Below are 55,433 nucleotides of genomic sequence, written 5' to 3' on the forward strand. Positions count from 1 at the left end.
GCTGGACGGCACCGTCGGCCTGCTGATCGGCGCGGTGTTCGTCGCCGCCGGCTGGCTCACCACCCTCAGGGGCCTGCTCGCCTCGGCCCGGCACGGCGGCCGGCCGCACTCCCGGGTCGCCTGAGCTGCCGGGGGACGGCGAACCGGCGGCGGCGCTCCGGTCAGGGGCACGGCTGGCGTAACGAACCGGGCACGCCGCACCCCACGTGGGCGGACGGATCGGGGCGCCCGATAGCCTTCGGCCATGACCATGCTGCCCCGCGGCGAAGCCGCTGATGTACACCGGGCTGTGCGCCGCCGCCGCGTCGTCGTCGCCGCCGGCCTCGTCTCCGCCGGACTGCTCGCTCTGTCGGCCTGCGAGAAGCCGACGCCCGTCGCGACGGTGACCGTCGGCGACAGCTCGGTCAGCTCCGAGGCCATCTGCTACAACGACGGCAACGCGCTGGACGCCAAGACGCTGGCGAAGTGCGTCAAGAACGTCGGGAACGCCAAGTCGATCAAGGTCGACCAGGACGAGACGGTCCGCATCGGCGTCGACCCGAAGATCGCGGACTCCGGCTGGGTCCTCCTGGTCAACGGCCAGCAGTTCACCGACGTCAGCAACAAGACGTACCGCACCATCCCGGGCAGCGCGTTCTTCAACCAGCAGTACGGCACCCAGGGCGACACCAACACCGTCACGGTCCGGATGGGCTCGAAGTCCAACCAGGGCATGTGGTCGTTCAAGCTGAAGAAGGCCTGATCACGGCCTCGGCACGCATCCTCGTGGCCACCGCGGTCCCCGCCGAGCGGGACGCGGTGGCACGGGCGCTGCCCGGGGAGGCGGCCGAGGTACGGCTTCCCGGCGCGCTGCTGTGCCGCGCCGCGGGCGGCTGGGACCTGCTGGCCGCCGGCGTCGGCCCGGCCCTCGCCGCCGCGTCCACCGCCGGCGCCCTGACCGCCGCCGTCCTCGACGGCGCCCCGTACGACCTGGTCGTCTGCGCCGGGATCGGCGGCGGCTTCCCGCCCGAGGCGTCCGTCGGCTCGCTCGTCGTCGCCGACGCGATCACCGTGGCCGACCTGGGCGCAGAAACCACCGAAGGCTTCCTCCCGGTCACCGAGCTGGGCTTCGGCACCGTCACCCACCGGCCGCCGCGGGCCGCCGTGCGCCTGGTGTCCGAGGCCACCGGCGCCCGCACCGGCACCGTCCTCACCGTCTCCACCGTCACCGGGACCGCCGCCCGCGCCGCCGCCCTGCGCGCGCGGCACCCGGGCGCGCTCGCCGAGGGCATGGAGGGCTTCGGGGTCGCCGAGGCCGCCGCCGCGCACGGGCTGCCGGTGCTGGAGATCCGCGCGGTGTCCAACCCGGTCGGCCCGCGCGACCGCGCCGCCTGGCGCATCGGCGACGCGCTCACCGCCCTCACCGAGGCATTCGGGAAGCTCGCCCCCGCACTGGAGAGTTGGAAAACCGTATGACCGCTGAGCCCTTGCAGATCGCGTACTCCCCCTGCCCGAACGACACCTTCGTCTTCGACGCCCTCGCCCACGGCCGGGTCCCCGGCGGCCCCGCGCTGGACGTGACGTTCGCCGACATCGACATCACCAACGGCATGGCCGAGCGCGGCGAGTTCGACGTGCTGAAGGTGTCGTACGCCGTCCTGCCGTACGTCCTCGGCGACTACGCGCTGCTGCCGTGCGGCGGGGCGCTGGGCCGGGGCTGCGGGCCGCTGGTGCTCACCCGGGAGGCGGACGTCGACCTCACGGGCCGTACGGTCGCGGTGCCCAGCGAGAAGTCGACGGCGTACCTGCTCTTCCGCCTGTGGGCGGCGGACACCCTGCCCGGAGGGGTCGGCGAGATCGTCGTCATGCCCTTCCACGAGATCATGCCGGCCGTGCGGGACGGCAAGGTGGACGCCGGGCTCGTCATTCACGAGGCGCGGTTCACCTACCAGAACTACGGTCTGCACAAGCTCGCCGACATGGGCGAGCACTGGGAGCGGACCACCGGGCTGCCGATCCCGCTCGGCGCGATCATCGCCAGGCGCTCGCTGGGCGCGGAGCGGCTGAACCGGCTCGCCGACGCCGTCCGCGCCTCCGTGCGGGCCGCCTGGGACGACCCCGAGGCGTCCCGCCCGTACGTCATGGCGCACGCCCAGGAGATGGACCCGGCCGTGGCCGACCAGCACATCGGGCTGTACGTGAACGAGTTCACCGCCGACCTCGGCGAGGACGGCTACGCGGCGGTGCGCGGGCTGCTCACACGTGCGGCGGCCGAGGGGCTGGTGCCGCCCCTCGGCCCGGATGCGCTCGCTTTTCCGTAGTACGGCCTGGTGGTGCGGCCGGCTGACTCCCGTACGGCGGCTAGACGTCCAGCTGGTCGGCGACCGCGCGGAGCAGGCCGGCGATCTTCTTGCCGGAGGCCTTGTCCGGGTAGCGGCCCTTCTCGAGCATCGGGGTGATGTTCTCGAGGAGGGTCGTCAGGTCCTGCACGATCGAGGCCAGCTCGTCCGGCTTCTTGCGGGTGGCGGCGGCCACCGACGGGGTCGGCTCCAGGACGGTCACCGACAGGGCCTGGTCACCGCGCTGACCGGCGACGACGCCGAACTCGACGCGCTGTCCCGGCTTGAGTGCGTCGACTCCGGCGGGGAGAACAGAGGAATGGACGAAGACGTCACCGCCGTCGTCGCGGGAGAGAAAGCCGAAGCCCTTCTCACTGTTGAACCATTTGACACGCCCGGTCGGCACCGTCTGTCCTCGTCCTCGTACTAGTTGGGGAGACTGCTTCGAAAGTGCTCTTGATAGCACTAGAGCGGGTCGTCCATGACCCGCCGCTACCAAGGCTAATGGTCTCGGGGCGGGTGACAAGACGTCCCCCGGTTGTTCCCTCGCGCTGGGAACTACCCTGGTCCGGTGCGTGACAAAACCCAAACGAATTCCGCCGCACCCGGTGACGGGCTGATCCGCGCCGGTGCGATCGTCTTCTTCGCCGGGGCGCTGGCCACCGTGGTCACGGTGGTTCCGCTGTTCCTCGGCACGAAGCCGTTTCCCACCTACATGTACGGCCTGAGCATGCTCATGGCCGTCGGTTTCCTCCTCGCCGGCGCGGGCGTCCTGCGGACGGTCGCCGCGGGCCGCCGTCAGGCGCGCGAGGCCTCGGCCTCCCGGTAACCGGCCAGCCACGCCGGGAAGGCGGACAGATCGTCGAGGACGACGTCCGCCCCGGCGGCGCGCAGTTCCTCGGCCGGGCAGGGTCCGGTCGCCACGCCGACCGACAGGGCTCCCGCCGTGCGGGCGCCGCGCACGTCCCCGACGTGATCGCCGACGTACACGCCGGCGGCGTACTCGCGCAGCGCCTCCGCCTTGCGCTCGGCCCACAGGTCGCCCACGACGACGTCCGGGTCGATGCCCAGGTGGCTCAGGTGCAGCTTGGCGTTGGGCTCGTACTTCGCCGTGACCACCATCGTGCGTCCGCCTGCCGCCCGCACCGCGGCCATCGCCTCGCGGGCGCCGGCCATCGCGGGCGTCGCGGCGATGGCGTACACCGGGTACATCTCCCGGTACAGGTCGGCCATCTCCGGCACCCGCTCCGCGGGGAACCAGTTGATCAGCTCCTCGGCGAGCGGCGGCCCCAGCCGTGTCACCGCCAGATCGGCATCGATGAACGTCCCGGTCCGCTCGGCCAGCGCCGTGTAGCAGGCGTGAATGCCGGGCCGGGAGTCGATCAGGGTCATGTCGAGGTCGAAGCCGACGGTGAATGTCATATGGGTCATTGTGTCAGTGGGGTGCCCAGGCGGACGCCGCCGGTCGGCGGGCCTCTTCGGGCGGTGGGTCAGCGGGTCTCCGGGCGCCCGCCACCTCCGGCTCCCCGGCGACCGGGCGCCTCAGCAGGCCCCCGGGCGCACGTGGCCCGGACAGCGACCCGCCGCTCGGGCTGCCCCCATGGCTGTTCAAGCGGAGCCGCGGATCACCAGCGCGCTCCGGTCGGCGCCCACAGGGAAGTCCGGGCGCCTGCCACCCGGATGGCGACCCGCTCCCTCCGGCTCCCCCAGCGGGTGTCCAAGCGGTGCCGCCGGTCGGCGGCCCGTTTCCATCGGTGGGTCAGCGGGTGCGTTGGGAGCGCCAGAGGAGGAACAGTGCCGAGGCGATCGCCGCTCCCCGTACCACCCACGGCCATGTCCCGGCGACCGCCTCGTTCATGTGGCCCTGCGCGATCGGGGCGCCCCAGCGGCCGTTGACCCGTCCCCACAGCCAGACCAGCCCGGCGGCGACGGCCGTGCCGGGCAGGACCATCACGGCCACCTTGGTCTCCGCGGCGGTCAGCCGCCGGGAGCCGTAGGCGATCACCCAGCCGAGCAGCAGGGCGAACCAGTTGCCGAGCACCGCGCCGGCGATCAGCGCGGCGGCGGCCAGCAGCAGAAGGGGGTTGGTCCAGCCGGCGGCCGGCCGGGGCACCAGGCGCCGGCGCGCGGTGGGCCCGGCCTCCGCTTCGGGCTCGGGCGCGGCGGCCTCTTCCGGCTCGGCGCGCTCCACCGGCGCCTTCTCCTTCGGCGGGCGCCTGAGCAGCTCCGGGATCTCCACCCCGCCCACGAACCCCGGCACCGAGTCCGTCTCCGCCGAGACCCCGAACGGATTCCCGCCCAGACGCCACCAGTCGGGCTGTGCGGCGCTGTCCCCCAGTTCGTGCGCGGGGGCCAGGTGCGGCGGGGACGCGGCGTCGCGCGGGGCGGAGGGCGCGGACTGGCGCGGTACGGCCCGGCGCAGCCCCTTGCGGCGCTCCCCGGCCCCGCCCTTGTCACCGTCACCGGCCGCCGACTCCCACGCCTGCTTCCGCCGGCGCTTCGGCTCGGCCGGCACGGGCTGTACGGGCACGGCGGCGGACGCCGGCTGCGGAACCCGGCCGGCGCCGGACCCGCCGCCCGCGGCGGCCACCACCTCGTCGGGGCTGCCCAGCCGGTCCAGGATGCGGCGGACCGCCGCGGGGCTGTCGACCGTCGCCCCGGCCCGGTGCCGCTCGATCTCGCCGCGCAGCTCGGAGACGAGCCGCATCCGCGTGGCCGACGGCAGCTGGCGCTGCTGAGCGATGTCTCCGACACGGCTCAGGTACTCGTAGACGACCTGGTCGCTCTCGATCCCCAACGCAAGCCCCTCCGGGGTGGCGGCGATGAAACCCCGTGAGGACGGTAGCGCAGAGAGGTGTCCGACGGCCCGTACCGGGTCCCGGGGCGCCCCCCTCGGGGGTGGCAGCCGCTACCGTGGGTCAGATGAGCCAAGCGGCCCACCCAGCACCCCGTTCCCTCGCGGAAGCGCTCCGCGCGCGGGACGACGCCTCCCTGGCCGCGCTGCTGCGCAGCCGCCCCGACCTCATCACGCCCGTCCCCACCGACCTCACCCAGCTGGCCACCCGGGCCGGCACCCGGGCCTCGGTGCTGCGGGCGCTGGAGCGGCTCGACCGGTTCGCGCTGCAGACGGCGGAGGCGCTGGCCGTGGCCCCGGACCCGGCGTCGTACGACACGCTGCTGGGCCTGATGGCCGGGGACGCCGGGGACGAGACGGTCGCCGCCGCGCTGCCGCACGCCCTCGGCACCCTGCGCGAACAGGCGCTGGTGTGGGGCGACGACGACCGGCTGCGGCTGGTCCGCACCGCCCGCGAACTGCTCGCGCCGTCCCCGCAGCACCCCTCCCCGACCGGGCTCGGGCCCACCGTGCAGGAGGCCACCTCCGGCATGTCGCCGGGCCGGATCCAGGAGATCGTCACGGCGGCCGGGCTGCCCTCGACCCATGACTCGGTGTCCGCCGTGGCCGCGCTCACCGCGCTGTTCTCGGACCGGAAGAAGATGGCGAAGCTGCTCGCCGACGCCCCCGAGCCCGCCGTGGAGGTGCTGTCGCGGCTGGTGTGGGGGCCGCCGTACGGGCAGGTCACCCCGGAGCCGGCCGCGCATCTGCGCTGGCTGCTGGACCGTGGTCTGCTGCTGCCGACCGCGCCCGGCACGGTCGTGCTGCCCCGCGAGGTGGCCCTGCACCTGCGTCAGGGGCGGGCCCACCGCGCCCCCGAGCCGCTGCCGCCCGCCGTCGAACCGGCCGCCACCCACAGCCCGCAGGTGGTGGACGCGACGGCGGCCGGACAGGCGTACACCGCGCTCGCCACGGTCGAGGAGCTGCTGAAGGACTGGGACGAGGGCGGTCCGGCCGTCCTGCGGGCCGGCGGTCTCAGCGTCCGCGACCTGAAACGGACCGCCGTGGCCCTGGACGTGTCCGAGCCGGTCGCCGCGTTCTGGGTGGAACTCGCCTACGCCGCCGGTCTGATCGCCTCCGACGGCGAGGCCGACGAGCGGTACGCGGCCACCCCCGCCTACGACGAGTGGCTGGAGCGGCCCGCCGCCGAACGCTGGGCCCGTCTCGCCGAGGCCTGGCTCGCGGCCACCCGCACGCCAGGGCTGGTCGGCGGCCGGGACGCCAAGGACCGTACCCTCTCCGCGCTCGGCCCGGGCCTGGACCGCTCGGCCGCGCCCGAGGTACGGCACCGGGTGCTGACCCTGCTGGCCGGTCTGCCGGCCGGCGCGGCGCCCGGCGCCGACGCGGTGCTGGCCCGCCTGCGCTGGGAACGCCCGCTGCGCGGCCCCCAGCAGCGGGGCGCCGATGAGGACCTGCGCTCCCGGCTCGCCCGCTGGACCCTGTCCGAGGCGGAACTGCTGGGCATCACCGGCCGCGGCGCTCTGTCGGCACACGGCCGCGCCCTGCTCGGCGCCCCGGCCCCGGGTGCGGGCTCCCGCACCGGCTCCGACGCCCCGGACACGTCCCGCGCGACCGCCGGCACCGCGCCCGCTCAGGCCGCCGCCCACGGTTCCTCGGCCGGCACCGGCACCCCCCGGCCCGCCGAGCCCTCTTCTCCCGAGTCCTCCGGCCCGGGGGACAAGCTGCCCGTGCACCATCACCACCGGCCCGCGCACGTCCTCGCTCCGCTCTCTCCCGCCGAGCAGGCCGTGGCGACGGCCGCCGCCGCGCGGTTGCTCGCGCCGCTGCTCCCCGAGCCGCTGGACCACGTCCTGCTCCAGGCCGACCTGACGGCGGTTGCGCCGGGGCCGCTGCAGCGTCCGCTGGCCGATGTGCTGGACGTGCTCGCGGACGTCGAGTCCAAGGGCGGCGCGACCGTGTACCGCTTCACCCCGGCCTCGGTGCGACGCGCGCTGGACGCCGGCCACACCGCCGCCGACCTGCACGCCTTCCTCGCCCAGCACTCCCGCACCCCGGTGCCGCAGCCGCTCGCCTATCTGATCGACGACGTGGCCCGCAAACACGGCCACCTCCGGGTCGGCGCGGCCTCGGCGTACGTGCGCTGCGACGACGACAGCCTGCTGAACGAGATCCTGGCCGACAAGCGCGCCGCCGCCCTGCGTCTGCGCCGCCTCGCCCCGACCGTGCTGGCCACCCAGTCCGACCCGGCCGCGCTGCTGGAGGGCCTGCGCGCGATGGGCTACGCACCGGCCGCCGAGTCCGCCGAGGGCGACGTGCTGATCGCCCGGGCCCACGCCCACCGCACCCCGCCGCGCACCGCGCCCGAGCCGGTCCCGGACGGCCCGCCGCCGCCCGACGCCACGCTGCTCTCGGCGGCGATCCGCGCGATCCGGGCCGGCGACCTGGCCGCCACCGCCCCGCGCAAGCCCGCCGGCGAGGCCCCCTCCGGCGGTGAACCGCCCCGTACCTCCTCCGCCGAGACCCTGGCCACCGTGCAGGCCGCCGTGCTGACCGGGGCGAGCCTGTGGATCGGCTACGTCAACGCCGACGGCGCCGCCAGCCAGCGCGTCATCGCCCCGGTCAAGGTGGAGGGCGGCTTCGTCACGGCGTACGACCACACCGCGGACGAGGTCCGCACCTACCCCCTGCACCGGATCACCGGAGTGGCGGAGCTGGCGGAGGACTGAGGGTGATCGCCGCCGGGTGCGGCACACTGGATGTTTGGCCCCGTCCAGCCGTTCGGAAAGGCAGCCCGCGTGAACGGTCCCCTCATCGTCCAGTCCGACAAGACCCTGCTCCTGGAAGTCGACCACGAGCGGGCCGACGACTGCCGTCGGGCCATCGCGCCGTTCGCCGAGCTGGAGCGGGCCCCCGAGCACATCCACACCTACCGGGTCACTCCGCTGGGGCTGTGGAACGCGCGTGCCGCCGGGCACGACGCCGAGCAGGTCGTGGACGCGCTGGTGCAGTACAGCCGGTACCCGGTGCCGCACGCGCTGCTCGTGGACATCGCCGAGACGATGGACCGCTACGGGCGGCTCACGCTCTCCAAGCACCCCGCGCACGGACTCGTGCTGACCACCACCGACCGGCCGGTGCTGGAGGAGGTGCTGAAGTCCAAGCGGATCACCCCGCTGGTCGGAGCGCGGATCGACCCGGACACGGTCGTCGTGCACCCCTCCGAGCGCGGGCAGATCAAGCAGACACTGCTGAAGCTGGGCTGGCCGGCCGAGGACCTCGCCGGGTACGTCGACGGCGAGGCGCACCCGATCGAGCTGCTGGAGGACGGCTGGGCGCTCAGGCCGTACCAGAAGCAGGCCGTGGAGAACTTCTGGCACGGCGGCAGCGGTGTCGTCGTGCTGCCCTGCGGCGCCGGCAAGACGCTGGTGGGGGCCGGGTCGATGGCACAGGCCAAGTCCACCACCCTGATCCTGGTCACCAACACCGTCTCCGCCCGGCAGTGGAAGCACGAGCTGGTGAAGCGGACCTCGCTGACCGAGGACGAGATCGGCGAGTACAGCGGCACGAAGAAGGAGATCCGCCCGGTCACCATCGCCACCTACCAGGTGCTGACCACCAGGCGGAAGGGCGTCTACCCCCACCTGGAACTCTTCGACTCCCGGGACTGGGGTCTGATCGTCTACGACGAGGTGCATCTGCTGCCCGCTCCTGTCTTCAAGTTCACCGCGGATCTGCAGGCCCGCCGCCGGCTGGGCCTCACCGCGACGCTGGTGCGGGAGGACGGCCGGGAGTCGGACGTGTTCTCGCTCATCGGGCCGAAGCGGTTCGACGCGCCCTGGAAGGAGATCGAGGCGCAGGGCTACATCGCGCCCGCCGACTGTGTCGAGGTCCGGGTGAACCTCACGGACTCCGAACGGCTGGCGTACGCCACGGCCGAGACCGAGGAGAAGTACCGCTTCTGTGCGACGACGGACACCAAGCGGAAGGTGACCGAGGCCATCGTGCGCCGGTTCGCCGGGCAGCAGATCCTCGTCATCGGCCAGTACATCGACCAACTCGACGAGTTGGGCGAGCACTTGAACGCCCCGGTGATCAAGGGCGAGACGTCCAACGCCCAGCGCGAGAAGCTCTTCGACGCCTTCCGTGAGGGCGAGATCAGCGTGCTGGTGGTGTCGAAGGTCGCCAACTTCTCCATCGACCTGCCCGAGGCGACGGTCGCCATCCAGGTGTCCGGCACCTTCGGCTCCCGCCAGGAGGAGGCCCAGCGCCTCGGCCGGGTCCTGCGCCCCAAGGCCGACGGCCACCAGGCGCACTTCTACTCGGTCGTCGCCCGCGACACCATCGACCAGGACTTCGCCGCCCACCGGCAGCGCTTCCTGGCCGAACAGGGCTACGCCTACCGGATCATGGACGCCGACGAGATCCTGGCGGAGGACAGCACGGGCTGAGCCGGCGGAGGACGGCACGCGCTGAGGGGTGTGCTGCCGGGGCCGGCACGGGGGTGCTGCCGGGGGCCGGTGCCGCCGTCACCGGCGGCGTATGCCCGCTTCCTCGCCGTACTCGCCGAGGATGATCACGCCGAAGGCGGCCTCCGCGAACACCTTGACGGCACGCAGGGCGTTGCCGAGCCAGTGGTGGTGGGGGCCGTCCACGGCCGTGGCCCCGGACGGCGGCCGGGCGGGGCCTGGGGAGATGGTTGCTGCGCTCATGTCTCCATGGTGGATCGCCGGACATGCCGGAGGCATCGGTCTCCGGGTCCAGTTCCGGACAGCCCCGCGTAGATCTTCGGGTGGAGCCGGGCCCCTACTTCCCGGGCGCGCGTCCCCTAGGGGGCGGCCGGGCGGCCGGAACCGACGCGCGCACCGGGCGCCCCGGGCGGAAATCCATTGGCCCCGCCCCCGCCCGCTCCCCTAAAATCTCCGCTCTTGCCCGCCTCCCCTCCGCGGAGTGCCGTCGCCCGGTCGGAAACCGGGCGGCATCGTCGTAGCCACCCAGCAGGTCCACCGGAGGCATCCCCGTGCTCACGTCCCCGCCCGACGACGATCCCCTCACCCGAGAGTGCTCCCACCTCGCCGCCTCCCGCGCCGCGCTGCGCGCCATGCGCGAGGACGTGGAGGCGCTGGACATCCGGGACGTCACCGCGAACTGGGTCAACGCCGAAGTGCTGTCCCGCCAGATCGACGAGCGGATCAAGGCGCTGGCCGACCTCAGCGACACCCCGCTGTTCTTCGGCCGGCTGGACTATCTGCACGCGCCGGGCGCCGACCAGGCGGAGGGGGCGTACGGGGAGAGGTTCTACATCGGGCGGCGGCACGTCCACGACGCCGACGGCGACCCCATGGTCATCGACTGGCGTGCCCCGGTCTCGCAGCCGTTCTACCGGGCGTCCAAGAAGGACCCGATGGACATCGCGCTGCGCCGCCGCTTCGGCTACACGGGCGGCGAGCTGACCGCGTACGAGGACGAGCACCTGTCCGACCCGGCCGAGGCGGCCACCGCGAGCAAGCTGCTCCAGCAGGAGATCGAGCGGCCGCGCGTCGGCCCCATGCGGGACATCGTCGCCACCATCCAGCCCGAGCAGGACGAGATCGTCCGCGCCGGCCTGTCCGGCACGGTCTGCGTCCAGGGTGGCCCCGGCACCGGAAAGACCGCCGTCGGCCTGCACAGGGTCGCGTATCTGCTCTACGCCCACCGGGAGCGGCTGGCCCGCACCGGCACCCTCGTCATCGGGCCGAACAAGTCCTTCCTGCACTACATCGAGCAGGTCCTGCCCGCCCTGGGCGAGCTGACGGTGCAGCAGGCCACCGTGGACGACCTGGTCGCCCACGTCGAGGTGCGCGGCACGGACGACGCGGCGGCGGCCGTGATCAAGGGCGACGCGCGGATGGCCGAGGTGCTGCGCCGGGCCCTGTACTCCCACGTGACGATGCCGGCGGAACCGGTCGTGGTGGTGCGCGGCTCACGCCGCTGGCGGGTCCCGGCGTACGAACTGGAGGAGATCGTCCGGGAGTTGCTGCAGCGGGACATCCGCTACGGCGCCGCCCGCGAGGCCCTGCCGCAGCGGATCGCGCACGCGGTGCTGGTGCAGATGGAGCGGTCCGGGGAGGCGCCCGACGACCGGGTGCAGGACGCGGTGGCCCGCAACAGCGCGGTGAAGGCGGTGGTGAAGACGGTCTGGCCGCAGGTGGACCCCGCCAAACTCGTCCTGCGGCTGCTGACGGACGCGGACTTCCTCGCCGAGCACGCGGCCGGGATCCTGGACGAGGACGAGCAGAAGACGATCCTGTGGGCCAAGCCGGTGCGCAGCGTGAAGTCGGCCAGGTGGTCACCGGCGGACGCGGTGCTGGTCGACGAGGCCGCCGACCTGATCCAGCGCACCCACTCGCTGGGCCATGTCGTCCTGGACGAGGCGCAGGACCTGTCCCCCATGCAGTACCGGGCGGTCGGGCGCCGCTGCACCACGGGCAGCGCGACCGTCCTCGGCGACCTCGCGCAGGGCACGACCCCGTGGGCGACCCGCAGCTGGGAGGAGGCGCTGGCCCACCTCGGCAAGCGCGAGGGGGTCATCGAGGAACTGACGGCCGGTTTCCGCGTCCCGACCGACGTCATCGCCTACGCCTCACGCCTGCTGCCGCACATCGCCCCGGGCCTCACCCCGGTCGCCTCCGTCCGTGAGAACCCCGGCTTCTTCGAGATCCGTGACGCCGGCGGGGCGTCCGACGTCGTCGCCGCCTGCGAGGAGTTGCTGCGCAACGAGGGCTCGACCGGCCTGATCGCCGCCGACGCCCGCGTCCCGGCGCTGGCCGAGGCGCTGACGGACGCGGGGATCAGCTACCTCGCCCCCGGCGAGGAGACCACCCGTCAGACCCGGCTCACCCTGGTCCCGGCCTCCCTGGCCAAGGGCCTGGAGTACGACTACGTGGTCCTGGACGAGCCCCAGGCGGTGGTGGACGGCGAACCGGACGAGCGGACGGGGCTGCGGCGGCTGTACGTGGCGCTCACCCGAGCGGTGTCGGGTCTGATCGTGACCCATTCCGCGCCGCTGCCGGAGCAGTTGGCCTGACGGCGCACGGCTAGGGTGTCGTGCCGTTCCGGCATGTCCCCACGGAAAGGTCTCCGTTGACCACTCCACCGCCCCCGCACCCGGCGTACCAGCAGCCTCCGGGGCCGTACCGGCCCGGTCCTGGGCCGTACGAGCAGTCCCCCGGGCCGTACCCGCCCGGTCCTGGGCCGTACCAGGCGGGTCCCGGGCCGTACCAGGCCGCTCCTGGACCGCACCAACCGGCTCCGGGGCCGTACGCCCAGGGGCCTGGTGCGTACCCACCCGCCCTTGCCACGGTGCCGCAGTACGGTGGCGCGCCACTGCCGCCGGGTGCTCCGGCCGCCGTGTGCGAGGTCTGCGGGGCGGCGCCCGCCGCGCCGGTGACGGTACGTGGCCACCAGGGCATGCTGGTCGTGATGCGGTTCCTGCGGCGGCGGGGCGTCCTGTGCCACACCTGCGGCCTGGCCGTCTTCCGGCAGATGCAGGCCGACACCCTGTTGCAGGGCTGGTGGGGTCCGATGTCGGTGCTCATCACGCCCGTCACCCTGCTGATCAATCTCGGCGCCCGGTCCGCGATACGGCGCATCCCCGCCACGGTCACGACCGGATGGCGGCCGCCGCTGGATCCGGGCAAGCCGGTGTTCAAGCGGCCGGCCGGGGTGCTGGCCCTGATCCCGCTGTGCCTGCTCGGCCTGGTGGTGCTGGCCGTTTCTGCCCTCATGGTCATCGGACTGGTGGTCGGCCCCAGCGGCAGTGAGCACCCGGCCCTGACGGTCGGCTCCTGCGCCCGGAACGACGGCGACTGGTCTCACCAGGATCTGCGGCCCGTCGACTGCGGCTCGTCGGAGGCCGAGTTCCGGGTCCTCTCCCCGGACAGCGGCTCCTGTCCGTCCGGGGACTATCTCGCCGATCCGGAATACAGCAAGGACGGCGACCTGTCGCTGTGCCTGCGGCCGCTGAACGGCTAGCCGGACACCCGAGGAACCAGAGCCCGCCCGCCGGCACCCGCCCGAGGCGCTAGGGGACCACCTGCCGGGCGACTCCCCCGTCCAGCACCCTGCGCCACTCGGCCACGGCCTGCTCGGAGACCGCCCCGTCCCACCCCGCGGAGCGCGCCGCGCCGCCGATGTGGAAGGCGTCGATCCCGGCGGCCCGCAGCCGGGGCACGTGCTCCAGGCGCAGGCCGCCGCCGACCAGGAGTTCCTGGCCGTACCCCGGCTCGCCGCGCCGCCCCGCCTCCGCGACCAGCGTCGGCAGCCCCTCGTCCACCCCGGCGGGGGAACCGGCGGTGAGGTAGGTGTCGAGGCCGGGCAGGCCGTCGAGCTGCTTGCGCAGGGCGTCGCGGTCGGCGGCGCGGTCGATCGCCCGGTGGAAGGTCCACGCACAGCCGTCCAGCACGTCGGCCAGGCGTTCCACCGCGGCGAGGTCCACCCCGCCGTCCCCGTCGAGGAACCCGAGCACGAACTGGTCGGCGCCGGCCTCTCGCAGCTCCCCGGCCACGCCCACCAGCCGTGCGACGTCACCGGCCGCGAACCCGTCCGTGAGGCGGAGCATCACGCGCAGGTCGATGTCGACGGCGGCCCGGATCCCGGCGAAGACGGACGCCGGCGGGGTGAGCCCGTCGGCCGCCATGTCGGTGACGAGTTCCAGGCGGTCCGCGCCTCCGGCCTGGGCGGCGACCGCGTCCTCGACGTCGAGGGCGATCACCTCCAGGACTGCACGCTTGCTCATGGCACCCCATTCGTCTTCATCGGCGTTCGTCGGCTCCGCGGCGGGTACGGCCGACGCGACCGACGGCTCTACAGGTCTAGTCCAATTCCAAGACTACGCCTGTGCCGGGCGGGGTTCCCTCGCCACCCGAGGGAACCCCCGTCAGCCGAAGATGTTGAGGTCCCCCTCCCGGGCGCCGGCCAGCTCGTACCCGTCCCCGTTCACCCGCCGCCCGGCGTACAGCCGTACCAGCGTGGCCGCGTCGCCGATGTACCGGGCGGGCGGCGCCGCCGCCACCGGCGCGCCGAACCGCAGCGGCTCGTCGACGTCGTCCAGGTCGGCGTGCAGCGGCAGGTGATCCCTCTCCCGGGTGATCCGGGCGAGCAGCGTCAGGGCGTCGGGCAGCCCGGCCCCCGCGTACGCCCCCGGCGCGCCGAGCACGTCGCGCACGTCACCGGCGTGCACCCACTCCCCCAGCGCGATCATGTCGAGCGCCCCGCCCGCCTCGGCGATCACCGGTCCGGCCTCGGTCATCCCGCGCTCCAGCTCGTCCACGACCTGCGCGTTCGACCACTCGGCACGCTCGGCGATGTCCCGGTCGTTGGACTCGGGCGAGAACACGCCCCGCTCGAACCGGCCCTCCACCACCCTGATCAACGCGGCCGAACAGTGCGCCAGCACATCCCGCACCGACCACCCCGGACACGCGGTGGTCGGCAGCGCGAAGTCCGCGTCCGGACGCGAGCGCAGCAGCGGTATCAGGGCGTCCCGCTCGAGGCCGAGCAGCCGTCCGGGCAGTTCGGGGTCCCTTGCTTCCAGTACGTCAGTCATGGGGGCCACGCTAGGGGCGCCGACGGCGTGCGTCACGGAACAATGGGCACATGGCCGACCTCGACGCCCTGCGCCTCCGCTTCACCCGCGCGCTGGAAGCAGCCCGCGCCCCCGGTGGCGGCCCCGACCCGACGCCGTACGCCGACAACCTGCTCGCCCGCTGGCAGGAGCCGCAGCGCCGGTACCACACCGTCACGCATCTCACGGCGGTCCTCGACCACATCGACGTCCTGGAGAAGTACGCCGCCGACCCGGACGTCGTACGCCTGGCCGCCTGGTTCCACGACGCCGTCTACCTTCCCGAGCGCTCCGAGAACGAGGAACGCTCGGCCCGGCTGGCCGAGCGCGCCCTGCCGGAAGCGGGCGTCCCGGAGGCGAAGACGGCGGAGGTGGCCCGCCTGGTCCGCCTCACCCTGACCCACGACCCGTCCGCCGACGACCCCGACGGCCAGGTCCTCTGCGACGCCGACCTCGCCATCCTGGCCGCACCCCCGTCCGCGTACGCCGCCTACACCGCCGAGGTCCGCGAGGAGTACCACTTCGTCCCGAACGACGCCTTCCGCGAGGGCCGCGCGGCAGTCCTCCGCCAACTCCTCGCCCTCCCCCGCCTGTTCCACACGCCGTACGGCCGTGAGCACTGGGAGGCGACGGCGCGCTACAACCTCACGTCGGAGCTGGAGATGCTGTCGGCCTGACACGGTCGGGCGGTTCCGAGCGGGACGGTCACCGCTCCCTCTCCCCCGCCCGTCATCCGAGCGCAATGCTCCACACTTCACCATGTCCAGGCCATTCACTGGGCTCGGTACCGTCGCAACACATCCCGCTTCGGCAACGCGCCACCGCCGCTCGAAGCTCCGTGGCGGTCAGGTCCCCGGGCTCCGCCAATTCCCCCCGCAGCCCGGCAGTCGGCCGTGATACGGCGGCCCAAGGCGGTGCCCATTTGTGTCCCCACAGCTATGGGAGTTGTTTCCTTGCCTCGCAGCCACGGAGAAGCGAAGGTCATGCCAAGGCCCAACGGAGCGGCGACGGCCGCTCCTCTGTGCCCAGAATCGGTCCCAAATGAATACTTGGAGCCCTCCGAACGACACCTTCCGCGAGGACCACACGGCGATCCTGCGTCAACTCTTCGCCTGAGGAGCGACGGGAGGCGGACGCCGTGGTGCCACGGAACCGTTGTTACTCAGGGCTTCGGCATGTGACGCTCCTGCGCGTTTACGCACTCTCGCCACTCATCGGGCGGTTCCGGGGGCAGGCCGGCCCGTTTCAGCAGAGCGAGGCTGATCACCAGTACGCCCTCGGTCAGACGACGCAGTGTGGGATTGCTGGTGCGTTCGTACTCGGTGAGCAGTGTCGTGACGAACGACGTGAACGCCCTGCCGTCGATGCCACACTGGTCCTCGATGACATCGCCGACACCGCTGTCCAGGCGGAAGGCGTCAGCAGTGGCCCTGGCCTGGCCGATGAAGAGTTTCGCGACCTGGTTCGCCGGATTCCAGACATCATTTCCGTCTATGTCGACAAAACAGCTCAATCGGCCCACCTGATTCGCACGTCGACCCCTGGATGAGTCGCCCGCCAGTTATCAATCGCGGACTCTACCGCAGAACGGAACGCAGGTGTCGCTCCCGGCTCAGTAAAGCTCATTCCGATGGGAGCATCGGTGTAACCGGGCATGTATTGACGGGCCCGAAGGTAAGCGTCGAGCTTACCGTGGACATTCTTCGCAATCCATTTCTCGTAGTTCATGTTGGGATGTGCACCGGTGGCTGTCTTCTCTTCCCACAGCACGCCATCCTCAATCCGGTCGATATCGGTTATGGTGTCCGACAGGTCGTTCGGGTTGTCGACCTGGTAGTTCGTGTCCCCTTCGACAGGAGGCCGTTCCCGGTTCGAGGCGCCGTCACGTGGGCATGGAGTCAAACCAAGCGGATCGATCCACCCGTGCGGGTTGCTGACGTACGCGACTGGGTTGGGAGCCGGGCCAAGCCCCAGGGGGTCCGGGGTGGCATAACGGCCGGCAACAGGTTCGTAGTAGCGGCGCACATTATAGTGAAGTCCGCTCTCGGGGTCGTAGTACTGGCCGGGAAAACGCAACGGCGTGTAGGCGGTGGCGTCCGCATTCCAGGTCGTCGAACCCCATAGCGTCGCACGTGTGCGCCAGGTGACGGTGCCGCCGTCGTCGACCAGTTCCCTCGGAGTACCGATCAGATCGGTGACAATGGCGAAGAAACGGGAGTCGATATTTTCCCGCGCCACATTGTCGACAGCTCTTCGCTCCGTCTGGAGGAGCGGCCGCACGCCTCTATGGTTCCAGGTGAGCGTGACCGGATTGGGGTTGGTGTCGGAACTGGTGGCCTGCTCGCAGAGGGTGGCACCGTCCCAGGTGAAGTCCACCTGCTCCACGACCGTTCGCCCATCCTCGGCGAGACGCTGCTTGTCGATGCGGCGAGCCAACGGGTCGTAGTGGTACCGCCACAGGGTGCCGTCCGGGGTGATGACGGAAATGAGGCGGTCCTCCGCGTCCCAGGTGTAGCGCCAGGTGTCTGGTTTGCGGGAGAGGCGGATCTTCTGACGGAGCGTGATGCGGCCGGCGGCGTCGTATTCGTAGCGGATTGCGCCGGCCCGTGTGATCCGGGTGCCCTCGTACCTACGCAATCCCCTTGCTTCAGCTCCCGGGTGAGCGTCCGGCCAGTGGGCCTGAGTCTGATTGCCTGCCGCGTCGTAGGCGTAGGACTCCGACCAGCTGGCGGCGCGGACGGTGGCGACCCGGCCGACAGCGTCGAGGCCGTAGCGGCGGGTCCCACCGAGGTGGTCGTCGATGCGGGTGACGTAGCCGTCGGGGCGGTAGGTGTAGGCGCGGTGCTGGACCAGTCTGTCGGCGGGGCCAGTTACAGTCTGGGCGCTGAGGCGGCCTGCGGTGTCGTAAGTGTTGGTGAGGTTCACCTGGCCCAGTCGGCGGGACGTTTCCCGGCCGGCTGCATCGTGAGTGAACGTGAGGGTGTGGCCGTGGGTGGTGAGGGCCGTGGGATTGCCGATCGCGTCGTACGCCCACGTACTTTCCGTTCCGGTGGGAGTCGTCCGGCCTGTGCGTCGGCCAAGCTCGTCGTACCTGTGCGTCATCGTGCGGCCGTTGACCGTCTCCGAGACGAGCTGGCCGTACCGGTCGCGCAGCAGCGTCAGCGTCGAGTCGTCGTTGGTGGCTTGTGCCAACTGGTCGGTGAAGTCGTAGGCGTACGTCGTCACCTTGCCGGCGGCGTCCTTGCGGACGACCTGGCCGAGTTCGTTGCGTTCGAAGGTGATGGTCTGACCGAGGGGGTTGCTCCGGGAGAGCAGACGGCCTGCCGCGTCGTACTCGTACGTCAGTACGCGGTCGTCGAAGTCGGTCTCGCGGGTCAGGCGGCCTGCCGCGTCGTACTCGTACGTCCACGTCAGGCCCTGGGGGTTGGTGACGCGGGTCAGGCGCAGGGTGGCGTCGTGCTCGAACTCGTAGCGGACGCCGTCGGGGCCCGTGCGGGCGGTCAGCAGGTCGAAGTGGGTGTGTTCGAAGCGGGTGACGCCGCCGATCTGGTCGGTGTGGGTGGTGCAGTTGCCCTCGCCGTCGTAGGTCCAGCGTTCTTCGGTGCCGTCGGGGTCGATGCGCCGGGTGAGTTTGCCCTCGACCGACCATTCCAGGCGGGTGACCGCACCCAGCGGGTCGGTGATGGCGGTCGTGCGGCCGAAGGCGTCGTACGTGTAGCGGGTGACGGCACCGAGGGGGTCGGTGATTGAGATGGGTTGTCCGGCTGCGTTGCAACGGATCAGGGTGGTGTTGCCCAGGGGGTCGGTGATTGAGGTGGGCTGACCGGCTTCGTCGTAGGTGTAGCGGGTGGTGCGGCCCGCGGGGTCGGTGACCGACGTGCGGTTGCCCCGGGCGTCGTACTCGTAGCGGGTCACACCACCGTCAGTGCCCGTGATCTTCGTGGGCAGGCCGAGGCTGTTGTACGTGGCTGTCGTGCGCCGGCCGTCGGGGCGGACGATCTCGGTCAGGTTGCCGGACTCGTCGTAGCTGAAGGCAGTGGTGTGGCCGAGGGGGTCGGTGCGGGACAGCAGGCGGTTGTAGCGGTCACGGACGTAGTGCGTCGTGGCGCCGAGGGGGTCGGTTTCGGCTATGACCTGGGAGCGTTCGTTGATCAGGAAGTTCGTCTGGTGGCCGTGGGAGTCGGTCCGGGTGGTGACGTGCGTGCCGGAGGCCGGGTCGGGGTCGCTGTAGGTGAAGCGGCTGTGGACGTGACCGGCCTCGCCCCACTGCTCGATGCAGCGGTGCTGGTCGTCGTAGAGGTAGGTGAAGCGGCTGTTGTTGGTGTCGATCCAGGCGGTGATGCGGCCGAGTTCGTCGTTCTCGAACCGGAGCGGGATGCCCGAGGAGTTGATCACCTCGGTGAGGTGGCCGTCGGTGTAGCCGTACCGCATGACCGTCTCGGCCTCGGCCTGGTCACCGCGTACCAGGTGGAGGCCGGTGATGCGGCCGTCCCGCGTCGACAGGTTCACGCGGTAGCCGCAGCTGTGCTCTACGGCAAGAGGGGTTCCCTCCGCGTCGTGGTCGATGGCGATCCAGTTTCCGTTGCGGTCGTCCATTTGCCGCAGCAGGGCCAGGGATTCGCTCTGGTCCTCGAAGTGCCAGGTGCGGCCGGTCTCCGGTGCCATCACCGTGTAGCCGCCGGCGACCCGGTCGAGCGGCCAGCGGGGGCCGCGCTCCGGCATGACCGGCAGGCCGGGCGCCGGGTGGGGATAGGTCAGCAGAAGCCCGTCCTCGGCGACGAACACCACGCCCTCGGCGTCGATCTCCAGCCGCTGGTCCAGCGTGCTCGACCACTTCGGGCCGAACCAGCGCCCGGACCGATAGGACGAGTTGAAGTACCGCCGGACAACCAGAGGCAGGGCTCCGGGCAGAGTCAGGTCCGTCTGCGGAAGCACCATGTAGCCCGACGCCGCATCCACCGGGTCGTCGAGGCACTCCTTGTCCTGGTGCTGCTGCGCACTGGACTCGGGGTTCTCGTTCGCGTTGCCCCTGGCGTCCCCTCCGGATTCCGCGACGCTGCCCTCACCGGCTGCCGCTTCCTCCGCGCCTTGTGCGCCTTTCACCCCGTCTTCGGCGGCCCGGGCGCCGTCGACCGCCGCTCCTTCCGCGCCGGCTTCCGGAATGAGGAACTGGGGAGCGAGTTCGCCGCCGACCCCGCCGGGGTCCTTGAGGAAGGAGTTCCACAGCTTGTCGCCGGTCTCGGTCGGGTGGGTGAGCATGTGGACCGCACCGCCCAGCAACTCCACCTTGGCCTGGAGGGCTTCGTAGGGGTGGGTGAGGGCGTAGGGGTCGAGGGGGTTGGCGTTGCGCAGCAGGTTGTTCAGGTCGCCGACCCCGCGGACGAAGCCGCCGAAGAACCGCATGTCCTCCGTCTTGGCGGCATCCAGCACATCGGCGCCGTCCAGCTTCAGCTGGTTCAACGCCGACGGCTCGTGCGGGGCGTGTTCCAGGGCGGCCTTGACACGGTCGGCGGCCTCCGCGGCCAGTTGGTTGCGCTGGCGCCGGGCGGCGGCAAGGATCTGCTCGGCCGCACCCCTGGCCGCATCCCCCGGATCCTGCTCCGGCGGCTTGGGCCCGGGGTGTTTGCTGCCCTGCTCCACCGCATCTTTGTAGGCCTGCACCTGCTGGTGGTGGGCCTTGGAAGCGGCGGTGCCCTCCCGGTACTTCGCCACCGCCTCGCGCGCCTGGGCCTGGGCCCACTCCACCGTGTGCGCGAAGCCCTCCAACGCCGAGGCGGCCTGACCGCACGCCTCAGCGGCCTGACGCCACTTGACCTGGTGCGCGGCGAACTTCCTGCGGAAGGTGTCGGCCGCCTCACCCCGGAAATCGGAGGAGTCCAGCTTCTGCATCCCTCCCGCCACCGCGCCGAAGGCGGCGGCGAAGTTCTTCAAGTGCCCCGCCGTCTCGCGCAGCTTCGACGGATCGCCGTGGATGAGTTCCTTCGGGTCCTCACTCTCGCCGAGCTGCTGCTCGTCCACGTGCGCGCCCAGCCTGGAGGCGACGTTGTCACCCCAGCCGTCGACCTTGTCCGCCGTCCCGTGCGCACCGACGTAGTCCAGCGCATCACCCAGATGGTGCGCGCCTTCGTCGACCAGGTGGCCGGTCTCCCGTTTCGCCGAGTCGTAGCCCGACTTCAGCGAACCCACCACATGATTGAACTTGCTGCCGAACGACATCAGCTACCGCCAGCCACATCACCCAGGACCGAGGTGACCGGGTCGCCCGGCAGGCCCTCGCTGGTCTCGACGTCGTGCAGCATGCCCGTGCCGGTCTTCTGCACCGACTGCACCAGGCTCTCGCGGTCCTTCGCCCCGTACCCGGTCGTCATGCCCGCATGGTTGATCTGGTCCCAGCTCTCCTTGGCCACCTGGTCGTTGGAGGCGAAGGGGTCGCCGACAGCGGAGTTGTAGGCGACCTTGAACGAACCCTTCACGTACTCGTCCGTCTGATGGAAGGTGCCCGCCGCCAGCCCCATCCCCTGCGCCAGCGCGTTGCCCTCCTCCACCAGCGCACGCACCCCCCACTGCCACCGCTCACAAAAAGCGTGCAGCACCGCACCGAGACGGTCGTCCCCGGCGTCCTTGCCGTCCATCTCCAACGACGTGAAACCCCGGCCCGCATCGGCCCAGCCCTTCATCGCGCCCAGAGCATCCAGCTCGTCCAGGGCCTTGTTGATGCCCTCCGCCATCAGGGCCAGCCCCTGCACCCGCAGATCCGGCTGCCCGCCCCCGCCCGGCGTCGTCACAACCCTCCCCCTTCTCCTCGCAACTCCGCTTCTACGTGCTGCCGGTCCACGGCGACCGCCTCCGGCACGATCCCCGTCACCGGCGGCAGCACCAGCCCCCGCTCACCATCACCGGCATCCACCAACACCCCACACGGCAACCCGGTCGCCCCGGCCACCGCAGGCACACCCGCATCCAGCACCGCCGCACCCCACACCCTCCGGTAGCGCCAGGACCGGCCGCCCTCACCCCGCGCCCTGGCAAACCGCGCCAGCGCAGCCTCGCCGGTGAACGCCAGCAGCCACCGCATCCCGTGCAGCTCCACCGTCAACGCGGCCCCGCTCTCCCCGCACGGCACCACGACACGACCACGCCGGAACGCGCCCAGCACAGCAGCGAACTCACGCCGCCCACGCCGGACCTCGTCCACTCCCGGGCCGGTGTCCCGGACGCCACCCGGAGTAAAGGAAAGTGAATGCTCTGGCAAAGAAGGAGTGTTCGGGCCGCCCGGTACGGGAGCCGGTCCGTCGCCGCGTCCCGCCATCTCCGCGTACTCCGCCAGCCTTGACCTGCGTATACCTGCGGCCGGGCCGGCGTCACCCCCGTGTTCGGCCATACGCCGGATCATCACATTCAGGTGTTGCCGAGAGCAACGCGGCAGGGCGATCCGCGCACGGGTTGGCGGGAATCCGACCCCGCCCGGGCAGCCGCGGCAGGCCTCCGACGCCCCGCACAACCGGCCAAGCCGAAGTCGACTCGTCGTCCATGGCAGGGCAGCCGGCATTCGTAATGCTGTCGCCCCCACCCACCCCCGCCCCCTAGGGTTCGCCCCATGCGACCGATAAGCGGGGACGATGTGACCGAGGCCGTGGCGGGTGCTACGGCGGTGCTGCGGGCGGCGGTGGGCCGGGACTGGAAGGGCGTACCGGCCGGGCCGCTGGAGTGGGACTGCCACGCCACCGCGGTGCATGTCGCCGACGACCTCATCGCCTACGCCGCCAACCTGGCCGGACGCGCGCAGGACGCCTACGTGCCCTTCGAGTTGACCCTGGACGAGGGCACCGACAACGCCGGCCTGCTGCACGTCATCGAGACCACCGGCGCGCTGCTCGCCGCCGCCGTCCGCACCGCGCCGCCCGGCGTCCGCGGCTTCCACCCCTATCCCTTCCGCAGCGCCGACGCCGAGGGCTTCGCGGCGATGGGCATCGCCGAGGTGCTGCTGCACACGCACGACATGGCTCTTGGCCTGGGCCTGCCCTACGAACCGCCGGCCGGTCTCGTCGAGGCGCTCCTGGCCTGCCTCTTCCCGCACGTCCAGCCCGGTCCGGCTCCCTGGCCGACCCTGCTGTGGGCCACCGGGCGCGGCGAGCTGCCCGGTCGCGCCCGGGTCACCGAGTGGCGCTGGAACAACAACCTCGTCATCCCGGCCGAGCGCGTCACCCTGACCGGGGTCCGCCCGGCCGCCGCGCGGGACCTGTGCCTGGGCGGCGACGGCGGTTTCGGCTGGCTCGACGGCGGTCCGTACGAGGGCACCCGGGAGGCCGCCGGGATGCTGGTGAAGGCGTACGAAGCGGGCCTGCATCGGCCCGAGTTCGGGGTCTTCGTGCTCGTCCGGCACCAGGACGGGCGGGCGATCGGCGGCATCGGCTTCCACGGGGTCCCGGACGAGGACGGCCGGGTGGAGATCGGCTACGACCTGGTCGAGGGCGCCCGCGGCCAGGGCTACGCCACCGAGGCCCTGCGCGCGCTCGCGGACTGGGCGCTGGCCCGCGACGACGTCGACTCCGTGTTCGCGACCGTCGACCGGGACAACACCGCCTCCCAGGCGGTGGTCGGCCGGGCCGGGTTCACGCGGGTCAGCGACGAAGGCGAGGAGGGTGAGGAGTTCGCCTACGAACTGCGCGGTTGAGCGGGTCCGCTGCGCGCCGGTCCGCCGCCGTCGCGCCGACGCCTACGAACCGCCCCGCCCCGCCGTCCCCTTGCGTCTGCGCAGGCCCGACTCCCACAGCAGCCGTACGACTTCGCGGCTGCTGACCTCCACCGCGCCGGCCGCCACCGCGTCGGCGTACCGGTGGGAGGGGAGGTCGTAGTGGTCGCGTTCGAAGGCGCGCCTCGGCACGCCCAGCGTCTCGGCGAAGGTGTGCAGTTCGTCGTAGGACGTGTCGCTGACCAGGTGCGACCACATGCGGCCGTGGCCGGGCCAGGCGGGTGGGTCGATGTAGAGGGTCACGGGCGCCTCATCGCGTCACGAGGACGCCGTGCCGCCCGTGGCGGAGCCCAGCGCGCCGACGGCCGCGACCTTCACGCCCGCCTTGTGGCACACCCAGTGCGGGTCGGGGCCCAGTTCGGGCTCCACGTCCAGGGCGTGCGGGTCGCCGGAGACGCACACCGGGCACAGCGGCCAGCGGCCGTACCGCTCCAGCAGCGCGTCCTGGACGTCCTGGGCGACCAGTCCGGCGACGTAGGCCCTGCCGTCCGGCCACTGTTCGAGCCACCAGCGGCGCTGGGCCACGGAGTCCTCCACCAGGGAGACCACGTCCGCCTCCGCCACCTCGCGCGCGACCAGGTCCGCGAGGACGAGGGCGCGGGCCGCGTGCAACGCCTGTTCCAGAGGACTCAAGGGACTGATGGGCTCCATACAACCCATTGTGCGCACTCTTGACCGGGACGCCGAACCGAAAATATCTTTCATTCGTGACCCAGGACGTGAAGGAAATTTTCGGCAGCCCGGGCGGCTCCCTCGCCGCGAAGGTGCGCACCCTGACGCCGTCCATGACCCGGTCCATGCAGCGCGTCGCCGAGGCGGTCGCGAGCGACCCGGCCGGCTGCGCCGCCCTCACGGTCACCGGCCTCGCCGAGCTCACCGGCACCAGTGAGGCCACGGTCGTCCGCACCGCCCGGCTGCTCGGCTACCCCGGCTACCGCGATCTGCGCCTGGCACTCGCGGGCCTCGCCGCGCAGCAGCAGTCCGGCCGGGCGCCGGCGATCACGACCGACATCGCGGTGGACGACCCCATCGCCGACGTCGTCGCCAAACTCGCCTACGAGGAGCAGCAGACCCTCGCCGACACGGCCGCCGGACTGGACACCGTCCAGCTCGGCGCGGCCGTCGGCGCGCTGGCCGCCGCCCGGCGCACCGACGTGTACGGCATAGGGGCCTCCGGGCTCGTCGCCCAGGACCTCACCCAGAAACTGCTCCGCATAGGGCTCATAGCCCACGCCCACAGCGATCCGCATCTCGCCGTGACCAACGCGGTGCAGCTCCGTTCGGGTGACGTGGCGATCGCCATCACCCACTCCGGCTCGACGGGGGACGTCATCGAGCCGCTGCGGGTCGCCTTCGAGCACGGGGCCACGACCGTGGCCATCACCGGCCGGCCGGACTCGCCGGTCACCCAGTACGCCGACCACGTACTGACCACGTCCACCTCACGGGAGAGCGAGCTGCGACCGGCCGCGATGTCCTCGCGGACCAGTCAACTGCTCGTGGTGGACTGCCTGTTCGTGGGAGTGGCGCAGCGCACGTACGAATCGGCCGCGCCTGCTCTGGCCGCGTCGTACGAGGCGCTGGCCCATCGGCACCGTACGTCTTCGCGATAGACCGCAGGGCCGGCCGCCTGTGGGCGTCTGCGGGTCGTGTGCGGCTGGTTCCCCGGGTTCGCGGCTTCGGCCCGGCCCCGGGGAGACCCCCAGCGCGGCGGGGCCGCGCCGGGACACCGCCCCGCCCCCAGGGAGGCCACCCGCCCGAACCAGATTGCCACCGGAGAGAGCCGCCCCCCTCATGAACTCGCCCGACCTGCACGCCCAACTGGCCTCCCTGACCACCGAGGCCTTCCGCCCCGAGCTGGCCGACATCGACCGGCTGCCCACCCTCGACATCGCCCGCCTGATGAACGGCGAGGACGCCACCGTCCCCGCCGCCGTCGCGGCACAGCTTCCCCGGATCGCCGCCGCCATCGACGCCGTGGCCGCGCGCATGGAGCGCGGCGGGCGGCTGATCTACGCCGGCGCGGGCACCGCGGGCCGGCTCGGGGTGCTGGACGCCTCCGAGTGCCCGCCCACCTTCAACACCGATCCCGCGCAGGTCGTCGGCCTGATCGCGGGCGGACCCGAGGCGATGGTCACCTCCGTGGAGGGCGCCGAGGACTCGGGGGAGCTGGCCCGCCGGGACCTGGACGCGCTGCGGCTCACCCCGGACGACACCGTCGTCGGCGTCTCCGCCTCCGGCCGCACCCCCTACGCGGTCGGCGCGGTCCGGCACGCCCGTGCGCTGGGCGCGCTGACCATCGGGCTGGCCTGCAACGAGCACAGCGCGCTCGCGGCCGCCGCCGAGCACGGCATCGAGGTGGTGGTCGGTCCCGAGCTGATCACCGGCTCCACCCGGCTGAAGGCGGGCACGGCGCAGAAGCTGGTGCTCAACATGCTGTCGACGATCACGATGATCCGGCTGGGCAAGACCTACGGGAACCTGATGGTCGACGTCCGCGCCTCGAACGAGAAACTCCGGGCCCGCTCGCGGCGGATCGTGTCCCTCGCCACGGGCGCGTCCGACGACGAGATCGAGAAGGCCCTCACCGAGTCGGGCGGCGAGGTCAAGAACGCGATCCTCTCCCTCCTCACCGGCGTCGACGCCCCGACCGCCGCGCGCCTGCTCCAGGAGTCGGACGGCCACCTGCGCGCGGCCCTGGGAGAGGCGACCGGCTGAGCCGTCCAGGCCGGCCGCAGCGTGGGGGCGTCCCCGGTGACCGTTCCGGGTGGCCGTACGGCGTGACGCGGGGCGGTGGCCGGTCGTTCCCCCGGCATGACGAAGATGCAGAAGCTGCTGGCCGCCGCCGCCCTCACGGCCGGTTCCGCCGCCGCCCTCGCCGCCCCCGCACACGCCGACGCCCTCACCGCCCGCCCGCACCCGGGCGCCCCCGCCGCCCAGGCACACCCCGGCACCCCCGCCGCCCGGGCGCACACCGGCGCCCAGGGTCACTGGACCGCCACCGGCACCGCCGCCTGCGCCGACGAGCTGATCGTGGAGCCGGTGGTCAAGACCGTGTCCCCGCTGCCCCTGGGCAAGGCCGCGCCCGCCTGCCCCGCGGACAGCCTGATCCAGGGCCGCCGCTGAGCCCTCACGGCGCACGCCACACCAGCGTGTAACGCCAGAACAGACGTCGCCGGAACCGCGCCCCCGGAAGCACCCGACGGGCCGCCCGCTCCACCTCGTCACAGGTCATCCCGGGCTCCCGGGTGGGCGCGGTCATGGACACGGGCCGCCCGGTCACCGGCCGCCCGCGGGTCTTGACCCACCCGGTCAGCGCGTTGAGCGGTACGGCGGCCAGCCCCAGCGCGTGGTCGACCGGACCGGCGGCCCGTGCGCAGCCGACGACGAGCAGCGTTCCGCCGGGGGCCAGCTCGCTCCGCAGCCGGGTGAGGGTCTCGGCGAAGGGGAGGTGATGGAGTACGGCGACACAGGTGATGACGTCGTAGGGACCGGCGGGAAGGCCGTCCGGGGCGGCGGCGAGGACGTAGGAGACGGGGACTCCCGGGTCCGTCAGCTCCCGCGCCCGGTCCAGGATCCGGGGCTCCGCGTCCACCGCGACGACCGACTCCGCCCGGCGGGCCAGCAGCCTCGCCAGATCGCCGCTCCCGCACCCCACGTCCAGCGCGGCGCGCAGACGGCGGCGGGGCAACTGCCGCAATAGCCAGGGGTGATAGTGCGCGTTGTGGTCCCAGGGATGGGCGGCGTTGAAGCGATGCAAAGCGTCCTCGACGCGGCTCGGCAGCACGCTGCCACCCTAGGCCGGGCGGGGCTGGCCTACCCTTGAGATTCCCGGTGTCGGGGGCACTGGACGTCGAGGGACTCGAGGACTGCGCGGACTGTTATGAATCACGGCCAGCTCGCCGCTCTGGGCAGGGCGCTTCGGGTGCTCGGGGAGCACGGGGAGGCGTTGAGCGCCGACACCCCGGATGCCCGGCTGCACGAGATCAAGGCGGATCTGCGGCGGGCGCTCGATCTGCTGGACGAGAGTGTCGCCGGCGGCGCGCCCGCCACCCGGTGCCCGGAGCATCCGCACGGGCCCGTGGACGAGAGCGCGCCCGATCTGTGTCTGCTGTGCGAGACACGGCGGCGGGCCGCCCGGCGGTCGGAGTACCAGGGCCGGCCGGGCACCGCCGGGCCCGCCCCCACCGCGCCCTCCCGGTACGGCGTGCGCGGCGACCGGCCGCAGCCGCAGCAGCGCTGGCTGCCGGAGGCGTGGAACGGCCGCGAGTGGCAGCTGTGCGGGACACCGCGGAGGGACCGGCGGGAGGCCGAGGCCTATCTCGCCGCGCAGCGGCGTTCGTCGCGGCCCGCCATGGCGTACCGGCTCGTGCACGAGTTCACCGACTACGAGGTGCTGCGGGTGTGGGGCACGCCCGTGCACGTCGACATCGAGCCCATGGGCAACCTGTAGGGTCCGTCAGGCCGGCGGCGCCGGCAGGGGCAGCGGCGGGAAGCCGTGTCCCTCCCAGATGCGTCTGCTGCGCTCCTCCGGGTACGGCGCCACGGACGGCTCGGCGTCCAGGATCTGCACCAGGCGGGTGTGCGGGTCGTGGGCCGGCCAGCCGGGATCGCCCGTCCGGGCGAAGGCCGTCCACGCGCCGCGCATGAAGACGGACAGCCGCTCCGCCTCCGGTGTGGGCCTGCCGCCGGGGAAGAGCAGACCGCCCAGGTCCGCGCCGTACGTGCCGAAGAGCAGCGGGATGTCCAGGGCGTGGCAGGCGCCCATCAGGCCGCCGCTCTCGGGGGCCGGCCAGGTCAGTTCGTAGACGTGGGCCCGGCCGCCGCCGGTGTGCTGGGCCTCGGCGAGCCGCAGGGTGGGGATCGCGAACAGCCAGTCGGTCTGGACGCGTTCGAAGAGCTGCTCGGCGGAGGCTTCGGGGTAGGCCGCGCGGTAGGCCTTCTCGCCCGCCTCGCCGCCCGGGGCGTACAGCCGCAGGGTCGCCGCCGCCAGGTCGCCCGTGATCCTGCCGTAGCGGCCCGACATGATGTGGAACAGGCGGTACTCGTCGCGGTTGTGGCCGACGAGGAGGTCCACCTCGCGCGCCGTGCCCGCCGCCAGCGCCTCCCAGGGGGTGGTGGGGAGGATCTCGCCGTCGACGACCGGGGCGAACGGCACGGTGGTCGGGGCGACCTGCCCCCAGCGGTCGGTGTACTGGGCCATCTTGGCGCCGAGCGCCGCGCCCGCCTCGGTGAGGCGCTGGGGCTCGACCGCCGCCAGGTCGGCGGCCGCGGGACCGCGGCCCGCCTCGGCCGCCAGTGCCGCGGCCAGGTCGCGGGCCAGCCCGGCGGAGAGGAACGTGCCGGGCACGGACTGGGCCACCGCGCGCCGGAACAGGCCTCGCGCTCTGGGCATCGCCAGCAGGGAGGCGATGGAGCCCGCGCCCGCCGACTCGCCGAAGACCGTGACCTGGGCCGGGTCGCCACCGAAGGCCGTGATGTTCTGCTGGACCCACTCCAGGGCCGCCACCTGGTCCAGCAGGCCGCGGTTGGCGGGGGCGCCGTCCCAGTGGGCGAAACCCTCCATCCCCACGCGGTAGTTGAAGGTGACGACCACCACATCGCCCTCGTGGACGAGGTGCCGCGGGTCGTAGCCCGGCTGGCCGCCGTGGCCCAGTTTGAACGCGCCGCCGTAGATCCACACCATCACCGGGCGGGCGGCGGCCGGGTCGGGGTCGGGCGTCCAGACGTTGACCGTGAGCCAGTCGTCCGTCTGCGGGGCGGGTAGCTGGGCCGTACGCCCCAGGAAGCCGGTCTCCTGCGGGGGCGGCGGGCCGAACGCGTACGCCTCGCGGACCCCGTCCCAGGGGCGGGGCGGGCGCGGGGCCTGGAAGCGGGCCGCGCCGACCGGCGGGGCGGCGAACGGTATGCCCCGGAACACCGACAGCCCCTGCTCGCGCCGGCCGCGCACCGCGCCGGACGCGGTGCGCACCACGGGGCCGGGGCCGTCGGTGTCCGGGACGCCGCCGCGCGGGGCGCCGCTCTCCGGGGACGGGGACTCGCTCGTCGTCATGCTCGCTCCTCGCTCCTCGCTGGTCATCAGAAGAACGCCCGGCGGCGATCACGAGTGCCCGTCGAAAGCACCGGAAAGAAGGAGTTTCAGCTGAGCGTCTTCACGGAAGCCGCGTCGTACGGCTTCAGCTCCTCGAAGCGGTCGGCGAGCACCTTGGCCGCCCACTCGGGGTCCTGGAGCAGCGCGCGGCCCACGGCGACCATGTCGAACTCCTCGGCCTCCAGCCGGTCGAGGAGGTTGTCGATGCCCTTGACCGGGGAGCCCTCGCCCTGGAAGGCGTTGATGAAGTCGCCGTCGAGGCCGACCGAGCCGACGGTGATGGTCTGCTTGCCGGTGAGCTTCTTCGTCCAGCCGGCCAGGTTCAGGTCCGAGCCGTCGAACTCCGGCAGCCAGTAGCGGCGGGTCGAGGCGTGGAATACGTCGACGCCGGCCGCGGCCAGCGGGGTGAGGATCGCCTCCAGCTCCTCCGGGGTCTCGGCGAGCCGGGCGGTGTAGTCCTGCTGCTTCCACTGCGAGTAGCGGAAGATGACCGGGAACTGGGCGGAGACCCGCTCGCGGACCGCCGCGACGATCTCCGCGGCGAACTTGGTACGGGCCACCGGGTCGCCGCCGTAGGCGTCGGTACGGCGGTTGGTGCCCTCCCACAGGAACTGGTCGACCAGGTAGCCGTGGGCGCCGTGGATCTCCACGCCGTCGAAGCCGATGCGCTCGGCGTCGGCGGCGGCCTGGGCGAACGCGGCGACGACGTCGTCGATGTCCTTCTGCGTCATGGCCTTGCCGGTGGGCTCGGCGCCGGCGGTGACCAGGCCGGAGGGGCCCATCGCGGGAGCGTCCGGGAAGGGGTTCTGGCCCTGCTCGCGGACCATGCCGATGTGCCAGAGCTGGGGCACGATGGTGCCGCCCGCCGCGTGCACGTCCTCGGCGACCTTCGCCCATCCGGCGAGCTGCTCCTCACCGTGGAACCGGGGCACGCGCGAGCTGTTGCCGGCCGACTCGTGGCCGACGTAGGTGCCCTCGGTCACGATCAGGCCGACACCGGCGGCGGCGCGGCGGGCATAGTAGGAGCGCACGTCCTCGCCGGGGACGCCGCCCGGGGAGAACATCCGGGTCATCGGCGCCATCGCGATGCGGTTCGGCACGGTCAGGCCGTTCAGCGTGATCGGGCGGGACAGGATCTGGGCCGCGCGTGAGGCGGGCGTGGTGACGGTCACGTGGGGGCTCCTGGTGAATGACTCTGCTGACCGGACGGTATGTGTGTGCGCATTGTTGCAGCTTCTGAAGTAACCGCCTATGCGCCGGGCCACATTCCCGGCCCCGCCGGGCCCTCAGGTGACGCCGCTCACACTGGCCCGGTTCAACTGCCGCACCCGCTCCCGCAGCACCGCGTCCGGCGGCGCCGGCTCGACCGACTCCGGCGGGCAGTCCCACTCCCGCCCGCCGCCGAGGGGACGCAGCTGCACCCGGCCGCCCACGCGCCCCATCACCTCACCGACCCGACCGCTGCGCACGTCGACGGCGTACTCGCACGCACGGTTCAGAGCGGCCGCCAGCCGCGAGGCGACACCGATGTTGCAGCGCCCCAGATCGACCAGGGCGTACGGATCCTCCCCCGAGGCGCTCAACGGGTCGACCCGCAGCGAGGGCAGGACGACGCCGACCCGGCACAGGGCCGCGCGCAACCGCTCGACGGCTTCCTCGGCCGTCCGGGCGGGCCTGTCCCCGGCGTTCGTTTCCTTCACTTCCATTGCGCCATTTCCTCCACGCTGAGTGTTCCCTTTCACCACACAGCGTGGCCGTCGGCGGCCTAACCTGGCCAGATACGGCGTCCCAACAACGTTGCCCGTCGGATGAGGAGTTGCCATGCCCGGACCGAAGGACCTCGACCCGTCCTCATCACCACGCGCTCTGCTGGGCGCGGAGTTACGGCACGCCCGCGAGAGGAAGGGCCTGAGCCAGGAGCATCTGGGGCAGCGGCTGTTCGTCAGCGGGTCGTTCATCGGGCAACTGGAGGCGGGGACGCGGCGGATGCAGCCGGAGTACGCGCGGATGCTGGACGAGGTGCTGGGCACCGGGGGCTTCTTCACGCGCAACTGCGGGGCTTCGGCCGACTCCAAGTATCCGGAGCACTTCGCCGAGGCGGCGGAGGCCGAAGCTCAAGCGACGGCAATCAGGCAGTACGCACCCCAGTTGATCCCTGGACTGCTCCAGACCCCGGCGTACGCGCGGGCCGTGTGCCAGGCCTACGACCCGACGGCACCCGAGGAGAGGATCGACCAGTTGGTGAGGGACCGCATAGAGCGGGCCCGCATTCTCGACGATCCAACAAACCCTCTGTTGTGGGCCGTGCTCGACGAGGCCGCACTGCGTCGCGTGACGGGTGGGCGCGAGGTGATGGCGGAGGCCCTGCGGCACATCGCCGACCTGATTCACCGAGGCCGGGTCATCGTGCAGGTGCTGCCGTTCGAAGCGGGGGCCCACGCGGGAATGGAGGGCGCCATCAAGTTGATGGACTTCGAAGACGCCCCTCCGCTTGTCTACTTCGAGGGCCCCGGTACCGGACGGCTGGAGGACGACCCGGCGACGGTCAGGCACCGGAGGTTCACTTACGAACTCCTCACGGCCTGCGCACTCGCCCCCGAGAAGTCCCTGGCCCTCATCGAGACGATGGCGCAGGATTACGCCCATGAGGAACCTCCCTGACCATCGCCTGGGCGCGGCCACCTGGTTCAAGTCCACCTACAGCGGCGGCAGCGGCGGTGACTGTCTGGAAGTCACCCGTGACGTCCCCGCCCTCGTCCCCGTCCGCGACTCCAAGTCCCCCGGCGGACCGAAGCTGGTGTTCTCGGCCGAGGCCTGGTCGGCGTTCGTCTCGGGGCTCAAGCCCTGATCCCCGAGCCCTCTTTTCAAGGAACGGGCGGAGGGCCCAACCCGCCCTCCCGCCCTTCGAGTTGACCTCACGCGTTCGACTTGCCACGGACAGTCACGAGGCTCTAGCGTGCCCGCATAACGAACAGCCCCCGTCAGGTGCTACCAACACCTGCGGGGGCTTGACCGACGAGACCGGACGGACCCCGATCCCGTGGCTGACACCCACTTTAGCCCTGCCTCCCTGCCCGCGCACGCGACCCCGCACCCGATGGCCAATCCGGGCTACGGCAAGCGCTCGGCGCCGGACCAACACCCGTGCACGAACCACGACTTCTCGCACCTCCCGCCCCGCGAGGCGGCCGTCGCCGGGTACCTCGACCGCCTCCCCGAAGGCGCCGACATCTCGGTGAAGACCCTGGCCAAGCAACTCCCCTACGGCCAGTGCGCGCTGCGTACCGCCCTCAACCGCATCCAGGCGGCAGGCCACTTGCGGCGGGGCAGGGAACGGCTGGAGACGGAAGACGGCGGCACCCGCTGGATCACCCGATCGTGGTGGTCCCGTACCGCGCGCGACGACGCCTGGTGGGCGGCGTTCACGCGGGGCGACGTACCGGAGGTGCCGGCCGGACCCTCGCCCCGCCCCACCCGGTCCCGCGCCCACATCCTGCTCGCCGCCCTGGGCCGTACGGCGCCCGTGCTGGCGCTGTCCGCCGCCGACTGCGCCGTACTCGCGCCGCTGCTCACGGAGTGGTTCGCGCGCGGGGCGAGCGACGAAGAGGTGGTCCACGCCCTGACGGCGGGCCTGCCGACGCCGGTCCACAACCCGGCCGCGCTGGTCCGCCGCCGTCTGGTCGACAAGGTGCCACCGGAACCGGTCCCCCGTCCGGCGCCCCGGCGGCTGCTGGAGTGCGCGGAGTGCGGGGTGCCGGGGCGGCCGGAGGCGCTGCCGGGGGGCGTGTGTGCGGGCTGCCGGGGCGGGCGCGGACCGACGCGCTCCCACGCGCCCCTGGCTCCTTCGGTGGTCCAAGGCCGCGCGGCCGGGATTCGCGCTGCTATGGCGTCCACGCGACGAGAAAGGACACCCGTATGACCGCTCCTACGGTCCGACCACATCGGTCCGGGGCACGATGGAGGGGAGGAGGCAATGCCATGACCCCCAGCACCGCCCAGCGCCCGCAGATGTCCGCCGAGGACTTCGAGGAACTTGCCCGCAGGGCACCGGAGAACGTGCGGTTGGAGTTCATCAACGGCCGCGTGTACGTGAAGGGCGACCGCATCTCGGTCGAGGACTTCGAGGAGCTGGCCCACAAGGCTCCGGAGGGCGTGAAGCTCGAACTCATTGACGGAAAGCTAGAGGTCAAGCCGTTGCCGGACCAGCGTCACCGGGGCATCATCGTGTGGCTCATGCGGCTGTTCATGCAGCTGCGCCCCGAACTGGCCATCTACCCCGAGCAGCAGCTCAAGATCGGCGCTTACCGCAAGGGCCACGCCTGTGCGGACGGTGCGCTGGCGCCGTTCAACCACTTCATCGCCCAGGAAGGCGACTGGGCAGACCCCGACGGCGTCCTCATGGTCGTGGAAGTCATCTCTCGCGATCGTGACACCGACCGGCGGGACCGCGTCGACAAGGTCCGCGGTTACGCCGAGGCCGGTATCCCCGTCTACCTGCTGATCGACCGGGACGACGACACGATCGTCGTGCACAGCGACCCCAAGGACGGCCGTTACCAGCAGTCGCCCTCCTACTCCTGGGGCGCGACGGTCCAGCTCCCGCCTCCGGTCGGCATCACCCTGAACACGGAGGACCTCAAGGACTACGCCGACTGAACCGAACCCGGAAAACGCCCGAGGGCGGCACCCCCAGCCGGAAGCTGGACGTGCCGCCCTCGGTCCGTGAGGACAGGCGATCAACCCTAGGGTCGATCAGAAGTCCATGTCACCGCCCGGCATGCCGCCGCCGGCCGGCGCGGCGGCCTTCTCCGGCTTGTCGGCGATGACGGCCTCGGTGGTGAGGAACAGCGCGGCGATGGAGGCGGCGTTCTGCAGCGCGGAACGGGTCACCTTCGCCGGGTCGATGATGCCCTCGGCGACCAGGTCGACGTACTCGCCGGTCGCGGCGTTCAGGCCGTGGCCCGGGGTGAGGTTGCGGACCTTCTCCACCACGACGCCGCCCTCGAGGCCGGCGTTGACGGCGATCTGCTTCAGCGGGGCCTCGAGCGCGATGCGGACGGCGTTGGCGCCGGTCGCCTCGTCACCCTCGAGCTCCAGCTTCTCGAAGACCTGGGAGGCCTGGAGCAGGGCCACGCCACCACCGGCGACGATGCCCTCCTCGACGGCGGCCTTCGCGTTGCGGACGGCGTCCTCGATGCGGTGCTTGCGCTCCTTGAGCTCCACCTCGGTGGCCGCGCCGGCCTTGATGACCGCGACACCGCCGGCGAGCTTCGCCAGGCGCTCCTGCAGCTTCTCGCGGTCGTAGTCCGAGTCGCTGTTCTCGATCTCGGCGCGGATCTGGTTCACGCGGCCCGCGACCTGGTCCGAGGAGCCGGCGCCGTCGACGATGGTGGTCTCGTCCTTGGTGATGACGACCTTGCGGGCGCGGCCCAGGAGGTCCAGGGTCGCGTTCTCCAGCTTGAGGCCGACCTCCTCGGAGATGACCTCGCCACCGGTGAGGATGGCGATGTCGCCGAGCATGGCCTTGCGGCGGTCGCCGAAGCCCGGGGCCTTGACGGCGACGGACTTGAAGGTGCCGCGGATCTTGTTGACGACCAGGGTCGACAGGGCCTCGCCCTCGACGTCCTCGGCGATGATCAGCAGCGGCTTGCCCGACTGCATGACCTTCTCCAGCAGCGGGAGCAGGTCCTTGACCGAGGAGATCTTGGAGTTGGCGATGAGGATGTACGGGTCCTCGAGCACCGCCTCCATGCGCTCCATGTCGGTCGCGAAGTAGGCGGAGATGTAGCCCTTGTCGAAGCGCATGCCCTCGGTGAGCTCCAGCTCCAGACCGAAGGTGTTGCTCTCCTCGACGGTGATGACGCCTTCCTTGCCGACCTTGTCCATGGCCTCGGCGATCAGCTCGCCGATCTGGGTGTCGGCGGCGGAGATGGACGCGGTGGAGGCGATCTGCTCCTTGGTCTCGACGTCCTTCGCCTGCTCCAGCAGGGCGGCGGAGACGGCCTCCACGGCCTTCTCGATACCGCGCTTCAGCGCCATCGGGTTGGCGCCGGCGGCGACGTTGCGCAGGCCCTCCTTGACCAGGGCCTGGGCGAGCACGGTCGCCGTGGTCGTACCGTCACCGGCGACGTCGTCCGTCTTCTTGGCGACTTCCTTGACCAGCTCGGCGCCGATCTTCTCGTACGGGTCCTCGAGCTCGATCTCCTTGGCGATGGAGACACCGTCGTTGGTGATCGTGGGGGCGCCCCACTTCTTCTCGAGGACGACGTTGCGGCCCTTGGGGCCGAGCGTCACCTTCACGGCGTCCGCGAGCTGGTTCATGCCGCGCTCGAGGCCGCGCCGCGCCTCCTCGTCGAACGCGATGATCTTGGCCATGTGAAGTGGTCCCTCCAGGACTGGGGGTGATTCCTTCGGACCGCGCCCGCGCCCGCGACGGACGGCTCGCCGGCCTCGTGGTTCCTTGCCCCACCCAGCCCGCGGGCCTCACCGACCCGGTCCTTCACTGTCACTCTCACCTTCAGAGTGCTAACGCCAATGATTAGCACTCGGGCATGCCGAGTGCAAGCGCCTACGGGGGTACGGCGGCCCGGTCAGCCGCGCGCGAACACGGGTGATCGCCCGGCGGGACCCGGGCACGGCGAAGGGCCCGCACCCTGTGCGAGGTGCGGGCCCTTCGGCGGAAACATTCAGGCGGTGACGCGAACCATGTCGGCCTGCGGACCCTTCTGGCCCTGCGAGATCTCGAACTCGACCCGCTGGCCCTCTTCCAGGGTGCGGTAGCCGTCCATCTGAATCGCGCTGTAGTGGACGAAGACGTCCGCACCACCGTCGACCGCGATGAAGCCGTACCCCTTCTCCGCGTTGAACCACTTGACGGTGCCCTGAGCCATGCCTAACTCCCCTATTACTGGCCCTTGCACAGATCCACACTTCGCGGACCCGGGTCAGACCTCACCCCCCATTGGTCGGGGGCGTGCGCCGGAACGCGTCGACCGCGGCTGAATGTATCTGTCCAACTGCCGTCTGCAACAGGTCAATCGGACGAGAAATCTGGATGGCAACGGTCCGGAATGTGGTGAGAATTCGCCCGACTTCAGGGCAAGTCGGGCTCCATAAACCATCACAAAAGCCGCATAAAGCCCACATAGTTTGGCTGTTTCTTGTCGGGCCTGCGGCATGAATGCGGGGTTCCCGGCCTGTCCGACCGGGAGCGCGTTCCCCAACTCTACCGCGCTCAATCACACAGAATTGCCCCCTCCGCTTCTCTCACGGAGGGGGCAATCCGATGAACAACGGGTAACAGCGGTTACCCAAGGTAATGATCAGCCGCCGGCGACCGCCGGAATGATGGAGACGCCGGCGCCGTCCGGGGTGGCCGTCTCCAGGCCCTGCTCGAAGCGGACGTCGTCGTCGTTGACGTACACGTTGACGAACCGGCGCAGCTTGCCCTGGTCGTCCAGGACGCGCGCGGCGATGCCGGTGTGGTTCTTCTCCAGGTCCTCGATGACCTCGGCGAGGGTGGCGCCCTCGGCGGTCACCTCGGCCTGGCCGCCGGTGTAAGTGCGCAGGATGGTGGGGATGCGAACGGTCACGCTCATGCGAGGCCAGCCTCTCGGAAGGAGTCCAGGGTCGGACGGATGGTGGCGGTGAGCCCCGTGCCGGCCACCGCGTCCAGTGTCTTGAGGCCGTCGCCGGTGTTGAGGACCACCGTGGTCTTCGTCGGGTCCAGGACGCCGTCCTTGAGCAGCTTGCGGGTGACGCCGACGGTCACACCGCCCGCCGTCTCCGCGAAGATGCCCTCGGTGCGGGCCAGCAGCTTGATGGCGTCGACGACTTCCTCGTCCGTGACGTCCTCCACCGCGCCGCCGGTGCGGCGGGCGATGTCCAGGACGTACGGCCCGTCGGCCGGGTTGCCGATGGCGAGCGACTTGGCGATGGTGTCCGGCTTCTGCGGCCGTACCACGTCGTGCCCGGCCTTGAAGGCCGTCGACACCGGCGAGCAGCCCTCGGCCTGCGCACCGAAGATCTTGTACGGCTTGTCCTCGACCAGACCGAGCTTGATCAGCTCCTGCAGACCCTTGTCGATCTTGGTGAGCTGGGAGCCGGAGGCGATCGGGACGACGATCTGGTCGGGCAGCCGCCAGCCGAGCTGCTCGCAGATCTCGTACGCCAGCGTCTTGGAGCCCTCGGCGTAGTACGGCCGCAGGTTGACGTTGACGAAGCCCCAGCCCTCGCCGGCCGGGTCGCCGATCAGCTCGGAGCAGAAGCGGTTCACGTCGTCGTAGTTGCCCTCGATGCCGACGAGGTCGCCGCCGTAGATCGCGGCCATGACGACCTTGCCCTGCTCCAGGTCGTGCGGGATGAACACGCAGGAGCGGAAGCCGGCCCGGGCGGCGGCGGCGCCGACCGCGCCGGCGAGGTTGCCGGTGGAGGAGCAGGACAGGGTGGTGAAGCCGAAGGCGCGCGCGGCCTCCAGGGCCTGGGCGACCACCCGGTCCTTGAAGGAGTGGGTCGGGTTGCCGGAGTCGTCCTTGACGAACAGGCCGCCGGTGACGCCGAGTTCGCGGGCGAGGTTGTCGGCCCTGACGAGCTTGGTCCAGCCCGGGTTCAGGTTCGGCTTGTCGGCCACGTCCGCCGGGACGGGCAGCAGCGGGGCGTAGCGCCAGATGTTCGCCGGGCCGGACTCGATGCGGCGGCGCAGTTCCTCGGTGTCGTAGGCGGAGAAGTCGTAGGCGATCTCCAGCGGGCCGAAACACTCCTCGCAGGCGAAGACCGGGCCGAGCGGGACGCGGTGACCGCACTCGCGACAGCTCAGGGCCGCGGCGGGGCCGAGATCGACGGTGGAACTGCTGGAGCTTGCAACTGTCTGCACAGCCATGTGAGGCGAGGCCCTTTCTCCTCATCTTCCTCACGACGCATCTCGCCGTGAGACGGATTTGGCACCTTCCCTAGCCGGGAGCCTCGCGGAGCGATCAGCAGTGATCTACGAGAACCGACTGGAGGGTTGCCGGGGCTTCATCGGGCCGTGTCCCTCTGCCCCTCTGGATGAGCGGTATGCGGTTGTCGACGCACGCTGACCCCCGACATGCGATGGTCATCGGCGTTGTTCAAGACTGTAACCGAAGGCCAGGACAGTTGAGATAGTCGTCCGAACCGCGAGATGGATCACACGGTGCAGCCCGTGCGATCACGAACAGTGAGGAGCCGCAGACCGTGCTGGAAGAAGTCGAGCGCTGGCTGGCCACCCGCTCCTGGTCCGTGGCCGATCGCCCGCTCCACCGGATCCTCGCCGCCAAGCAGCGCACGGGCCAGACGATCAGCGTCGTGCTGCCCGCGCTCAACGAGGAGGAGACGGTCGGCGACATCGTCGCGGTCATCCGCCGCGACCTCGTGGAACGGGTCCCGCTCGTCGACGAGGTCGTCGTCGTCGACTCCGGCTCCACCGACCGCACCTCCCAGGTCGCCGCCGCCGCGGGCGCCCGGGTCGTTCACCGCGACGAGATCCTGCCGCGCATTCCGGCCGTCCCCGGAAAGGGCGAGGTGCTGTGGCGCTCCCTGCTGGTGACCAGCGGCGACATCATCTGCTTCATCGACGCGGACCTGAGGGACTTCTCCGCCGACTTCGTCTCCGGGATCGTCGGCCCGCTGCTCACCGACCCCGGGGTGGCCCTGGTAAAGGGCATGTACGACCGTCCGCTCGCCGGGAGCGCGGGGCAGGGCGGCCGGGTCACCGAGCTGATGGCCCGCCCGCTGCTGAACATGCACTGGCCGCAGCTCGCCGGGTTCGTGCAGCCCCTCGGCGGCGAGTACGCGGCCCGGCGCGGCCTGCTGGAGCAACTGCCGTTCCCCGTCGGGTACGGCGTGGAGCTGGGCATGCTCGTGGACGCCCTGCACCTGGTCGGCCTCGACGCGCTGGCCCAGGTGGACGTGGGCGTGCGCAAGCACCGCCACCAGGACGGCCAGGCGCTCGGCCGGATGGCCGCCGCGATCTACCGCACGGCCCAGCTCCGGCTGGCGCGCGGCCACCTCGTGCGGCCCTGCCTCACCCAGTTCGAGCGGGGCGAGGACGGCTTCGAACCGCGCACCTACTCGGTGGACACCGAGGAGCGGCCGCCGATGCTGGAGATCGCGGAGTACGCGGAACGCAAGGTGGCGTGAACGTTCGTATACGGCGGCGCGCCGGGCACGGCCGTACGTTTGAGCGTTTCCGGGCGGGGCTAGGTTGAGGACCATGGCTTCCACGGATGCTGCTGCCAAGAATGCTCAGGTGCTGGTCGCGTCCAACCGCGGCCCGGTTTCGTACGCGGTGGACGACAGCGGTGCGCTGCGCGCCAAGCGGGGCGGCGGCGGGCTGGTCTCGGGCCTGTCCGCCATCGGCTCGGACGCGGACTCCCTGTGGGTGTGCGCGGCGCTCGGCGACGGCGACCGCGAGGCCGTACGGCGGGCCGGCGGCGGGCTGCTGCCGGCCGAGGACAGCGGCGGGCAGCGGGTGCGGATGCTGGACATCGACGCGCGCGTGCACGCGGACGCCTACAACGGCATCGCCAACTCGGTGCTGTGGTTCGTGCACCACATGCTGTACCAGACCCCGCTGGAGCCGGTCTTCGACGCGGAGTTCCGCCGGCAGTGGGCGTCGTACGAGACCTACAACCGCGCGTTCGCCGAGGCGCTGGCCGAGGCGGCGGCCGACGGCGCCGCCGTCCTCGTCCAGGACTACCACCTGTGCCTGGTCCCCGGCATGCTCCGCGAACTGCGCCCGGACCTGCGGATCGGGCACTTCTCGCACACGCCGTGGGCGCCGCCCGAGTACTTCCGGCTGCTCCCCGGCGACATCCGCGAGCAGCTGATGGCGGGCATGCTCGGCGCCGACCGGGTGGCGTTCCTGACCCGGCGCTGGGCGGACGCGTTCCGGGACTGCGCGCAGGCCTTCCTGGGGTCCGGGATGCCCGCGGGCACGCGGATCGGCGTGCACGGGCTGGGCGCGGACGGGGACTTCCTGCGCAAGCGGGCGCACGAGCCGGACGTCGAGGAGCGGATGGCGGCGCTGCGCGAGGAGATCGGCGCGGGCCGCCGGACGATCGTCCGCGTCGACCGCACCGAGCTGTCCAAGAACATCGTGCGCGGCCTGCTGGCCTACCGGCAGCTGCTCGAGGACCACCCCGAGTGGCGGGAGCGGGTGGTGCACGTCGCGTTCGCGTATCCGTCGCGGCAGGACCTCGCCGTGTACCGGGACTACACCGCCGCCGTGCAGCGGGTGGCCGAGGAGATCAACTCCGCGTACGGCACGCCCGGCTGGACGCCGGTGGTGCTGCACGTCAAGGACGACTTCGCGCGCTCGCTGGCCGCCTACCGGCTCGCCGACGTGGCCCTGGTCAACCCCATCCGGGACGGCATGAACCTGGTCGCCAAGGAGGTGCCGGTCGTCTCCGACGAGGGCTGCGCACTGGTGCTGTCCCGGGAGGCGGGCGCGTACGAGGAGCTGGGCCCGCACGCGTTCGCGGTCAACCCCTACGACGTGCTGGAGACCGCGCGGGCGCTGCACGAGGCGCTGAGCCTGCCGGACGCGGAGCGGGCGGAGCGGTCGAAACGGCTGGCCGACGCGGCCACCGCGCTGCCGCCCGCCCGCTGGTTCCTGGACCAGCTGCGGGCACTCCAGGAACTTCAGCCGAGCTGAGCCCTTCAGCCGAGCTGAGCCGCGAGCGTCCGCAGCAGGTGTACGACACCGGCCGGGCCGTCGACCACCATGTCGGCCCGCTCCGCCAGTTCCGTGACCTCCGTGCTGCCGCTGCACACCAGCAGGCCGGGGACGCCGTCGGAGCGGAGCTTGTCGACGGCGGCGAAGGCGGGCAGGTCGCCGAGGTCGTCACCGGCGTAGACGACGCACTCGGCGCCGGTCCTGCGGACGTGGTCGGCGAGCGCCACGCCCTTGTCCATGCCCGGCGGGCGCAGCTCCAGCACCATGCGGCCGGGCTCGACGATCAGTCCGTGCCGGGCGGCGAGGTCGGTGAGGGGGCCGCGCAGCGCCTCGAACGCGGCCTGCGGGTCTGCGGCGCGGCGGGTGTGCACCGCGACCGCCCGGCCCTTCTCCTCGATCCACGTGCCGGGCCAGGCGCCGGCGCGGTCCAGCACGCCCGGCAGTTCGGCGCGGGCCGCCGCGACGCCGGGGTGCGGGGCCGGGGCGGTGACGGTGCCGGTGACCGCGTCCCAGCGTTCGGCGCCGTAGTGGCCGAGGACGGTCAGATGCTCCAGGCCGGGGACGCCGGCGAAGCCGCCGTAGCGGACGGCGACGCCGGCCGGGCGGCCGGTGATCACCGTGACGGACGCGACCTTCGGGGCGAGGGCCGCGAGTGCGGGGACGGCTTCGGGGTGGGCGCGGGCCTGCTCGGGGTCGGCGACGATGGGGGCCAGCGTGCCGTCGAAGTCCAGGCCGACCAGCGCTGCGCCGGGCTTGGCGAGCAAGGCAGCGAGTCCGGCCTGGCCGGGGTGGGTCTGCGGGGTGGGCAGAGCGTCCATACAGCGACACTATCCAAGCTCGGGCGCGCTCACTCCTGGGGCTCCGCGGAGGGCTCCGCCACCGGGCCCTGTTTCGCCCACCCGCCGAGCCACGCGGGGCCGTGCGCGCGTGCAGGTACGCCGTGGCTGGTCGCGCAGTTCCCCGCGCCCCTTCGGGCCCCGCACCGGCTCAGCGTTCTGCTCTGCGGGACTCCCTCACCCTCCGCAGGCGGTTCACCGTCACCGGGTCCGCCGCGAGGGCTCGCTCGTCGTCCAGGAGGGCGTTGAGGAGCTGGTAGTAGCGGACCGGGGACAGGCCGAGCTGCTCGCGTATCGCGCGCTCCTTCGCGCCGGGGCCGGGGAAGCCGCGGCGCTCCAGGGCGAGGATGGCGTGTTCGCGCGGGCCGAGTTCCATGGCAGCCACCGTAGCGCCGGGCACTGACAGCGGCGGTCAGCTGCTGGCGCCGCTGTCCGCCGCCGTGGCCGTGGCCTGGAGGCGGCTGAGGACGCCGGCGGGGTCGCCGCCGGGGGCGACGGCCTGGCCGACGTTCTGCTTCACGGCCGCGCTGACCGTCGCCCACGAGGTCTTGCCGACGGGGTACAGCTCGGAGGTGGGCAGCTGGTCGAGGAAGGGGTGCAGGGGCTTGTCGGAGGCGGCGTCCGACTCGCTCATCGCCGTCGAGGCGGAGCCGGTGACCGGCAGCAGGCCGTACTCGCGGGAGAAGGCGAGGACGTTCTTCTCGCTGTAGACGAAGTCGAGGAAGTCGCCGATCTGGTCGCGGTGGCCGTTCTGCCGGAAGGCCATCATCCAGTCGGTGACGCCCATGGAGGCGCGGGCCGGGCCGGTGCGTCCCGGTGTCGGCACCATGCCGAACTTCACGCCCTTCTTCTCGGCCTGCCGGATCAGCGTGGGGTGCCCGTTGAGCATGCCGACCTGGCCGTCGGCGAACGCGGCGAAGGCGTCCGCGCGGTTCAGCCTGCCGGGTGCGACCGGCCCGGTCAGGCCCTTGCCGACCAGGTCGTCCTTGAGCCAGGTGAAGGTCTGGACGTTCGGCGCGGAGTCGATGGTGTAGGTGCCGATGCCGTCGGTGTAGCCGTCGCCGTCGTTGTCGGAGCCGGCGCCGCTGAGCATCCACTGCATGGTCTCGGCCTGGGCCTCCTCGGGGCCGAGGGGGAGCGCGAAGGGGTACTTCACGCCCTTGGCCTTGAGGGCCCCGGCGTCGGCGGCCAGTTCGTCCCAGGTGGTGGGCGGGGTGATGCCGGCCTTGGCGAACAGGGTCTTGTTGTAGAAGAGCACGCGCGTGGAGGCGGCGAACGGGATGCCGTACTGCGTGTGGTTCCACTGCCCGGCCTCGGAGAGCTGGGAGAGGAAGTCGGCCTGGGTGCGTATGGAGAGCAGGTCGGAGGCCGGGTAGAGCTTGCCGGCGGCCGCGTAGTCGGCGTAGGCGCCGATCTGGGCCAGGTCGGGGGCGTGGCCGGCGGCGACCATGTCCTTCACCTTGGCGTCGACGTCGTTCCAGGAGTAGACGCTGACGTCGATCTTCACGCCGGGGTGCTTCGACTCGTACTCCTCGGCCAGGGAGTCCCAGTACTTCTTGGAGCTGTCGGCCGGGGAGTCGCCGTAGTCGGCGGCGACGAGTCTGAGGGTGACGCCGGAGGAGCCCGTGCTCCCGCAGCCGCCGAGAACCGCCGTCATGCCCAGTGCGGACACCACCGCGATCGTTCCTGCCGTACGCCGACGCACCCTCAAAACCCCAACCTTGCCGTCTGACCGTTCAACATGTGGACACATAAGGTCTACACCACGTGAGTGGACTAGACCTCTCATGGGTGGGAGGGCCACACTAGGGACCGTGGTGAGACATGTCATCGCCCTCGACGTGGGCGGTACCGGGATGAAGGCCGCCCTCGTCGGCGACGACGGCGGGCTGCTCCACCGCGCCCGCCGCGCCACCGGACGCGAGCGCGGACCGGACGCGGTGGTCGCGGAGATCCTCGACTTCGCCGCCGAGCTGCACGCGTACGGCCTCGCGCACCACGGCGAGGCCGCCGCAGCTGCCGGCATCGCGGTCCCCGGCATCGTGGACGAGGAGCGGGGCATCGCCGCCTACGCGGCCAACCTCGGCTGGCGGGACGTACCGCTGCGCGCCCTGCTCGCCGAGCGGCTCGGCATCCCGGTCGCCCTCGGCCACGACGTGCGCACCGGCGGGCTCGCCGAGGGCCGGATCGGCGCGGGCCGGGGCGCCGACCGGTTCCTGTTCGTGCCGCTCGGCACCGGCATCGCCGGCGCCATCGGCATCGACGGGCGGGTGGAGGCGGGCGCGCACGGCTTCGCGGGCGAGATCGGCCATGTCGTCGTACGGCCCGGCGGGCTGCGCTGCCCCTGCGGGCAGCGCGGCTGCCTGGAGCGGTACGCCTCCGGGTCCGCCGTGAGCGAGGCGTGGGCCGCGGCCTGCGGGGACCCGGAAGCGGACGCCGCCGACTGTGCCAAGGCCGTCGCGTCCGGCGACCCGAACGCCGTCCGGGTGTGGCAGGAGGCGGTCGAGGCGCTCGCCGACGGCCTGGTCACCGCGCTCACCCTGCTGGACCCGCGCACCCTGATCATCGGCGGCGGGCTCGCCGAGGCCGGCGACGTGCTGTTCCGGCCGCTGCGGGACGCCGTCCGGCGGCGGGTCACCTTCCAGAAACTCCCGGGCATCGTCCCGGCGGCGCTGGGGGACACGGCCGGCTGCCTCGGCGCGGGTCTGCTGGCCCGCGATCTCCTCGACCCCACCGACCCCTCGGAGGTAACCGCCTGATGGCTCCCAGCTTGGTTCTCACAGGTGCTCGGGTGGTGCTGCCCAGCGGAGTGGTGGACGACGGGCGTGTGTCCGTCGAGGGGACGCGGATCGTGGCCCGGACCGCCGACAGCGCCCCGGTGATCGACGTGTCCGGGCACTGGCTGATTCCCGGCTTCGTCGACATCCACAACCACGGCGGCGGCGGAGCCTCCTTCTCCGGCACCGCCGACGACGTCCTCACGGCCGTCCGCACGCACCGCGCGCACGGCACCACCACCCTGGTCGCCTCCACCGTCACCGACGAGATGGACCTGCTGGTGCGGCAGGCCGGGAAGCTGAGCGAACTGGCCGAGCAGGGAGAGATCGCCGGCATCCACTTCGAGGGGCCGTTCATCTCGCCGTGCCGCAAGGGCGCGCACTCCGAGGCGCTGCTGCGCGACCCGGACCCGGCCGAGGTCCGCAAGCTGATCGACGCGGCGCGCGGCCGGGCGGCGATGGTCACGCTCGCCACCGAGCTGCCCGGCGGCGTCGACTCGGTACGGCTGCTCGCCGAGCACGGCGTGATCGCGGCGATCGGGCACACGGACGCCACGTACGAGCAGACGGTGGAGGCGATCGACGCGGGCGCGACGGTCGCCACCCACCTGTTCAACGCGATGCCCGCGCTGGGCCACCGCGCCCCCGGGCCCATCGCGGCGCTGCTGGAGGACGAGCGAGTCACGGTCGAGCTGATCAACGACGGCACGCATCTGCACCCGGCCGCGCTCCAGCTGGCCTTCCACCACGCGGGTGCGGACCGGGTCGCGTTCATCACGGACGCCATGGACGCGGCCGGCACCGGCGACGGCCGCTACATGCTCGGCCCGCTGGAGGTCGAGGTCAGCGACGGCGTGGCCCGGCTGGTGGAGGGCGGCTCGATCGCGGGCTCCACGCTCACCCTGGACCGCGCGTTCCAGCGGGCGGTGACCGTGGACGGGCTGCCGGTGCAGGACGCCGTCACCGCCCTGTCCGCCAACCCGGCCCGGCTGCTGGGACTGTTCGACCGCATCGGCTCCCTGGAGCCCGGCAAGGACGCCGACCTGCTGCTGGTGGACGCGGACTTCGGCCTCAAGGGCGTCATGCGGCGGGGCGAGTGGGTGGTCACCCCGCCCCAACTGGCCTGATCCGCCCGCATTCTCCCCGGGCGGCGGCCTGCTCACGACTGGGCGGGCCGCCGTCTGTTTGGCATGATCGTGGACCCGGAAACCGATGGCAGGCGCGGGTGACGTGCCGCAGGGACTTCGAGGGAGGCCGGCCCGGGTGATCCTCACGGTCACGCTGAACACCGCTCTCGACCTCACCTACCGCGTGCGGTCGCTGCGCCCGCACGCCTCGCACCGGGTGTCGGAGGTCGTCGAGCGGGCCGGCGGCAAGGGAGTGAACGTGGCCCGGGTGCTGGCGGCGCTCGGGCACGAGGTGACGGTCACCGGGTTCGCGGGCGGCGGCACCGGGCGGGAGATACGCGACCGGCTGGCCGGCGTGCCCGGCCTGACCGACGCCCTCGTCCCCGTCTCCGGCCCGACCCGGCGCACGATCGCGGTCGTCGACGAACTGTCCGGCGACACCACCCAGTTGAACGAGCCCGGCCCGCAGATCGCACCCGCCGAGTGGGGCGCCTTCCTCGACCGCTACGACGAACTCCTGCCGTCCGCCTCGGCGGTGGCCCTGTGCGGCAGCCTGCCCCCGGGCGTGCCGGTGGGGGCGTACGCGAACCTCGTCCGGGTCGCCCGCGCCCACCGGGTCCCCGTCCTGCTGGACACCAGCGGCGAACCGCTGCGCCGCGGCGTGGCCGCCCGCCCCGACCTGGTCAAACCCAACGCCGGGGAACTGGCCGAACTCACCGGCTCGCACGAGCCGCTGCGCGCCACCCAGGACGCGCGCCGGCGCGGCGCCCACGCGGTCGTGGCCTCCCTCGGCCCGCAGGGCCTGCTGGCGGTCACCCCGGAGGGCCGCTGGCGCGCCGCCCCGCCGGCCGCGGTGCGCGGCAACCCGACCGGCGCGGGCGACTCGGCGGTGGCGGGCCTGCTGTCCGGGCTCGTCCAGCAGCTCCCCTGGCCGGACCGCCTGGCCCGCGCGGCCGCCCTGTCGGCGGCGACCGTACGAGCGCCCGCGGCGGGCGAGTTCGACCGGCCGGTGTACGAGGAGCTGCTGGCGCGGGTGACGGTGACCGGGGTGGTCAGCGCGGCCTAGGCCCTGCCGTCAGGACCTAGCCGTGCAGCGTGTGCTCGCCCTGCTGGAGCCAGAGCTGGTCGATCAGGGCGTTGCACTGGTCGCCGGGCTGGCAGGAGATGGAGATCGTGTTCGAGCCCTTGTTGAGGGTGGGGTACACGTAGGTCGTCGTCCAGCCGTTGGCGTAGTCGCCGTCCTTGGCGTGGGTGTAGTTCTTCAGCGGCAGTCCGGTGGCGAACGGCTTGCCGTTGATGCTGACCGTCATCTTCTGGTCCGGGCCGGCCACGCTGAAGTGCGTGAACAGGGTGTACTCGCCCTGCGCGGGGACGTTGTCGACGCTCCAGGTGATCGAGGCGCCGACCTGGTTCAGGCCGCCCACGTAGGAGCCGTCGGAGCTCTGCGCGCCCTTGACGTCCGAGGCCTTCGCCGCGCCGCCCGCCAGCTGGACGCCGTCGGCGGCCGCGTCGGTCTTCAGCTCGTCGTTCGCCGGCGTGGCGTTGTTCGACGGGCTCGGGCTGTGGCTCTGGGACTGGCTGGCGGCCGTGCTGGGCTGGGACTCGTTCTTCTTGTCGTCCGGGTTGCCGTTGAGCATGGCGACGCCGATGCCGATGACGACCGCGGCGACCACCGCGACCGCGCCGATCAGCAGGCCCTTGGTGTTCGGGCCGCGGCGGCCCGGCGCGGGGGGCGCGGAGCGGGGGGCGCTCGGCGGGGCGCCGCCGGGGAGGGTCTCCGGGGCCTGGTAGTAGGCGTTCGGCTGGCCGTAACCGGCCTGCTGCTGCGGCATCGTCGGCTGGCCGTACGCCGGCTGCTGCTGGCCGTACTGCCGCTCGCCCACCGTGCGCACTCTGCTGACCGAGTTCGGGTAGCCGTAACCGCCGGACGGCGGCTGAGCCCCTCTGGCCTGACCGTCGGCGTACAGGTAGCCGAACGGGTCGTCGTCCTCGGGCGTGCTCGGGCCGTTTTCGCCGGGCGTCATCCCTAGGTCTCCTCAGCGGGTGCGGGTGGATGCGGTACAGGTCTGGAAGTGCGAGCCTACCCGCTCTCGCTGGCCCAAACGGGTGACTCAGACCGCATCAGCACGCTGACCTGGGGATCACCCGGCACGTCGGTGCTGTTTGGGACGAGATCGTTTCTCTACGTACATCCGCTCGTCGGCGGACTTCAACACTTCGTCCGCCGTCATGCCGCAGTGCGCCCATCCGATGCCGAAGCTGGCGCCCACCCGGACCGCCCGGCCCTCGGCCCGGATGGGCTGGATGATCTCGTTGCGCAGCCGTACGGCGAGGTCCTGGGCGTCGGCCCGGCCGAGCCCGTCGGCGAGGATCACGAACTCGTCGCCGCCGAGCCGGGCGACCGTGTCGCCGTCCCGGACCCCGCGCGAGAGCCGGCGCGCGACCTCGATGAGGACCGCGTCGCCCGCGTTGTGCCCGAACCGGTCGTTGATCGACTTGAAGCCGTCGAGGTCGCAGAAGAGCACCGCGAGCCCCTTGGTGCCGTCGTCGCGGCCGTCCTCCGGGGCGACGGTGTGCACATGGTGGTCGTACGCGTCGTAGCCGTCCGTGCCCGGCCGGAAGTCGAAGCCGTGGCCCGCGGGCATGTCGAAGGCGGGGTGGCTGTAGGCCGCGTCCAGGGACTCCAGCTCGGCGTGGGCCGGGCGCCGGCACAGCCGGGCCGCGAGGCGCGAGCGCAGCTCGGCGGAGTTCGGCAGGCCGGTGAGGGAGTCGTGGGAGGCGCGGTGGGCGAGCTGCAGCTCGCGGCGCTTGCGCTCCTCTATGTCCTCGACGTGGGTCAGCAGGAAGCGGGGGCCGTCGGCGGCGTCCGCGACGACGGAGTTGCGCAGCGACACCCAGACGTACGTGCCGTCCCGGCGGCCCAGGCGCAGCTCGGCGCGGCCGCCCTCCGCCGAGGTCCGCAGCAGGGTGCCGATGTCCTCGGGGTGGACCAGGTCGGAGAAGGAGTAGCGGCGCATCGCGGAGGCGGGGCGGCCCAGCAGGCGGCACAGGGCGTCGTTGGTGCGCAGGATGCGGCCGTGCTGCTCGCCGCCCATCTCGGCGATCGCCATGCCGGAGGGCGCGTACTCGAATGCCTGCCTGAAGCTTTCCTCGCTCGCCCGCAGGGCCTGCTGCTCGCGCTCCAGGCGGACGAGGGCGCGCTGCATGTTGGCGCGCAGACGCGCGTTGCTGATCGCGATGGCGGCCTGGAAGGCGTACATCTGCAGGGCCTCGCGGCCCCAGGCGCCGGGCCGCCGGCCGTTGCGCGGCCGGTCGACGGATATGACGCCGAGCAGCTCACCGGAGCCGCCGCCCTGCACGCCCGGCGCGTACATGGGGGCGAAGAGGCGGTCGGAGGGGTGCCACTCGTCCTCGAAGCGCGGCGCGGGCCCGTCGGTGAACCACTGCGGTACGTCGTCGTCGTCCAGCACCCAGCCCTCGGTGTGCGGGATGAAGACCAGGTCTCCCCAGCGCTCGCCCATGGTCAGCCGCCGCTCCCAGGACTCGCGGGAGCCGACCCGGCCGGTGATCAGGGCCTCGGCGGCGGAGTTCCCGGCGAACGCGGCGACGACGAGGTCGCCGTCGGGACGGACCAGGTTCACGCACGCCATCTCGTACCCGAGGGCGTGCACGGCGCCGTCGGCGACGGTCTGCAGTGTGTCGGCCAGGCTGCGTGCCGTGTTCATGTCGGCCATGACCTGGTGCAGCTGTCGCAGGGACGCAAGGCGGACATACGGCTCCGACTCGGTCTCCATGCTCGCCCTCCCCCCGAGACCTCGCAGCGAATCAAGGGTTGTCTTCGGCGCTACTTAAGGGTTGCCTCTTACGGTGCTTTGCAGTTCCCCGCCACTGAATCACAGCGCGCTGCCCACTCGGTACACAGGGTCAACAATTCCTGCCCCTTGTGACTCAAGTCACAGGTGAACGTGAACAATTGGGTGGAGTTTCCGCGTTTCTCCCGTGCCTTTCCTGAACGCATGCTTTGTACGTGCGTTCACATCATGCACACACGGGTCGTCCGCTGGACCTAGGACCAGGCTCGGGCGGAGGCCCGATGCGGCCCGCGAACGGCGCAGACTAGCGTTTCCGGTGTGCTGAACAGTCCTTACCCCACCGCCCTCGCCGCTTCCGGGCATGCTGAGGGGGTGAGCAACGACGAGTTCCGGGCCGCGATGTCCCGACTGGCCGCCGGGGTGGTCCTGGTGACCGCCCAGGAGCCGCCGCTGGACCCCGACGACCCGGACGCGCCGGGCACGGAGGACGTCGGCATGACCGCCACCGCCTTCATGTCCGTCTCCCTCGACCCGCCGCTGGTCCTGGTGAGCCTGCGCACGGGCGCCCGCATGGACGACCTGCTCGACGAGCAGCCCCTGTGGGCGGTGTCGGTCCTCGCCGAGAGCCAGCGGCACATCGCCGGCCGCTTCGCCATGAAGGGCCGCATCAGCGACCGGCTGCTCTTCGAGGACATCCCCTACGTCCGCGGCGAGGTCACCAACGCCCCGCTGGTCGGCGGGGCGCTCGCCACGCTGGAGTGCCGCACCGAGCAGCGGGTGACGGCCGGCGACCACACCCTGGTCATCGGCCGCGTCCTGACCGCCCGGGTACCGAGCGCGGAGGGCGGCCCCCTGCTGTACTTCCGGGGCCGCTACCGGCAGTTGAGCTGAGCGCCGGCGGGCTGGTTGCGGCCGCTACCGGTAGTGGGGCCGAGCCCCGGCAGGCTGGTTGCGGCCGCTATAGCGGTAGTGGGGCCGAGCACTCGCATCCCGGTCCCCCGCCGCTATCAGCTCGGGCGAGCACCCGTAACCCGTTTCCCCCACCGCTACCGGCTCGGGCCGAGCACCCGCAGCCCAGTCACCGGCCGCTGGCGGCAGTGGGGCCGAGCACCCGTAACCCGGTCCTCGTCGTTACCGGTAGTGGGCCGGCCCCGTCACCCGGTTTCCCACTGCTACCGGCAGACGGGCCGAACACCCGTAACCCGACCCCCGCTACCGGCAAACGGGCCAAGCAACCGCAGCCCGGTCCCCCACCGCTACCGGTAGGGGCCGAACCCATAACCCGGTTTCCGACCGCCACCGGCAAACGGGCCGAACCCCCGCAGCCCGGTCCCCCACCGCTACCGGCAGTGGGCCTGGCCCGTAACCCGGTTTCCCACCGCTACCGGCAGACGGGCGAACACCCAAACCCCGGCCCTCCACCGCCACCGGCAAACGGGCCGAACCCCCGCGCCCGGCCGGTGCGGGGTGGGCGGGTTACACCGGCTCGACTGTCAGCTCGGCGAGCTCCTCGGGGTCCGTCACGGCGTCGATGGACGTGATGCGGTCGGCGACGAAGGTGAACGTCAGCACCCGCTCCAGGCGGCCCTGTACGAACACCGCGAGTCCCGTCGCGCCGTCGACCAGCGCCGGCCGCGCCACCCGCGCCACGTGCGCGTAGCGCTTCGCGCCGGCGGCGACCTGCGCCGCGCCGACGGTCACGCCCGCCTCGCCGCGCGCCACCACGTCCGGGTCGAGCACCTCCAGCAGCCCGTCGAAGTCGCCCTCGCGCGCCGCCGCCAGGAAGGCCTCGACCACCTCCCGCTGCCGTACGAGATCGGTCTCGGGCGCGCCCGCGCCCCGCACCCGCCGCCGCGCCCGGCTCGCCAGCTGCCGCGCCGCGGCCGGGGTGCGGCCGAGCTGGTCGGCGATCTCCTCGAACGGCACCCCGAACAGGTCGTGCAGCACGAACGCCAGCCGCTCGGCCGGCGACAGCGTGTCCAGGACGACCAGGAGGGCCAGCCCGACCGAGTCCGCGAGCACGGCGTCCTGCGCCGGGTCCGGCTCGGCGGAGGGCCCCGGCCGCCAGGTGTCCAACGGCTCCTCGCCCCGCGACCGGCGGGAGCGGAGCATGTCGAGGCAGACCCGACCGACGACGGTCGTCAGCCAGCCGCCGAGGTTGCCGACCTCGCTCGTGTCGCTCCGGCTCAGCCGGAACCACGCCTCCTGCACCGCGTCCTCGGCCTCCGCGGCCGAGCCCAGCATCCGGTAGGCGACGCCCCGCAGATGCGCCCGGTACGCCTCGAACCGCTCGGCGAGAAACGCGTCGTCACGGTGGTGCTGCTCATGGTCGCTCATCGGGCTGCCCGGCCTCTTCCGTCCGTCGTCGTGGGGTCTTCCACCTCACTGACGAACCGCGGAGCACGGATGTGACGCCGGAGGTGCCTTCCGTCATGGCGGGCACGCCCTGGAAGGCGGACCCGCGCGGGGATCACCCCCAGTCGCGGCCCGTGCGGCCGCGCTTGGTCTCCGAGCGCTGCTTCTTCTCCCGCAGTCTGCGTTCGTTGATGCCGCGCGGGATCCGGGTGGGTCTGCGCGGCTTCGGCGGGGGCGCGCTCGCCTCCGCGAGGAGGGCCGCGAGGCGTACGGCGGCGGCCTCGCGGTTGCGCCACTGCGAGCGGTGCTCGGAGGCCCGTACGGACACCACGCCGTCGACGAGCCGGCCCGCGAGCCGCTTCAGCGCCCGGTCCTTCCACACCGGGGGCAGCGCCTCGGTGCGGGCGAGGTCGAAGCGCAGCTCCACGGCCGAGTCACTGGTGTTGACGTGCTGTCCGCCGGGCCCGGACGACCTGGAGAAACGCCACATCAGCTCGGCCTCGGGGAGCGAGACGGAGCCGCGGATGACGTAAGGACCGGACATGCGTCCCATGTTCCCGGTCCCGGCCGGTCCGCGTCACCTGGATTTCCCGGCCGCGTCCTGCCACCCGGCGGGAGGGACGCTCGGTAAAAAAGGTAAAGGGATCCGGAACCGCGGGGACCCCCCTCGACGTTCTTCGTGGTGACGGTAGCTTCAACGGCACTGCACCACACATATCCAAGGAAGGGACTCCCAACATGGCTGTAAGCCTGTCCAAGGGTGGCAACGTCTCGCTCACCAAGGAGGCTCCGGGCCTGACCGCCGTCACCGTGGGCCTCGGCTGGGACGTCCGCACCACCACCGGCACGGACTTCGACCTGGACGCCTCCGCCATCGCGGTGAACGCCCAGGGCAAGGTCTACTCGGACGCGCACTTCGTCTTCTTCAACAACAAGCAGACCCCGGACAACACCATCGTCCACACCGGCGACAACCGCACGGGCGAGGGCGCGGGCGACGACGAGGCGATCAACGTCAACCTGGCCGCGCTCCCGGCCGACATCGACAAGGTCGTCTTCCCGGTCTCCATCTACGACGCCGAGAACCGCGGCCAGAACTTCGGCCAGGTCCGCAACGCCTACATCCGCATCGTCAACCAGGCCGGCGGCGCCGAGATCGCCCGCTACGACCTCTCCGAGGACGCCGCCACCGAGACGGCCATGGTCTTCGGCGAGCTGTACCGCAACGGCGCGGAGTGGAAGTTCCGCGCGGTGGGCCAGGGTTACGCCTCGGGCCTGGTCGGCATCGCCCAGGACTTCGGCGTCAACGTCTGACGCACGCGGGACGCTGCGCTGAGCTTCGACTGTTTACGCAAGGGTGCCCGGACTGAACCCCCGGTGTGGTGCCTCTGGTCGCGGAAAGCGGCGGTCTCCGGCCGCCGTCGGCCGCGACCGGGGGCCCGGCGCCGCTGTGGATCCGCCTGCGGGCCGGGCCGTGCGCGGGTTCCCGGCGGAGGAAAACCGGGAGTGGGCGGTGCCCCGTCGGGGTTAGCGTGCCCCCGTGATCCTGGAATCCCTGCCCGCCGACCGGGAGTTGCCGCCCGCGCTGCTGGCCGAGCTGACCGCGCTGTACGCCTCCAACCGCGAGTTCCACCGGCTCAGCGGCGACTTTCCCGACCCGGACGGCATACGCCCCGAGCAGGTCGCGACCGCGCTGGCCGGGGAGCTGGCCGTGCCGGGCGCCGAGGTGCTGCTCGCCCGCACGGAGGACGGGCGCCTCGTCGGCCTCGCCTGCACGCTCGCCCACCACCCGGACCCCGCCGACCCGGATCCGTGGATCGGGCTGCTGATGGTGCACGCGGCCGAGCACGGCAAGGGTCACGGCCGGGCCGTCGCCCGCCTCGTCGAGGACCGCTTCCGCGCCCGGGGCCGGCGCAGCGCCGTGCGGCTCGCCGTGCTCGAGAACAACCCCAAGGCCCTCGCCTTCTGGACCGCCCTCGGCTACGAGGTCGTCGGCCACCGCCCCGACCGCGCCCTCGGCCGCCCCTGCGCCGTGCTGCGCAAGGTGCTGGGCGACCCGCAGCGCACGCCGCGGAAGGCCGCCCGGACCGCCGTGGTGGCCCCGGACGGCGCGGTGCTGCTTCTCCGGTACGACAACGTGGAGGTCGGCGTCCACTGGGCGCTGCCCGGCGGTGGCCTGGAGCCCGGCGAGTCCCCGCGCGAGGCCGCCCTGCGGGAGCTGGCCGAGGAGACCGGCTGGACGGACCTGGAGCCGGGCCCGCTGCTGTGCACGTGGGAACACGACTTCACCCACTCGGGCACGCGCGTCCGCCAGCACGAGCACGTCTACGTCACCCGTGGTCCGCGCCGGGACCCGGCCGGCCCCCACCTCGCCGCCGCGCACACCGCCGACGGCATCCTCACCTGGCGCTGGTGGACCCGGCGGGAACTGGCCGAGCAGGCCGAACCGGTGTGGCCGCCGGGCCTCGCCGGGCTGCTGGACGCGTGGGAGCGCTGAGCGGCGGTGGAGTGGACGACACTGGCCGCCACGGGACTCGGCGCCGTCGTCGGGGTCGGCTCGACGCTGCTCGCCGACCGGGTGCGCTGGCGGCGCGAGACCGGTGAGCGGGACCGGCGCGAGCGGCGGGACCTCTACGTCTCCTGCCTGACCCGGTACCGGCTGGCGTACGAGGACATGCACACGGCCGCCCTGGCCCACCGGGACGGCCCCGCCGGCCGCCGGGACGCCGCCGTACGGGACGCCTTCCGCGGCTCGGGCTGCGACGAGGTCCGGGAGACCGTGCTGCTCTGCGCCCCGGAGGGGATGTCGGCCGTCATGGAGGACGTGTACACCACCCTGCGCGAGCTGCTGGAGGTGTACGCGGCGGGCGATCCGGCGCCGGACACACCGGAGTTCCAGGAGCACCGGCTCCGGCACGCGCGGGCCGTCTGGGCGGCCCGTGCCGCGATGCGGGCCGCCCTGGAGCGGGACGCCTAGAGGACACCGCCTCCTGTCACGGACGGGCCGGCTTGCCGTCTCCGTACAGCCAGTCCTTCCAGATCTCGGTGAAGTCCTGGTGCGGTGCCTTCTTCTGCACGTACGCCGTGAAGTCCGCGGTGCTCGCGCTGCCGTGGCGGTGGGCGGCGGCCCAGCCCCGGATGATGGCGTGGAAGGTGTCGTCACCCACCTTCTGCCGGATCTTCTGCAGCACCATCGCGCCGCGCTGGTAGACGGG

56 protein-coding genes and 1 riboswitch (2 of these 57 running past the window's edge) are annotated in these 55,433 nt (G+C 72.3%); of the genes, 28 read left to right on the plus strand and 28 right to left on the minus strand.

Going from position 1 to position 55,433, the window contains the following annotated elements; genetic code table 11:
• The 4 genes from ACGFZN_RS12450 to ACGFZN_RS12465 form a co-directional block, all read left to right on the plus strand.
• Window positions 1-124, plus strand: partial view of an MFS transporter gene (locus ACGFZN_RS12450; protein ID WP_393858414.1) — the 3' portion only. The gene continues 1,295 nt to the left of window position 1, outside the view; 124 of the gene's 1,419 nt are visible here — the last part of the coding sequence; its start codon lies beyond the left edge, outside the window; the stop codon is at window positions 122-124.
• Between the two features lie 120 nt (window positions 125-244).
• On the plus strand, window positions 245-742 hold the full coding sequence (locus ACGFZN_RS12455; protein WP_393858415.1) for a DUF2771 domain-containing protein: 498 nt from the start codon (window positions 245-247) through the stop codon (window positions 740-742).
• A complete protein-coding gene (locus ACGFZN_RS12460) occupies window positions 715-1,455 on the plus strand; it encodes a futalosine hydrolase (protein WP_393858416.1) in 741 nt (246 codons plus the stop codon). The genes ACGFZN_RS12455 and ACGFZN_RS12460 overlap by 28 nt, the downstream gene beginning before the upstream one ends.
• Window positions 1,452-2,300, plus strand: coding sequence for a 1,4-dihydroxy-6-naphthoate synthase (locus ACGFZN_RS12465; RefSeq protein ID WP_393858417.1), 849 nt, complete (start codon window positions 1,452-1,454; stop codon window positions 2,298-2,300). The genes ACGFZN_RS12460 and ACGFZN_RS12465 overlap by 4 nt, the downstream gene beginning before the upstream one ends.
• 40 nt (window positions 2,301-2,340) lie before the next feature.
• Here the strand turns inward: ACGFZN_RS12465 and ACGFZN_RS12470 are convergent, their stop codons facing one another.
• On the minus strand, window positions 2,341-2,724 hold the full coding sequence (locus ACGFZN_RS12470; protein ID WP_330339234.1) for a cold-shock protein: 384 nt from the start codon (window positions 2,722-2,724) through the stop codon (window positions 2,341-2,343).
• A gap of 165 nt (window positions 2,725-2,889) precedes the next feature.
• Here ACGFZN_RS12470 and ACGFZN_RS12475 point away from each other — a divergent pair, with 165 nt between their 5' ends.
• Window positions 2,890-3,147 (plus strand): hypothetical protein, encoded by a 258-nt coding sequence (locus ACGFZN_RS12475; protein ID WP_330339233.1) that lies wholly within the window; start codon window positions 2,890-2,892, stop codon window positions 3,145-3,147.
• Here ACGFZN_RS12475 and ACGFZN_RS12480 read toward each other — a convergent pair.
• Both ACGFZN_RS12480 and ACGFZN_RS12485 read right to left on the minus strand, forming a co-directional pair.
• On the minus strand, window positions 3,117-3,740 hold the full coding sequence (locus tag ACGFZN_RS12480) for an HAD family hydrolase (RefSeq protein ID WP_393858418.1): 624 nt from the start codon (window positions 3,738-3,740) through the stop codon (window positions 3,117-3,119). The genes ACGFZN_RS12475 and ACGFZN_RS12480 overlap by 31 nt on opposite strands.
• 337 nt (window positions 3,741-4,077) lie before the next feature.
• Complete coding sequence (locus tag ACGFZN_RS12485; protein ID WP_393858419.1) at window positions 4,078-5,115, minus strand: hypothetical protein; 1,038 nt, start codon at window positions 5,113-5,115, stop codon at window positions 4,078-4,080.
• 125 nt (window positions 5,116-5,240) lie between these two features.
• Here ACGFZN_RS12485 and ACGFZN_RS12490 point away from each other — a divergent pair, with 125 nt between their 5' ends.
• Together ACGFZN_RS12490 and ACGFZN_RS12495 are read left to right on the plus strand one after the other, a co-directional pair.
• Entirely contained in the window at window positions 5,241-7,898 is a 2,658-nt protein-coding gene (locus ACGFZN_RS12490) for a helicase-associated domain-containing protein (RefSeq protein ID WP_393858420.1), read from the plus strand.
• Window positions 7,899-7,967: 69 nt separating this feature from the next.
• Entirely contained in the window at window positions 7,968-9,620 is a 1,653-nt protein-coding gene (locus ACGFZN_RS12495) for a DNA repair helicase XPB (RefSeq protein WP_393858421.1), read from the plus strand.
• Window positions 9,621-9,698: 78 nt separating this feature from the next.
• Here ACGFZN_RS12495 and ACGFZN_RS12500 read toward each other — a convergent pair whose 3' ends face one another.
• Complete coding sequence (locus ACGFZN_RS12500; RefSeq protein WP_393858422.1) at window positions 9,699-9,881, minus strand: hypothetical protein; 183 nt, start codon at window positions 9,879-9,881, stop codon at window positions 9,699-9,701.
• A 389-nt stretch (window positions 9,882-10,270) separates the two neighbouring features.
• Between ACGFZN_RS12500 and ACGFZN_RS12505 the strand changes: the two genes are divergently transcribed.
• On the plus strand, window positions 10,271-12,235 hold the full coding sequence (locus ACGFZN_RS12505) for a HelD family protein (protein ID WP_393858575.1): 1,965 nt from the start codon (window positions 10,271-10,273) through the stop codon (window positions 12,233-12,235).
• 275 nt (window positions 12,236-12,510) lie between these two features.
• Window positions 12,511-13,182: a hypothetical protein gene (locus ACGFZN_RS12510; protein WP_393858423.1), complete on the plus strand. Its 672-nt coding sequence runs from the start codon at window positions 12,511-12,513 to the stop codon at window positions 13,180-13,182.
• A gap of 49 nt (window positions 13,183-13,231) precedes the next feature.
• On the opposite strand, the gene ACGFZN_RS12515 is transcribed toward ACGFZN_RS12510, so the two are convergent.
• Both ACGFZN_RS12515 and ACGFZN_RS12520 read right to left on the minus strand, forming a co-directional pair.
• Entirely contained in the window at window positions 13,232-13,945 is a 714-nt protein-coding gene (locus tag ACGFZN_RS12515) for a copper homeostasis protein CutC (RefSeq protein WP_393858424.1), read from the minus strand.
• Between the two features lie 141 nt (window positions 13,946-14,086).
• The gene (locus ACGFZN_RS12520) at window positions 14,087-14,755 is read right to left on the minus strand and encodes a maleylpyruvate isomerase family mycothiol-dependent enzyme (RefSeq protein WP_393858425.1); all 669 of its coding nucleotides are present in this window, start codon (window positions 14,753-14,755) and stop codon (window positions 14,087-14,089) included.
• Window positions 14,756-14,805: 50 nt separating this feature from the next.
• Between ACGFZN_RS12520 and ACGFZN_RS12525 the strand changes: the two genes are divergently transcribed.
• On the plus strand, window positions 14,806-15,450 hold the full coding sequence (locus tag ACGFZN_RS12525) for a hypothetical protein (protein WP_393858426.1): 645 nt from the start codon (window positions 14,806-14,808) through the stop codon (window positions 15,448-15,450).
• A 485-nt stretch (window positions 15,451-15,935) separates the two neighbouring features.
• Here ACGFZN_RS12525 and ACGFZN_RS12530 read toward each other — a convergent pair whose 3' ends face one another.
• The 4 genes from ACGFZN_RS12530 to ACGFZN_RS12545 are packed head-to-tail and all read right to left on the minus strand — an operon-like array spanning window position 15,936 to window position 21,869.
• On the minus strand, window positions 15,936-16,286 hold the full coding sequence (locus ACGFZN_RS12530) for a DUF6086 family protein (protein WP_393858427.1): 351 nt from the start codon (window positions 16,284-16,286) through the stop codon (window positions 15,936-15,938).
• On the minus strand, window positions 16,283-20,989 hold the full coding sequence (locus tag ACGFZN_RS12535; RefSeq protein WP_393858428.1) for a putative T7SS-secreted protein: 4,707 nt from the start codon (window positions 20,987-20,989) through the stop codon (window positions 16,283-16,285). Before ACGFZN_RS12535 ends, ACGFZN_RS12530 begins: the two co-directional genes overlap by 4 nt.
• On the minus strand, window positions 20,989-21,558 hold the full coding sequence (locus ACGFZN_RS12540) for a hypothetical protein (RefSeq protein ID WP_393858429.1): 570 nt from the start codon (window positions 21,556-21,558) through the stop codon (window positions 20,989-20,991). Before ACGFZN_RS12540 ends, ACGFZN_RS12535 begins: the two co-directional genes overlap by 1 nt.
• Window positions 21,555-21,869: an SseB family protein gene (locus ACGFZN_RS12545; RefSeq protein ID WP_393858430.1), complete on the minus strand. Its 315-nt coding sequence runs from the start codon at window positions 21,867-21,869 to the stop codon at window positions 21,555-21,557. The genes ACGFZN_RS12540 and ACGFZN_RS12545 overlap by 4 nt, the downstream gene beginning before the upstream one ends.
• A gap of 501 nt (window positions 21,870-22,370) precedes the next feature.
• Here ACGFZN_RS12545 and ACGFZN_RS12550 point away from each other — a divergent pair.
• A complete protein-coding gene (locus tag ACGFZN_RS12550) occupies window positions 22,371-23,447 on the plus strand; it encodes a GNAT family N-acetyltransferase (RefSeq protein ID WP_393858431.1) in 1,077 nt (358 codons plus the stop codon).
• Window positions 23,448-23,489: 42 nt separating this feature from the next.
• Here the strand turns inward: ACGFZN_RS12550 and ACGFZN_RS12555 are convergent, their stop codons facing one another.
• Window positions 23,490-23,768 (minus strand): DUF4031 domain-containing protein, encoded by a 279-nt coding sequence (locus ACGFZN_RS12555; RefSeq protein ID WP_393858432.1) that lies wholly within the window; start codon window positions 23,766-23,768, stop codon window positions 23,490-23,492.
• 15 nt (window positions 23,769-23,783) lie between these two features.
• Complete coding sequence (locus ACGFZN_RS12560; RefSeq protein WP_393858576.1) at window positions 23,784-24,167, minus strand: hypothetical protein; 384 nt, start codon at window positions 24,165-24,167, stop codon at window positions 23,784-23,786.
• Window positions 24,168-24,232: 65 nt separating this feature from the next.
• On the opposite strand from ACGFZN_RS12560, the gene ACGFZN_RS12565 reads away from it, so the two are divergent.
• The 3 genes from ACGFZN_RS12565 to ACGFZN_RS12575 all read left to right on the plus strand — a co-directional run bounded on the left by ACGFZN_RS12565 (window position 24,233) and on the right by ACGFZN_RS12575 (window position 26,651).
• On the plus strand, window positions 24,233-25,138 hold the full coding sequence (locus tag ACGFZN_RS12565) for a MurR/RpiR family transcriptional regulator (RefSeq protein WP_393858433.1): 906 nt from the start codon (window positions 24,233-24,235) through the stop codon (window positions 25,136-25,138).
• 181 nt (window positions 25,139-25,319) lie between these two features.
• Window positions 25,320-26,243, plus strand: coding sequence for an N-acetylmuramic acid 6-phosphate etherase (gene murQ / locus ACGFZN_RS12570; protein ID WP_393858434.1), 924 nt, complete (start codon window positions 25,320-25,322; stop codon window positions 26,241-26,243).
• 96 nt (window positions 26,244-26,339) lie between these two features.
• Entirely contained in the window at window positions 26,340-26,651 is a 312-nt protein-coding gene (locus ACGFZN_RS12575; protein ID WP_393858435.1) for a hypothetical protein, read from the plus strand.
• A 4-nt stretch (window positions 26,652-26,655) separates the two neighbouring features.
• Here ACGFZN_RS12575 and ACGFZN_RS12580 read toward each other — a convergent pair whose 3' ends face one another.
• Window positions 26,656-27,309 carry a class I SAM-dependent methyltransferase gene (locus tag ACGFZN_RS12580; RefSeq protein ID WP_393858577.1) on the minus strand — a complete coding sequence of 218 codons (654 nt, stop codon included), beginning with the start codon at window positions 27,307-27,309 and terminating at the stop codon, window positions 26,656-26,658.
• Between the two features lie 99 nt (window positions 27,310-27,408).
• Here ACGFZN_RS12580 and ACGFZN_RS12585 point away from each other — a divergent pair, with 99 nt between their 5' ends.
• Window positions 27,409-27,978 carry a hypothetical protein gene (locus ACGFZN_RS12585; protein ID WP_393858436.1) on the plus strand — a complete coding sequence of 190 codons (570 nt, stop codon included), beginning with the start codon at window positions 27,409-27,411 and terminating at the stop codon, window positions 27,976-27,978.
• 6 nt (window positions 27,979-27,984) lie between these two features.
• On the opposite strand, the gene ACGFZN_RS12590 is transcribed toward ACGFZN_RS12585, so the two are convergent.
• From ACGFZN_RS12590 to ACGFZN_RS12600, 3 genes are all read right to left on the minus strand, one after another.
• A complete protein-coding gene (locus tag ACGFZN_RS12590) occupies window positions 27,985-29,577 on the minus strand; it encodes a carboxylesterase/lipase family protein (protein ID WP_393858437.1) in 1,593 nt (530 codons plus the stop codon).
• Between the two features lie 86 nt (window positions 29,578-29,663).
• A complete protein-coding gene (locus ACGFZN_RS12595; RefSeq protein WP_393858438.1) occupies window positions 29,664-30,788 on the minus strand; it encodes an NADH:flavin oxidoreductase in 1,125 nt (374 codons plus the stop codon).
• A 114-nt stretch (window positions 30,789-30,902) separates the two neighbouring features.
• A complete protein-coding gene (locus ACGFZN_RS12600; protein ID WP_393858439.1) occupies window positions 30,903-31,322 on the minus strand; it encodes a hypothetical protein in 420 nt (139 codons plus the stop codon).
• A 115-nt stretch (window positions 31,323-31,437) separates the two neighbouring features.
• Between ACGFZN_RS12600 and ACGFZN_RS12605 the strand changes: the two genes are divergently transcribed.
• The 4 genes from ACGFZN_RS12605 (at window position 31,438) to ACGFZN_RS12620 (ending at window position 34,272) form a co-directional block, all read left to right on the plus strand.
• Window positions 31,438-32,277: a Scr1 family TA system antitoxin-like transcriptional regulator gene (locus ACGFZN_RS12605; protein ID WP_393858440.1), complete on the plus strand. Its 840-nt coding sequence runs from the start codon at window positions 31,438-31,440 to the stop codon at window positions 32,275-32,277.
• A complete protein-coding gene (locus ACGFZN_RS12610; RefSeq protein WP_393858441.1) occupies window positions 32,261-32,464 on the plus strand; it encodes a DUF397 domain-containing protein in 204 nt (67 codons plus the stop codon). The genes ACGFZN_RS12605 and ACGFZN_RS12610 overlap by 17 nt, the downstream gene beginning before the upstream one ends.
• Before the next feature lie 249 nt (window positions 32,465-32,713).
• Window positions 32,714-33,535: a hypothetical protein gene (locus tag ACGFZN_RS12615; protein ID WP_393858578.1), complete on the plus strand. Its 822-nt coding sequence runs from the start codon at window positions 32,714-32,716 to the stop codon at window positions 33,533-33,535.
• Window positions 33,536-33,594: 59 nt separating this feature from the next.
• A complete protein-coding gene (locus ACGFZN_RS12620; protein ID WP_393858442.1) occupies window positions 33,595-34,272 on the plus strand; it encodes a Uma2 family endonuclease in 678 nt (225 codons plus the stop codon).
• A gap of 96 nt (window positions 34,273-34,368) precedes the next feature.
• Here ACGFZN_RS12620 and groL read toward each other — a convergent pair whose 3' ends face one another.
• The 4 genes from groL to thrC all read right to left on the minus strand — a co-directional run bounded on the left by groL (window position 34,369) and on the right by thrC (window position 38,494).
• Window positions 34,369-35,991, minus strand: a complete 1,623-nt coding sequence (gene groL / locus ACGFZN_RS12625) for a chaperonin GroEL (RefSeq protein ID WP_393858443.1) — start codon at window positions 35,989-35,991, stop codon at window positions 34,369-34,371.
• Window positions 35,992-36,302: 311 nt separating this feature from the next.
• The gene (locus tag ACGFZN_RS12630) at window positions 36,303-36,506 is read right to left on the minus strand and encodes a cold-shock protein (protein WP_004986573.1); all 204 of its coding nucleotides are present in this window, start codon (window positions 36,504-36,506) and stop codon (window positions 36,303-36,305) included.
• Window positions 36,507-36,938: 432 nt separating this feature from the next.
• Window positions 36,939-37,214, minus strand: coding sequence for a ubiquitin-like small modifier protein 1 (locus ACGFZN_RS12635; RefSeq protein ID WP_330339203.1), 276 nt, complete (start codon window positions 37,212-37,214; stop codon window positions 36,939-36,941).
• A complete protein-coding gene (gene thrC / locus ACGFZN_RS12640; protein ID WP_393858444.1) occupies window positions 37,211-38,494 on the minus strand; it encodes a threonine synthase in 1,284 nt (427 codons plus the stop codon). The genes ACGFZN_RS12635 and thrC overlap by 4 nt, the downstream gene beginning before the upstream one ends.
• Window positions 38,495-38,512: 18 nt before the next feature.
• A riboswitch (SAM riboswitch) is annotated at window positions 38,513-38,668 on the minus strand.
• Window positions 38,669-38,829: 161 nt separating this feature from the next.
• On the opposite strand from thrC, the gene ACGFZN_RS12645 reads away from it, so the two are divergent.
• Window positions 38,830-39,774, plus strand: coding sequence for a glucosyl-3-phosphoglycerate synthase (locus ACGFZN_RS12645; RefSeq protein ID WP_393858445.1), 945 nt, complete (start codon window positions 38,830-38,832; stop codon window positions 39,772-39,774).
• 73 nt (window positions 39,775-39,847) lie between these two features.
• Complete coding sequence (locus ACGFZN_RS12650) at window positions 39,848-41,290, plus strand: trehalose-6-phosphate synthase (RefSeq protein ID WP_393858446.1); 1,443 nt, start codon at window positions 39,848-39,850, stop codon at window positions 41,288-41,290.
• Window positions 41,291-41,295: 5 nt separating this feature from the next.
• Here the strand turns inward: ACGFZN_RS12650 and otsB are convergent, their stop codons facing one another.
• From otsB to ACGFZN_RS12665, 3 genes are all read right to left on the minus strand, one after another.
• Window positions 41,296-42,129 carry a trehalose-phosphatase gene (gene otsB, locus ACGFZN_RS12655; RefSeq protein WP_393858447.1) on the minus strand — a complete coding sequence of 278 codons (834 nt, stop codon included), beginning with the start codon at window positions 42,127-42,129 and terminating at the stop codon, window positions 41,296-41,298.
• 169 nt (window positions 42,130-42,298) lie between these two features.
• On the minus strand, window positions 42,299-42,523 hold the full coding sequence (locus tag ACGFZN_RS12660) for a DUF3263 domain-containing protein (RefSeq protein WP_330339198.1): 225 nt from the start codon (window positions 42,521-42,523) through the stop codon (window positions 42,299-42,301).
• A gap of 36 nt (window positions 42,524-42,559) precedes the next feature.
• Window positions 42,560-43,822 carry an extracellular solute-binding protein gene (locus ACGFZN_RS12665; RefSeq protein WP_393858448.1) on the minus strand — a complete coding sequence of 421 codons (1,263 nt, stop codon included), beginning with the start codon at window positions 43,820-43,822 and terminating at the stop codon, window positions 42,560-42,562.
• A gap of 142 nt (window positions 43,823-43,964) precedes the next feature.
• Here ACGFZN_RS12665 and ACGFZN_RS12670 point away from each other — a divergent pair, with 142 nt between their 5' ends.
• The 3 genes from ACGFZN_RS12670 (at window position 43,965) to ACGFZN_RS12680 (ending at window position 47,117) form a co-directional block, all read left to right on the plus strand.
• Window positions 43,965-44,906 carry an ROK family protein gene (locus tag ACGFZN_RS12670; protein ID WP_393858579.1) on the plus strand — a complete coding sequence of 314 codons (942 nt, stop codon included), beginning with the start codon at window positions 43,965-43,967 and terminating at the stop codon, window positions 44,904-44,906.
• Window positions 44,906-46,051, plus strand: coding sequence for an N-acetylglucosamine-6-phosphate deacetylase (nagA, locus tag ACGFZN_RS12675; RefSeq protein WP_393858449.1), 1,146 nt, complete (start codon window positions 44,906-44,908; stop codon window positions 46,049-46,051). The genes ACGFZN_RS12670 and nagA overlap by 1 nt, the downstream gene beginning before the upstream one ends.
• Window positions 46,052-46,187: 136 nt before the next feature.
• A complete protein-coding gene (locus ACGFZN_RS12680; protein ID WP_393858450.1) occupies window positions 46,188-47,117 on the plus strand; it encodes a 1-phosphofructokinase family hexose kinase in 930 nt (309 codons plus the stop codon).
• A 16-nt stretch (window positions 47,118-47,133) separates the two neighbouring features.
• Here ACGFZN_RS12680 and ACGFZN_RS12685 read toward each other — a convergent pair whose 3' ends face one another.
• Together ACGFZN_RS12685 and cdgB are read right to left on the minus strand one after the other, a co-directional pair.
• Window positions 47,134-48,075 carry a carbohydrate-binding protein gene (locus ACGFZN_RS12685; protein WP_393858451.1) on the minus strand — a complete coding sequence of 314 codons (942 nt, stop codon included), beginning with the start codon at window positions 48,073-48,075 and terminating at the stop codon, window positions 47,134-47,136.
• A gap of 117 nt (window positions 48,076-48,192) precedes the next feature.
• A complete protein-coding gene (cdgB, locus tag ACGFZN_RS12690; RefSeq protein ID WP_393858452.1) occupies window positions 48,193-49,845 on the minus strand; it encodes a diguanylate cyclase CdgB in 1,653 nt (550 codons plus the stop codon).
• Between the two features lie 336 nt (window positions 49,846-50,181).
• Here cdgB and ACGFZN_RS12695 point away from each other — a divergent pair, with 336 nt between their 5' ends.
• Window positions 50,182-50,754: a flavin reductase family protein gene (locus tag ACGFZN_RS12695; RefSeq protein ID WP_393858453.1), complete on the plus strand. Its 573-nt coding sequence runs from the start codon at window positions 50,182-50,184 to the stop codon at window positions 50,752-50,754.
• A gap of 585 nt (window positions 50,755-51,339) precedes the next feature.
• Here the strand turns inward: ACGFZN_RS12695 and ACGFZN_RS12700 are convergent.
• Both ACGFZN_RS12700 and arfB read right to left on the minus strand, forming a co-directional pair.
• A complete protein-coding gene (locus tag ACGFZN_RS12700) occupies window positions 51,340-52,200 on the minus strand; it encodes a sigma-70 family RNA polymerase sigma factor (protein WP_393858454.1) in 861 nt (286 codons plus the stop codon).
• 133 nt (window positions 52,201-52,333) lie between these two features.
• Window positions 52,334-52,771 carry an alternative ribosome rescue aminoacyl-tRNA hydrolase ArfB gene (arfB, locus tag ACGFZN_RS12705; RefSeq protein WP_393858455.1) on the minus strand — a complete coding sequence of 146 codons (438 nt, stop codon included), beginning with the start codon at window positions 52,769-52,771 and terminating at the stop codon, window positions 52,334-52,336.
• Window positions 52,772-52,956: 185 nt separating this feature from the next.
• Here arfB and ACGFZN_RS12710 point away from each other — a divergent pair, with 185 nt between their 5' ends.
• From ACGFZN_RS12710 to ACGFZN_RS12720, 3 genes are all read left to right on the plus strand, one after another.
• Complete coding sequence (locus tag ACGFZN_RS12710; protein WP_180330508.1) at window positions 52,957-53,532, plus strand: TerD family protein; 576 nt, start codon at window positions 52,957-52,959, stop codon at window positions 53,530-53,532.
• Between the two features lie 226 nt (window positions 53,533-53,758).
• Window positions 53,759-54,715: a GNAT family N-acetyltransferase gene (locus ACGFZN_RS12715; protein ID WP_393858456.1), complete on the plus strand. Its 957-nt coding sequence runs from the start codon at window positions 53,759-53,761 to the stop codon at window positions 54,713-54,715.
• A 6-nt stretch (window positions 54,716-54,721) separates the two neighbouring features.
• Window positions 54,722-55,195: a hypothetical protein gene (locus tag ACGFZN_RS12720; protein ID WP_393858457.1), complete on the plus strand. Its 474-nt coding sequence runs from the start codon at window positions 54,722-54,724 to the stop codon at window positions 55,193-55,195.
• A gap of 16 nt (window positions 55,196-55,211) precedes the next feature.
• On the opposite strand, the gene ACGFZN_RS12725 is transcribed toward ACGFZN_RS12720, so the two are convergent.
• Window positions 55,212-55,433, minus strand: the final stretch of a protein-coding gene (locus ACGFZN_RS12725; protein WP_393858458.1) for a M1 family metallopeptidase. The gene runs 1,164 nt beyond the window's last position; the window shows 222 of its 1,386 coding nt (coding positions 1,165-1,386); its start codon lies beyond the right edge, outside the window; its stop codon occupies window positions 55,212-55,214.

Origin of the sequence: Streptomyces sp. NPDC048192, from assembly GCF_043202415.1 — a bacterium.
Taxonomy (GTDB): domain Bacteria; phylum Actinomycetota; class Actinomycetes; order Streptomycetales; family Streptomycetaceae; genus Streptomyces.

Coding starts and splice junctions, on each gene's coding strand:
- nagA (WP_393858449.1), top strand. CDS start 44,906: ATGGCTCCCAGCTTGGTTCTCACAGGTGCTCGGGTGGTGCTGCCCAGC.
- ACGFZN_RS12455 (WP_393858415.1), top strand. CDS start 245: ATGACCATGCTGCCCCGCGGCGAAGCCGCTGATGTACACCGGGCTGTG.
- ACGFZN_RS12585 (WP_393858436.1), top strand. CDS start 27,409: ATGAATCACGGCCAGCTCGCCGCTCTGGGCAGGGCGCTTCGGGTGCTC.
- ACGFZN_RS12480 (WP_393858418.1), bottom strand. CDS start 3,740: ATGACATTCACCGTCGGCTTCGACCTCGACATGACCCTGATCGACTCC.
- ACGFZN_RS12600 (WP_393858439.1), bottom strand. CDS start 31,322: ATGGAAGTGAAGGAAACGAACGCCGGGGACAGGCCCGCCCGGACGGCC.
- ACGFZN_RS12500 (WP_393858422.1), bottom strand. CDS start 9,881: ATGAGCGCAGCAACCATCTCCCCAGGCCCCGCCCGGCCGCCGTCCGGG.
- ACGFZN_RS12685 (WP_393858451.1), bottom strand. CDS start 48,075: ATGACGCCCGGCGAAAACGGCCCGAGCACGCCCGAGGACGACGACCCG.
- ACGFZN_RS12650 (WP_393858446.1), top strand. CDS start 39,848: ATGGCTTCCACGGATGCTGCTGCCAAGAATGCTCAGGTGCTGGTCGCG.
- murQ (WP_393858434.1), top strand. CDS start 25,320: ATGAACTCGCCCGACCTGCACGCCCAACTGGCCTCCCTGACCACCGAG.
- ACGFZN_RS12610 (WP_393858441.1), top strand. CDS start 32,261: ATGAGGAACCTCCCTGACCATCGCCTGGGCGCGGCCACCTGGTTCAAG.
- ACGFZN_RS12525 (WP_393858426.1), top strand. CDS start 14,806: ATGGCCGACCTCGACGCCCTGCGCCTCCGCTTCACCCGCGCGCTGGAA.
- ACGFZN_RS12505 (WP_393858575.1), top strand. CDS start 10,271: ATGCGCGAGGACGTGGAGGCGCTGGACATCCGGGACGTCACCGCGAAC.
- ACGFZN_RS12465 (WP_393858417.1), top strand. CDS start 1,452: ATGACCGCTGAGCCCTTGCAGATCGCGTACTCCCCCTGCCCGAACGAC.
- ACGFZN_RS12520 (WP_393858425.1), bottom strand. CDS start 14,755: ATGACTGACGTACTGGAAGCAAGGGACCCCGAACTGCCCGGACGGCTG.
- ACGFZN_RS12605 (WP_393858440.1), top strand. CDS start 31,438: ATGCCCGGACCGAAGGACCTCGACCCGTCCTCATCACCACGCGCTCTG.
- ACGFZN_RS12635 (WP_330339203.1), bottom strand. CDS start 37,214: ATGAGCGTGACCGTTCGCATCCCCACCATCCTGCGCACTTACACCGGC.
- ACGFZN_RS12615 (WP_393858578.1), top strand. CDS start 32,714: ATGGCCAATCCGGGCTACGGCAAGCGCTCGGCGCCGGACCAACACCCG.
- ACGFZN_RS12590 (WP_393858437.1), bottom strand. CDS start 29,577: ATGACGACGAGCGAGTCCCCGTCCCCGGAGAGCGGCGCCCCGCGCGGC.
- ACGFZN_RS12535 (WP_393858428.1), bottom strand. CDS start 20,989: ATGTCGTTCGGCAGCAAGTTCAATCATGTGGTGGGTTCGCTGAAGTCG.
- ACGFZN_RS12620 (WP_393858442.1), top strand. CDS start 33,595: ATGACCCCCAGCACCGCCCAGCGCCCGCAGATGTCCGCCGAGGACTTC.
- ACGFZN_RS12550 (WP_393858431.1), top strand. CDS start 22,371: ATGCGACCGATAAGCGGGGACGATGTGACCGAGGCCGTGGCGGGTGCT.
- arfB (WP_393858455.1), bottom strand. CDS start 52,771: ATGGGACGCATGTCCGGTCCTTACGTCATCCGCGGCTCCGTCTCGCTC.
- groL (WP_393858443.1), bottom strand. CDS start 35,991: ATGGCCAAGATCATCGCGTTCGACGAGGAGGCGCGGCGCGGCCTCGAG.
- cdgB (WP_393858452.1), bottom strand. CDS start 49,845: ATGGAGACCGAGTCGGAGCCGTATGTCCGCCTTGCGTCCCTGCGACAG.
- ACGFZN_RS12630 (WP_004986573.1), bottom strand. CDS start 36,506: ATGGCTCAGGGCACCGTCAAGTGGTTCAACGCGGAGAAGGGGTACGGC.
- otsB (WP_393858447.1), bottom strand. CDS start 42,129: ATGGACGCTCTGCCCACCCCGCAGACCCACCCCGGCCAGGCCGGACTC.
- thrC (WP_393858444.1), bottom strand. CDS start 38,494: ATGGCTGTGCAGACAGTTGCAAGCTCCAGCAGTTCCACCGTCGATCTC.
- ACGFZN_RS12490 (WP_393858420.1), top strand. CDS start 5,241: ATGAGCCAAGCGGCCCACCCAGCACCCCGTTCCCTCGCGGAAGCGCTC.
- ACGFZN_RS12700 (WP_393858454.1), bottom strand. CDS start 52,200: ATGAGCGACCATGAGCAGCACCACCGTGACGACGCGTTTCTCGCCGAG.
- ACGFZN_RS12575 (WP_393858435.1), top strand. CDS start 26,340: ATGACGAAGATGCAGAAGCTGCTGGCCGCCGCCGCCCTCACGGCCGGT.
- ACGFZN_RS12515 (WP_393858424.1), bottom strand. CDS start 13,945: ATGAGCAAGCGTGCAGTCCTGGAGGTGATCGCCCTCGACGTCGAGGAC.
- ACGFZN_RS12660 (WP_330339198.1), bottom strand. CDS start 42,523: ATGGAACTCGGCCCGCGCGAACACGCCATCCTCGCCCTGGAGCGCCGC.
- ACGFZN_RS12710 (WP_180330508.1), top strand. CDS start 52,957: ATGGCTGTAAGCCTGTCCAAGGGTGGCAACGTCTCGCTCACCAAGGAG.